This is a genomic window from Pseudomonas matsuisoli (assembly GCF_014647635.1).
In the GTDB taxonomy this organism is placed as follows: Bacteria; Pseudomonadota; Gammaproteobacteria; order Pseudomonadales; family Pseudomonadaceae; genus Pseudomonas_P; species Pseudomonas_P matsuisoli.
The window spans coordinates 1-57671 of sequence record NZ_BMPO01000009.1 but is presented as its reverse complement, the minus strand read 5'-3'; the positions used below and the strand labels follow the sequence as shown (position 1 = coordinate 57671).

Below are 57671 nucleotides of genomic sequence, written 5' to 3'. Positions count from 1 at the left end.
GCTTCAGATGTTCGAGGTACGAACGCAGGGATAACCCGAGGGCCGTGATGAGCGTGAACAGAACGATGCCAAACCCAAGCTGCGTCTCACGAAAGGCTAGGGCGATCAATACCGGTGTGAACGTTCCCAGCGTCTGCAGGCCGCCTAGGTTGCGGAGAATGAGAATGATCAAGACGCCGATGGGGATCATGATCATGATCTGGTACGTCTGCTGCGTCGAAAGCGGCAGGCCGTAGAGCGAATATTCGAGAAACGACGCGCTGGCGTTCTGGTTCGCGATCTGCGCCAGGCGAATCGCATTGATCTCGCTTCGATCGATAGTGAAGGTCACGTTAGCCCGGGACCCACCGTCGACTTTCAACAGCGGTTCGGCACCGGTCCACCATAACAGGCGATCCCGTGGCAGCCCTTGTTCGCCGGTTTCCGGGTTGAAATATAGCCAGCGTTTTCCGTTGTAGCTCCGCAGCCAGAGTTCAGGCGTTTGCGGTGTTTCGGCCAGCTTCAATGTATGTACGCGCTCCAGCGGCACGTGCGCCATCGATAGCAGCAGTTCCACGGCCGCAGCCTTGCGCTGCGCCGTCGGGTCACCGCCAAGCAACAGTCGCGCGTTATCGTCGTTCTTATTGTTGACCCGGCGAATGGTTTCGCTGACGAAGGTTTCCACGTCCGCCGAGTGTTGTCGGATCGGCGCCAGCAAGGCTTCGGCCGCGATCCGTTCTGCGCCCTCCACGGGCAGGCTTTCGCGATAGATCGGGCCGTTTTCCTCGTCCTGCTGACTGCCGTATCGCTGACTCAACACGAGGCGGTAATACAGCGTCTGGCTGCCGCTGGCCCGCCGCGCGGACCAAGTGATGACGCGATTGGCGTTCACGCGATTCACGTTCACGCCATAGTTATTGGAAATGAAGCTTTCATTCAGGCTGATGAAGCCTTGCCCGAGCGGAGGCAGGAACATCTGGGCCTTCACGGGACCGGACGATGCCGCCTGGAAATCGACCTTCGCATCGATGTTCCAGAGGTTGTCGGTTTCGTTGGCTTTGACCGGGATGTTCAGAACGAAGATTTGATAGGCGGTGACGAAAATACCGAGGCTGACCAGAACGGTGATCAGCACCTTGAGGTGAAAATTCAGGGAACGCATGGAAAAACGCTGAACCTCATTTAACGCGGGAGGGGGCACGAACCGGAGCGTGGGCAAAAAACGGCGCGCATTCTAGCACGCGCGTTCGGCTATCACTGTGAGGCGTGCAGCGTGCGCGCCAATCAAAAGATTGTCGACAATCATGGCGGCGGGATTGCCGTGGATCACGTTATGGCGTATTTTCTGTTCAGATTAAGCGATAGGTGTCGACAATGGAGATCGAGGCGGTCTTTGACGAGAGCCCGAGTGGAACGCGTGCAGAGCATGTGTTTCGTCATATCCAATCGGCCATCGTCACGGGCGCGATCAAGCCAGGCAGCAAGATTTCCGAGCCGGAACTCGCGCGGACCTACGGCATTAGCCGTGGCCCCTTGAGAGAGGCCATTCATCGGCTCGAGGGTCAGCGTTTGCTGGTGCGTGTGCCGCACGTAGGTGCACGCGTTGTGGCACTCGATCACGCCGAGCTGGTGGAGCTCTATCAGATCCGCGAGTCGCTAGAGGGCATGGCCTGTCGGCTGGCCGCCGAGCGAATGTCACGACGCGAGATCGACGATCTACGTCGGGTGCTTGACACACACGAAAAGGACCCGACGTTCCAGGCCGGGCTGGGTTACTACCAGCAGGAAGGGGACTACGATTTCCACTACCGGATCATCCAGGGTAGTGGCAACCAGATGTTGGTTCGCCTGCTATGCGATGAGCTCTATCAACTGGTGCGCATGTACCGCATCCAGTTCTCATCAACACCCAATCGACCACATATGGCATTCGCTGAACATCATCGGATTCTCGACGCCATCGCCGAAGGCGATGGCGAACTGGCCGAACTCCTGATGCGCCGCCACATCAGCGCATCTAAACGAAATATCGAGCAACACCACCTTGGTAATGGGGCCGAGCCATCGGCTAAACCTATATAAGTTCAAGAAGAGGTGATTATGACCCTGCTATCTGCTGGCCAACGTTTCCGCGACGCGGTCGCCGCCGAGCGCCCCCTGCAAGTCGTCGGCGCCATCAATGCCAATCATGCGCTGCTAGCCAAGCGCGCCGGGTTCAAGGCGATCTATCTCTCCGGCGGCGGCGTCGCGGCAGGGTCGCTCGGCTTGCCGGACTTGGGCATTTCAAACTTGGATGACGTACTGACGGACGTCAGGCGCATCACCGACGTGTGTGATCTGCCGCTATTGGTCGATGTGGACACGGGTTTCGGTGCATCAGCGTTCAACGTCGCGCGAACCGTGCGCTCCATGGAAAAGTTCGGCGCCGCGGCGATCCACATCGAGGATCAGGTCGGCGCCAAGCGTTGTGGCCATCGACCCAACAAGGAAATCGTGACCCAGCAGGAAATGGTGGACCGCATCAAGGCCGCGGTGGATGCTCGCCAGGACGGTGCCTTCGTCGTGATGGCCCGGACCGATGCCTTGGCCGTTGAAGGCTTGCAGGCGGCAATCGATCGAGCCTGTGCCTGTGTCGAAGCCGGCGCCGACATGATTTTCCCGGAAGCCATGACCGACTTGGCAATGTACCGGGAATTCGTCAGCGCAGTGAAAGTGCCAGTGCTCGCCAACATCACCGAATTCGGATCGACGCCGCTCTACACGGTAGAGGAACTGGCGAGTGCTGATGTGTCGCTGGTGCTGTACCCGCTCTCTGCGTTTCGGGCCATGAACAAGGCGGCGGAAAACGTGTACACGGCGATCCGCCGCGATGGAACGCAGCAGAATGTCGTGGAGACGATGCAAACGCGCGCCGAGCTCTACGACCGCATCAATTACCACGCATACGAGCAAAGCCTCGATGCATTGTTCGCCCGAGAGACTCGGGGCGAGCGTTAAAAAGCTCCGTAGCGTTATCTACGGAACATCTCGCATCCAACAATAAGTTCAAGACGGGAGAGCGTTATGGCAGAGGCAAAAGTGTTGGGCGGAGCAGGGCTCCGAGGACAGGTTGCCGGGCAGACCGCGCTGTGCACGGTCGGTAAGACGGGATCAGGACTGACCTATCGCGGCTACGATGTGAAGGCGCTCGCAGATGGCGCGTGCTTCGAGGAAGTGGCCTATCTCCTCATCCATGGCGAGTTGCCGAACAAATCGCAACTGGCGGCGTACCAGACGCGCTTGCAAGGGTTGAGGGATCTACCGCAACGGCTGAAGGAAACGCTCGAGCGGATACCCAAGAAAACGCATCCGATGGACGTCATGCGTACCGGCTGCTCAATGCTTGGTACGTTGGAACCGGAGAAGGATTTCGAGCACCAGCGCGATGTGACGGATCGCCTGCTCGCGGCATTCCCGGCCATCTTGCTTTACTGGTATCGCTACACCCACGACGGCGTGCGTATCGATTGCCGCAGTAATGAGCTCACCACCGGTGGCCATTTCCTCGCGCTACTCCACGGTAAAAAGCCCAGCGATTTGCATGTCCGCGTCATGAATGTATCGCTCATTCTTTATGCCGAGCATGAGTTCAATGCGTCTACGTTCACCGCCAGGGTGTGCGCATCGACGCTGTCCGACCTCTATTCCTGCATCACCGCCGCGATCGGCTCGCTGCGCGGTCCACTGCATGGCGGTGCGAACGAGGCCGCGATGGCGTTGATCGAGCGCTTCGCCGCACCCGAGGACGCGCGCGAAGAATTGCTCGGCATGCTCGAGCGTAAGGAAAAGATCATGGGCTTCGGTCACGCCGTCTACCGCGAGTCTGACCCGCGCAACGAGGTGATCAAAGGGTGGGCCAAGCAATTGGCCGAAGCCACCGGCGATACAGTGATGTTCCCCGTTTCGGAAATCATCGACAAGACGATGGCGGAAGAGAAGAAGCTATTCCCGAACGCCGATTTCTACCATGCCTCTGCCTACCACTTCATGGGCATTCCCACGTCGCTGTTCACACCGATCTTCGTGTGTTCACGCCTGACCGGTTGGGCCGCACACGTTTACGAACAGCGGGCGAACAATCGAATCATCCGTCCGAGCGCGGAATATACCGGGCCGGACCTACGTACCTTCGTCCCGCTCGATCAGCGTTGATCGATCCGCCGAGCACGCTACGCGTTGCCCGGCGGCTACCGACATAAGAATCCGTGAGTGAACCTTCAGCCATGAATACCCAATACCGAACGGTGCTGCCCGGGACTTCATTCGATTTCTTCGATGCGCGCGCGGCGGTCGACGCTATTGCGCCAGGCGCCTACGCGGGTTTGCCCTATACGTCTCGCGTGCTCGCTGAAAACCTAGTGCGGCGATGCGACCCCGCCACCCTGGAAGATTCGCTAAGGCAGTTGATCGAGCGGCGACGTGATCTGGATTTTCCGTGGTACCCAGCGCGCGTGGTGTGCCATGACATCCTGGGACAAACCGCGTTGGTGGACTTGGCGGGGTTGCGTGATGCCATCGCCGAGCGCGGCGGTGATCCGGCCAAGGTGAATCCGGTGGTGCCGACGCAATTGATCGTCGATCACTCGCTCGCCGTGGAGTGCGGAGGCTTTGATCCCGATGCATTCGCCAAGAACCGGGCGATCGAGGATCGGCGCAACGAAGACCGTTTTCACTTCATCGAATGGACCCGGAAAGCGTTCGAGAATGTCGATGTGATACCACCAGGCAACGGCATCATGCACCAGATCAATCTGGAGAAGATGTCGCCGGTTATCGCCGTGAACGACGGCGTTGCGTTTCCAGATACCTGCGTGGGCACGGATAGCCATACCCCACACGTGGATGCGCTGGGCGTGATCGCGATTGGCGTGGGTGGGCTCGAAGCCGAAAGCGTGATGTTGGGTCGGGCCTCCTGGATGCGCCTGCCCGATATTGTCGGTGTCGAGCTGACAGGGCGCCCGGGGCCGGGCATTACGGCAACCGATGTGGTGCTTGCGCTGACCGAGTTTCTACGTGAGGCGCGGGTGGTGGGTGCGTATCTGGAGTTTTTCGGGGAGGGCGCCGCGGCGCTCACGCTTGGCGATCGCGCGACCATCTCGAACATGACGCCTGAATTCGGTGCGACGGCGGCCATGTTCTATATCGACGCGCAGACGATCGAATACCTTCGTCTGACCGGTCGAGAGGATGCGCAAGTCGCGCTCGTCGAAACGTACGCTCGTGCAGCGGGCTTGTGGGCGAGCGCGTTGACCAAGGTCGACTATGAGCGCGTGCTGACCTTTGACCTGTCGGGTGTCGTCCGCAACATGGCGGGCCCCTCGAATCCGCACAAGCGCCTACCGACGACGGCTCTGGTAGAGCGCGGGATCGCCGGTTCGTGGCACGAAGAGCCGGGACGCCTACCAGACGGCGCGGTCATCATTGCCGCGATCACCAGTTGCACCAATACCAGCAACCCGCGGAACGTCATCGCCGCAGGTTTGCTCGCGCGCAAGGCGAACGCGTTTGGTTTGACCCGTAAGCCCTGGGTAAAGACCTCGCTTGCACCGGGCTCGAAGGCGGTACAGCTCTATCTGGAAGAGGCGGGGTTATTGCCAGAACTGGAACGGCTAGGCTTCGGAATCGTCGCCTTCGCCTGTACGACGTGCAATGGCATGAGCGGCGCGCTCGATCCCGCCATCCAGCAGGAAATCGTCGAGCGTGATCTTTACGCAACAGCCGTGTTGTCGGGCAACCGAAACTTCGACGGTCGTATTCATCCGTATGCGAAACAGGCGTTTCTCGCATCGCCTCCGCTAGTGATTGCTTATGCGATTGCGGGCACCATCCGTTTCGATATCGAAAAGGATGTGTTGGGCGTGGTGGATGGGGCCGAGATTCGCCTCAAGGACCTCTGGCCCTCGGACGAAGAAATCGATGCGGCGGTCAAGGCCAGCGTCAAGCCGGAGCAATTCCACAAGGTCTATTTCCCCATGTTCGCTGCCAAGGATCGCGGCGAGCCCGTCGGCCCGCTGTATGACTGGCGGCCCATGAGCACTTACATTCGCCGGCCGCCGTATTGGGAGGGCGCGCTGGCGGGCGAGCGGACGCTTCGTGGGATGCGTCCGCTGGCGATACTGCCAGACAACATCACGACCGATCACTTGTCGCCTTCCAACGCCATCCTCGCCGACAGCGCAGCAGGTGAATACCTCGCGAAGATGGGCGTGCCTGAAGAGGACTTCAACTCCTACGCCACGCATCGCGGCGACCACCTGACTGCACAGCGGGCCACGTTCGCCAATCCGAAACTTTTCAACGAAATGGTGCGGGATGACGCGGGCAAGGTGCGCCAGGGTTCGCTAGCCCGGCTTGAACCGGAGGGAACTGTGGTGCGCATGTGGGAAGCGATCGAGGCTTACATGACGCGCCGCCAGCCGTTGATCATCATCGCGGGCGCGGATTACGGCCAAGGTTCATCCCGTGACTGGGCTGCCAAAGGGGTGCGTCTGGCGGGAGTAGAAGCCATTGTCGCGGAGGGTTTCGAACGGATTCACCGCACGAATTTGATCGGCATGGGTGTCCTACCGCTAGAGTTCGAGCCGGGTACCACACGGCACACGCTGAGTTTGGATGGCACCGAGACCTTCGACGTGCTGGGCGCATGTCGACCACGAGCGACATTGACGTTGGTCATCCAGCGGCGCGACGGCAGAAAGGAAGACGTCCCAGTGACGTGCCGCCTCGATACTGCGGAGGAGGTCTCGATCTATGAAGCTGGCGGTGTGCTGCAACGCTTTGCCCAGGACTTTCTGGAAACAGGTGATACCGCACATGGGTCGGCTCGGGCGTTTGTGTAGGAGCGGGTGGAGCTGCGATCAGTTTGCTCGCGATCGGTGTTTGGCCGCGAAGATCGTATCGAAACGGCTACCGCATTCGCGAGCAAGCTCGCTCCTACAAAAGCCAGACCCATGGCGCTTTGCACCTGCCAGCTAACGACGCGAGATGTCAAACATGCCCCAAGTCATACCATTCAATTTTTCCGCGGCCTTGCTTTTCTGTAGGAGCGAGCTTGCTCGCGAATGCGATGGTTGGCTCGGCACCGCCTTTACAGCTAGGCACTTGATCGCGAACACGCCGGCCGCAGCTCGGCTCGCTCCAACAAAGGCCTGCGGCAGCCGTGCCACTGCCCGATAACAATGAGAGAGGTCGACCATGTCCCATGCACCGCAAATCAAGATTCCCGCGACTTATATGCGCGGCGGTACTAGCAAGGGCGTTTTCTTCTCGCTAGCCGATCTGCCGCCGCAAGCACGCACGCCGGGGCCTGCGCGTGACGCTTTGCTGTTGCGCGTCATCGGCAGCCCCGACCCCTACGGCAAGCATACGGACGGCATGGGAGGCGGGACCTCGAGCACGAGCAAAGCGGTCATTCTTTCCAAGAGCGAACGTCCTGAGCACGACGTCGATTATCTTTTCGGCCAGGTCTCCATCGAAAACGCCTTCGTCGACTGGAGCGGCAACTGCGGCAATCTATCGGCAGCCGTCGGTGGTTTTGCCATCGCCTCTGGCCTGCTGGAGGCGGCGCGTATACCTGAAAACGGTACCTGCGCCGTACGGATCTGGCAGGCAAACATCGGCAAGACGATCATTGCCCATGTACCGATCACCAACGGTCAGGTGCAGGAAACAGGCGACTTCGAGCTAGATGGCGTGACGTTTCCCGCCGCGGAAGTGCAGCTTGAATTTCTCGACCCGGCTGAAGAGGGCGAAGGCGGCGCCTTGTTTCCAACAGGCAACCTCGTCGACGCGCTCGAGGTCCCCGGTGTCGGCACCTTGCAAGCCACGCTCATCAACGCCGGCATCCCGACCATATTCGTCAACGCTGCGGAGCTCGGATACTGCGGGACAGAGTTACAGGGGGCCATCAACAACGACGCGAAAGCGCTGGAGATGTTCGAACGTATCCGTGCTCATGGCGCCGTTCGAATGGGTTTGATCGCGCACGCTGAAGAAGCAGGAAAACGACAGCACACGCCCAAGGTGGCGTTCGTGGCGCCTCCAAGCGGCTACACCGCGTCCAGTGGAAAGGCCGTCAAAACCAGTGATGTCGATTTGCTCGTGCGTGCGCTTTCCATGGGCAAATTGCATCACGCCATGATGGGTACGGCAGCAGTCGCCATCGGCACGGCAGCGGCCATTCCGGGAACAGTGGTGAATGTTGCGGCTGGCGGTGGCGAGCGCCAACAGGTGGTGTTCGGTCACCCGTCCGGTACGTTGCGGGTTGGCGCTCAAGCGGTGCGCGATGGTGATGCCTGGCGAGTGACCAAGGCCATCATGAGCCGCAGTGCACGTACCTTGATGGAAGGCTGGGTAAGGGTGCCTGGCGACGCATTTTAAGTAGGGCGGTAGCCGTGTTGCGTGCACCTTTGCAGCACTACAAAAGCCGTTTTGATCCGATTTTTTCCCGAGAATAAAAGGAAGGAGAGGCAATGAGCAGCAATGTCGATATGAACCAGCGTCCTGAATACGATGACGTGCTGACGGCGATAGCGGACTACGTCATGTCCTATCGGGTGGAATCCGAAGAGGCGCTGGATACCGCCCGCTACTGCCTGATGGATGCGCTGGGTTGCGGCATGTTGTCGTTGCGGTTTCCGGAGTGTACGAAGCATCTGGGACCATTGGTCGAGGGCACCGTGGTGCCCCATGGCGCGCGCGTGCCAGGCACCTCGTTTCGTCTCGATCCGGTGAAAGCCGCGTGGGATATCGGTTGCATCATCCGTTGGCTGGATTACAACGACACATGGCTGGCCGCCGAGTGGGGCCACCCGTCGGACAATCTCGCCAGCATTCTAGCGGTGGCGGATTACCTTTCGCAGAAACGTATCGCCGCGGGTGATGCCCCGTTGACCATGCGCGCCGTGCTCGACGCCATGATCATGGCGCATGAGATCCAAGGCGTGTTCGCCCTTGAAAACGCGTTCAATCGCGTCGGGCTGGACCACGTCGTATTGGTGAAGCTCGCGTCGACTGCGGTGTCCGCGCAGTTGATGGGCGCTGATCGCGATCAAGTGCTTTCGGCGCTCTCCCATGTCTTCGCAGACGGTCAGGCCTTGCGTACTTATCGCCATGCACCGAACGCAGGTTCTCGCAAGTCCTGGGCGGCAGGCGATGCCGCCAGCCGCGGCGTTCGCCTGGCCGATATTGCCATACGTGGAGAGATGGGTATTCCTGGCGTGCTGACCGCGCCCCAGTGGGGCTTCTACGACACGACCTTCAGCCACACCAATCGCGATCTTGCCACCAAGCCAGAGAGCGCGCGGCGATTCACCTTTCCTCAAGGCTTCGGCAGCTATGTCATGGAAAACGTGCTGTTCAAAGTCAGCTTCCCTGCGGAATTCCATGCCCAGACCGCCTGTGAGGCGGCGGTCATCCTACACCCGCAGGTGCGGGACCGTATCGACGACATCGACCGCATCGTCATCAAGACGCATGAGTCCGCGATCCGCATCATTTCCAAGGCAGGGCCCATGGCCAATGCCGCAGACCGTGATCATTGCCTGCAGTACATGGTGGCAGTGCCGTTGCTGATCGGTGATCTGCGCGCCGAGCATTACGAAGACGCGTTCCACGATGCGCATCCGCTGATCGATGTGTTGCGCGAGAAGATGCAGGTTGTCGAAGAGCCACGCTACAGCCGCGAGTACCTCGAAGCGGACAAACGCTCGATCGCGAATACGTTGCAAGTGTTTTTCAAGGACGGCAGCCATACCGACGCCATTGAAATCGAGTACCCGGTCGGGCATCGACGTCGCCGTGCCGATGGAATCCCGCTGCTACGGGCCAAGTTCAAGGCGAACCTGGCCACACGCTTCAGCGGACAGCGCTGCGATCAGATCGAGGGTCTGTTCGCCGATCGGGTACAGCTCGAGGAAATGCCGGTCAATCGTTTCATGGATTACTGGACGCTATAACGCGCGCGTCGGGTGAGCACGCCGGTAGTGCCCGAACGCGCACCGGCGTTTCGTGTTGGGGAACGGTTTATTTGAGGCGGCGCTCCACGCCTTTTTCCACGAGGATCTTTGCGGAAATTTCCTCCACCGAAAAATGCGTGGTGTCGATAAAGGCAATGTTTTCTCGTTTGAAGAGCATTTCGACTTCACGCACTTCGAATTCGCATTGATCGAAGCTCGCATAGCGGCTGTTCGCGCGACGCTCATGGCGGATGGCCGCGAGCCGCTCAGGGTCGATCGTCAAACCAAATAGCTTGTGGCGATAGGTCTTGAGCGCTGCGGGCAATTGCAGCCGCTCCATGTCGTCTTCGGTCAACGGGTAGTTGGCAGCGCGGATACCATATTGCATGGCCATGTACAGGCAGGTCGGCGTCTTGCCGCAACGGGATACGCCCACGAGGATCAAGTCCGCCCGGTCGTAGTACTGCGTACGGGCGCCGTCGTCGTTGTCGAGCGCGAAATTCACGGCTTCGATGCGTTGCATGTAGTTCGCGCTGTGGGCGCTCGAATGCGATTTGCCCACGGAATACGACGAGCGCGACGACATCTCGTGTTCGAGAGGGGCAAGGAACGTCGAGAAGATGTCGATCATGAAACCATTCGATTGCGCGAGGATGTCACGTATCTCCTGGTTAACGATGGTGTCGAAAATGATCGGACGTGCGCCGTCGTTTTCGGCGGCCGTGTTGATCTGTTGGACCATCCCCCGCGCTTTGTCCACCGTATCGATATAAGGACGCGTGAGTTTGTTGAACGTAATGTTCTCGAACTGCGCAAGTAGGCTTTGCCCCAGGGTTTCGGCGGTGAGCCCGGTACCGTCGGAAATGAAAAACGCAGTCCGCTTCATGTATGCACTCAGCTGCTTGGAGGTAGCGCGCATCATATGCCGCTACACGACGGTCTCGCATCCCCCAACGACATGGCAGGTAGTTCTTTTAAAAAGGCACTACATCAAGGTGCAAAATGCTGAACATTTACAGATAAGATGAGTCCGACTTGTGTCCCGACCTCCGGTAGACGGTCGTTCCCCTTACTGCAAGGGGCTGGTGCACTGGACGCGGTACAAAAACAAAGGACAGCCGTTCAACCGATATTGGAGAGATCACCTTGGTAGAGTACGTCATTTCCCTGGATAAGCTCGGCAACCACGATGTCGAGCGGGTAGGGGGCAAGAACGCCTCGCTTGGCGAGATGATCGGCAATCTGGCCGGCGCGGGTGTCTCGGTACCGGGCGGTTTTGCGACCACGGCGCAGGCCTACCGCGACTTTCTCGAACAAAGTGGGCTCAACGACCGCATCAATGCCGCGTTGGATATCCTCGATGTCGATGACGTGAATGCGCTAGCCAAGACCGGCGCGCAGATTCGTCAATGGGTCATGGACGCGCAGTTCCCGGCGGGGCTCGATGCCGACATTCGCACCGCATTTGCCGAGATGGCTGGCGATAATCAAAACATGGCGGTCGCCGTACGCTCGTCGGCGACTGCTGAAGATCTGCCCGACGCGTCCTTCGCGGGGCAGCAAGAGACGTTCCTGAATATTCGCGGCGTCGATAACGTTATTCGGGCGGCTAAGGAAGTATTCGCTTCTTTGTTCAACGACCGGGCAATCGCTTATCGCGTTCACCAAGGCTTCGACCACAAGCTGGTAGCACTTTCCGCGGGTGTGCAGCGGATGGTTCGTTCCGAAACAGGCACCGCCGGCGTGATGTTCACCCTCGACACCGAATCCGGTTTCCGCGACGTCGTGTTCGTGACCGGCGCCTACGGTTTGGGTGAAACCGTCGTACAGGGCGCAGTCAACCCCGACGAGTTCTACGTGCACAAGCCGACGCTGGAAGCGGGTCGACCTGCGATCCTGCGCCGAAACCTTGGCAGCAAAGCCATCAAGATGGTCTACGGCGAAGAGGCCAAAGCCGGTAAGTCCGTCAGAACTGTCGAGGTCGACAAGGCTGATCGCGCCCGTTTTTCATTGAGCGATGAGGAGGTCGAAAACCTCGCACGCCAGGCGATGATCATCGAGAAGCACTACGGTCGGCCGATGGATATCGAGTGGGCGAAGGATGGGGACGATGGCCAGCTCTACATCGTCCAGGCGCGCCCTGAAACGGTAAAGAGCCGCGCGAACGCGACGGTCATGGAGCGCTATCTGCTTAAGGAGAAAGGCAAGGTGCTGGTCGAGGGGCGCGCCATCGGCCAGCGCATCGGCGCAGGTACCGTACGGATCATCAAGGATGTGTCCGAAATGGATAAAGTCCGTCCAGGCGATGTGCTCGTTTCAGACATGACCGATCCCGATTGGGAGCCGGTCATGAAGCGCGCCAGCGCTATCGTCACCAACCGTGGCGGGCGGACCTGTCATGCCGCGATCATTGCTCGTGAGCTGGGCATTCCAGCGGTCGTCGGTTGCGGTAATGCCACGCAGCTGCTTCAGGATGGCCAGCGCGTCACCGTTTCCTGTGCCGAGGGCGATACCGGTTTCATCTTCGAAGGCGAATTGGGTTTCGACATCCGGACCAATTCCATCGATGCGATGCCTGAATTGCCTTTCAAGATCATGATGAACGTCGGCAATCCTGATCGAGCGTTCGATTTCTGCCAGTTGCCGAACGCAGGCGTCGGCCTTGCTCGTCTCGAATTCATCATTAACCGTATGATCGGGGTGCATCCGAAGGCGCTGCTCAATTTCGACAGCTTGCCGTCGGACGTCAAAGAGAGCGTCGAACGCCGTATTGCGGGATACGCCAGTCCGGTGGATTTCTACGTTGAGAAGTTGGTTGAAGGCGTTAGTACGCTGGCCGCGGCGTTCTGGCCAAAAAAGGTCATCGTGCGCCTGTCGGACTTCAAGTCCAACGAATACGCCAACCTGATTGGTGGCAAGCTCTACGAGCCGGAAGAAGAGAACCCGATGCTGGGTTTCCGCGGCGCATCGCGCTACATCAGTGAGAATTTCCGCGATTGCTTCGAGCTCGAGTGCCGAGCGATGAAGAAAGTCCGCGAGGTCATGGGGCTTACCAATGTCGAACTGATGGTTCCGTTCGTGCGTACGCTCGGTGAAGCGTCCCAGGTCATCGACATTCTTGCCCAGTACGGCCTGAAGCGGGGCGAAAACGGGCTTAAAGTCATCATGATGTGCGAGTTGCCGTCCAATGCCCTGCTGGCTGACGAATTTCTCGAGTACTTCGATGGATTTTCCATCGGCTCGAACGACATGACTCAGCTTACGCTTGGGTTGGACCGAGATTCGGGGCTTATCGCGCACCTCTTCGACGAGCGCAATCCTGCGGTGAAGAAGCTGCTCGCTAGCGCAATCGCTGCGTGCAACAACGCAGGTAAGTACATCGGTATTTGCGGCCAGGGCCCCTCCGATCATCCAGATCTTGCGAAGTGGCTGATGGAGCAGGGCATCGAGAGTGTGTCTCTGAACCCTGATTCGGTACTGGAAACCTGGTTCTTCCTCGCGGAAAAAGAGGTGGCCCACTAAGCTTTGCCTCGCCGCGATGCCGCTTGCGGTGTCGCGCGCATCAATCAATCGAGGAGCGATCGCCATGCACTACGTCACACCCGATCTCTGTGATGCGTATCCAGACCTTGTACAAGTCGTCGAACCCATGTTCGCGAATTTTGGTGGGCGAGATTCATTCGGTGGCGAGATCGTCACCGTGAAGTGTTTCGAAGATAACTCCTACGTCAGAGACCAGGTCGCTCAGCCTGGCAAAGGCAAAGTGCTCGTCGTTGATGCCGGCGGTTCGCTGCGCTGCGCGATGTTGGGGGACATGCTAGCCGAGCAGGCTGCGAAGAGCGGCTGGGAGGGCGTGATCATGTACGGCTGCGTACGCGACGTGGACGTTCTCGCCCAAGTTGACCTCGGCGTTCAAGCGCTAGCTAGTCATCCATTGAAATCGAACAAGCGCGGCGTCGGTGAAACCAACGTGGTCGTTACGTTTGCCGGCGTCACCTTCGCCCCTGGGGCATTCGTATACGCCGACAATAACGGCATCATCGTTTCGTCCGAAGCGTTGAGCATGCCTGGCTAAATACGCATCGCGCGTTACGAGCAATCGGCTCATCGCCTACTCAACGTCAATGAGCACCGGGTGAGTTGCAACCGGCTGGACGCTGATTCGTGTCTCTGGCACCGGCTAGGCGCCCGCTAAAACGCCTGGCGTGGCTCGCGAACGAGCCACGCCAAACCGGTATAGTAGCGGGCGAACAGTTTTTGGGAGTCCGTATGGTTGACGAAGAGGCCGGGGAAAAGGGCCTGGTACTTGGCTTTCTGTTAGATGGCAAAGGAGGGGGGCGGCGCATTAGTCGCGCTGAGTTGGACTCACTTGAGGCGGGACCGGAAGAAGACCTTTGGCTGCATTGGGATCGCAGTCATCCGGAAGCCCAGGCTTGGCTTCGTGAGCGTTCCGACCTAAGCGAGTTTACCTGCGACCTCCTGCTGGAGGAGGAAACGCGCCCACGGCTGCTGCCGTCTGGTGACCAAGGCGTACTGCTCTTTCTACGTGGGGTCAATCTCAATCCAGGCGCCGATCCTGAGGACATGGTCTCCCTGCGCGTTCACGGTGATTCGCGGCGCGTGATCTCTCTGCGCTTACGGCCATTACGTGCGATCGATCAGATTCGCCAGGATATCGAGCGAGGTGAGGGTCCCCGCAACAGTTCCGAACTTCTCTTGCAGATGGCCTTTTATCTGACGAGTCGCGTCGATGAGCTCAATGATGCATTGTCCATCCAACTGGACGCGCTTGAGGAACGGTTGGACATGGACGAGCAGGCACTTCCAGATCATGGCGAACTGCTCCTCATCAGACGCCGCGCGGCGGGCTTGAAACGTTATCTGGCGCCGCAACGCGAGATTTTTGCGCAGCTCGCCCGACAGCGCTTCGAATGGTTTTCGACCGACGATGCGGCCTATTGGAACGAGCTGCACAACAGCCTTACGCGTAACCTCGAAGAGCTCGAGATGTCGCGCGAACGCGTCGCGCAATTAGAAAGCTTGGAGCAGCGCCGCCTAGGCGAGCGTACGAACAAGACGATGTTTCTCCTGACCATCGTTACCGTGTTTTTTCTGCCGCTAAGCTTCTTCACTGGCTTACTCGGCATCAACGTCGGCGGGATGCCTGGGGCCGATAATCCTCAAGGATTCCTGTGGGCCTGCGCGTTATCAGCGCTCATTGCGGTTGGGCAATGGCTGGTTTTTCGCTGGTTGCGCTGGCTGTGATGTGACGCACTACAAAGTCGGTGCGTCTACTCCCGCATGATTCCAGGGGTGTGCCATGCACGATCGCTTCGAACAATCCTTGCGTGAGCTGATGAACGACTCGCCTGCCGGGCGCGATGAGCGCGCCGCGCTGGGCAAAGTACTCAAGACGGCGAATCGCCAGATAGGGGCAGGCAAATTGTTCAGCCTCACAGGGCATTGGTTCGAGGCGATAATGATTGCCCTGAACACCACGGCGCGCCGCTCGCGCGCCACGAAATCGATCCGAGACGAACAAGATAAGGCTCCCTGAGTATGGAAATTGATCCGTGGACGCATAGCTTCGTCAACGCCATGAGCACGATCTGGGCTTCCGTAGCCAGCTTCATTCCGCGCTTGTTCGGGGCTTTGTTGGTGCTAGTGATCGGCCTCGTGGTGGCAAAGCTGCTGGACACGCTGCTATCGAAACTCCTGGCTAAATTTGGTCTCGATCGTTTGATGGCGGGTACGGGCGCGACCAAGGTGCTCACGCGCGCGGGCATTCAGATGTCGTTTTCGCAACTGGTCGGGCGGATCGTTTATTGGTTTGTGCTGCTCGTGTTTCTGGTGTCCGCTGCGGAGTCGCTCGGACTCGAGCGGGTATCTGCAACCCTGGACATGGTGGCGCTTTATCTACCGAAGGTGTTCGGTGCCGCTTTGATCCTGCTAGCTGGGGTGCTGCTCGCACAGCTCTTTAATGGCGTCGTGCGGGGGGCGGCTGAAGGCGTGGGACTCGATTATGCGGCGGGCCTTGGCCGTATTGCGCAAGCACTGGCGATCGTCATTAGCATTTCCGTGGCAATCGGCCAATTGGAAATCAAGACGGATTTGCTCAACACCGTCATCGCTATCGTGCTGATCTCGTTCGGTGTCGCCGTAGCAGTTGCGTTGGGCCTCGGCAGTCGTGAAATCGTCAGCCAGATCATTGCAGGGATCTACGTACGAGAGCTCTACGAGGTCGGCCAGGACGTATCAGTTGGCGACGTCTCGGGCCAGATCGAAGAGATCGGAACCGTGAAAACCACATTGCTAGTGGGTGACGACGAGTACGTCACACTCGCCAATCGGACGCTATTGGATTGCCATGTCAGCAGCCGTTAAGGATAGCGCTGGTAAAGTATGCGCGCCTGCTGCTTGCCTGACACGCTGATTGTCGACCTGTCTTGAAAACATCGAACGCGTCCTCTCGCTACGACCCGGGCCTACTCAGCGATGAGGAGCTGGCAGAGCGTGCACATAACGAGCTTTTCCACGTCACACGGGCTTATGAAGAGTTGATGCGACGTTATCAGCGTACGTTGTTCAACGTATGTACGCGTTATCTAGGTAATGAACGAGACGCGGACGATGTGTGTCAGGAAATAATGTTGAAAGTGCTCTACGGGTTGAAAAATTTCGAGGGAAAATCAAAATTCAAAACCTGGCTATATAGCATCACCTATAACGAATGTACGACGCAGTATCGAAAGGAACGGCGGAAGCGCCGTCTTCTAGATGCGCTCGATCTCGAACCTCAGGAAGAAGCTTCGGAGGAAATTTCGCCGAAGATCGAGGAAAAAGGCGGACTTGACCGTTGGTTGGCGCATGTCAACCCAATCGATAGGGAAATCCTGGTGTTAAGGTTCGTCGCTGAACTGGAGTTTCAGGAAATCGCAGACATCATGCACATGGGACTAAGCGCTACCAAAATGCGCTTCAAGCGTGCTTTAGATCGTTTGCGTGAAAAATTTGCTGAAGAGGCTGAAACTTAACAAAGAATTCATGTCTCTATACACCAGCAAGTTCGCTGAACTCCGCTGCCTGGTTGTCCACAAACAAGTTACCGGACAACGATTACCATCAAGATGGGGATTTAACGGAATGAAACTGAAAAACACCTTAGGCGTTGTCATTGGCTCTCTCGTAGCTGCCTCTTCCATGAGCGCTTTTGCTCAGGGCCAAGGCGCGGTAGAGGTGGAAGGCTTCGCGAAGCGTTACTTCACTGATAGCAACCGTGACATGAGCAACGGCAACCTGTTCGGCGCTTCTGTTGGTTACTTCCTGACTGACGATGTCGAGCTCGCGCTGTCTTACGGTGAGTACCATGATCTGCGTACCGACCGCTCGGTTGGTAACGATGATGTCAAAGGCAGCCTTGCAGGTCTGGACGCCATTTATCACTTCGGTACCCCAGGCGCTGGTCTGCGTCCTTACGTTTCCGCCGGTTTCGCTCACCAGAGCCTCGGCCAGGCTGCTCCACGCAGCGGTCGTAACCACACCACGTTCGGTAACCTGGGCCTCGGCGCCAAGTACTACTTCACTGAAAACTTCTATGCGCGTGCAGGCCTCGATGGCATGTACAACATCGATGACGATCAGGGCGAGTGGGCTGCTGGCGTCGGCGTTGGTCTGAACTTCGGCGGCAATGCCGGCCAAGAGGTCGCTGCTGTTGAACCTGCTCCGGCTCCTGCTCCAGCACCTGCTCCAGAACCCGAGCCTGCTCCAGAAGTCGTTCGCGTTGAATTGGACGTGAAATTTGACTTCGACCGCGCTCAGGTCAAGCAGGAAAGCTACGCGGACATCCAGAATCTGGCTGACTTCATGAATCAGTACCCACAGACTTCGACTACCGTCGAAGGTCACACTGACTCCGTAGGTACCGATGCATACAACCAGCGTCTGTCCGAGCGTCGTGCGAACGCCGTTCGTGACGTACTGGTCAACCAGTATGGCGTTCAGAACAACCGTGTAAGCTCCGTTGGCTACGGCGAGAGCCGTCCAGTTGCTGACAACGCTACCGAAGAAGGCCGCGCGATCAACCGTCGCGTTGAAGCTGAAGTCGAAGCTCAGGTTCAGCAGTAATCTGAAGCAGGGCAGCTTCTTAGGAGGCCTGCCCCATTCAGCTGGGTGATTAGTCACCTTGTTAAAAAAGCCCGACCGCATTCGCGGTCGGGCTTTTTTATTTTGCTTGGGCTAAAAGACGTTTCAGTGGAGATCGCTTTTAGCTCGCTACCCTCGATTCGACATCGTCGCGTAGGCATCGTAGCACTGCCACCGGATCCCAGCGGTTGGGGTCGAACATGGCGTACGCTTCCCCCTGATACCCAACGACATCCAACGCCTTGTGGTAGCCAGCGCGTTGAAACAGCGCTTCGATCTCCGCAAAGCACGTATTGAAGTGCGCGCGGTTGAATGGAAGCTGAGCTTCTCTGATCAATCCATGGCGTTCCAATTCGTCCGCTGCCTCCTGAATACGTGCCACAGACATTGTCTCGACACCTTCTTTTAACTTAGCCAGCGCTTTCATGGTCACTCCGTTATCGGTCCTGGGCAAACGATCGAGATCGTGGTTGATGTGAATACTGTACAAAAAAACAGTATTGGTCCATAGTTGATCCACATCCCGCTCACAGATGGTCTGACTGGAGGCGTTAAGACAATGCACCACATTTTCATGATGCTTTTGTTAACGACGGTTTTAGCTGGTTGTGCCCAGCCACCCGCGGAAAAACCTTTAGTGAAGGGCGCCTACTTGGTCATCGATGGCTCAGAAGCCTGGGCAGTATTGGTAGAAGGCTCGCAGCGACGCGAAGAGCACGGTACGGTAATCGGACGTGCGCTATCGGATGATGTGCAGAACGCTTCTGCTGCGTATCTGATCAAAACGTCCAATTGCGGCGAGCTGCAGTGGGTGTCGCCGCGCTCCGCAAGCGGTGCGCTCAGCGCGGAAGCCCGTTTGTTCCTACCTGTCGGCAGCACGGACTTGGAGAAGCCCGAGTGCATTATCAGCGACGCTAAAAATATCGCTTGGACGGCGTTGGATTACTCGAGCTAAAGAGGGACAGGGCGATCACTTGATCGCCCTGTAATGGATGGCTTCTTACGTCGAACTTGCTGTTTTGTTTAGCGCCGGCTGCAGTCCATCTTGCCGGAACATGCTTCTCAGGCCACGAAGTGCTTGCCTGATGCGATCCTGGTTTTCGATCAACGCAAATCGGACGTGGTCGTCTCCGTAGTCGCCGAATCCGATACCAGGGGACACGCAAACCTTGGCCTCGGCAAGTAGCTTTTTGGCAAATTCCAGCGAGCCCAGGTGAGCATATTGCTCGGGGATCCTGGCCCAGACGTACATGGACGCTTTGGGTTTTTCTACCATCCAGCCTATTTCGTGCAGCCCTTTGACCAGCAGGTCACGGCGTTGGCGGTACTGCTCCGCGATGGCGTGCACGCAACTTTGATCACCTTCCAGTGCGGCGATGGCGGCAACTTGTAGCGGTGTGAACGTACCGTAGTCATGGTAGCTCTTGATGCGTGCGAGTGCGCCAACGAGCTGTGGATTGCCCACCATGAAACCAATGCGCCACCCGGCCATGTTGTAGCTCTTCGAAAGCGTGAAGAACTCCACGGCAATATCTTTTGCGCCGGGCACTTCCATTATGGAAGGCGCCTTCCAGCCATCGAAAACGATATCAGCGTACGCAAGATCATGAACAACGAGCACGTCGTAACGCTTTGCAAGTGCGATGACCCGTTCGAAGAAGTCGAGCTCTACGCACTGCGCGGTGGGGTTCGACGGAAATCCCAAAATCATCATCTTGGGCTTTGGGATTGACTCACGTATTGCCCGTTCCAATTCTTCGAAGAAATCTATTCCCGAAACCAGTGGTACCGAGCGCACCTGTGCGCCAGCAATCACGGCGCCGTAGATATGAATGGGATAACTGGGATTAGGCACGAGGACCGTGTCCCCGTGATCCAGCGTCGCGAGCATCAAGTGCGCAAGGCCTTCTTTGGAGCCAATGGTAACGATGGCTTCGCTTTCAGGATCAATGTCGATTTGGTAGCGATCCGCGTACCAGCGTGAAATGGCCCTGCGCAAGCGCGGAATGCCTCGAGACGTGGAGTAGCCGTGTGTGTCGTCACGCTGGGCGACGGTGCATAGTTTTTCCACGATATGCGCGGGGGTGGCGCCATCGGGATTACCCATGCTGAGGTCGATGATGTCCTCACCACGGCGGCGAGCAGCCATCTTGAGCTCAGCGGTAATGTTGAAAACGTAGGGGGGGAGACGATCTATGCGCGCAAAGCGGCGCGAAGCTTGGTCAGCCATGCTTTCCTCGGTAACGTTAGCGCCCGGAACCGTCCGAGCGACGCTGACCGCATTGAGGCGGTCGGGGGAAAGATATTTCAGCGGCTCGAATAAGTCGAGTCCGTTTTACGGTGCTGCAGGGCCATCATTGAGCGCAGACAATCGTGCAACAGCGTTCGTTTATATGAAGCTCAAGAACGTTGGTAGCGGGTTCGTGACCGCGATCACCAGCATGGCTCGCGCTCGACTGAAATGGCGCCGGCAATCAGGGCTTCAATCGTTCAGCATCAAGATGCGTTACGACGATGTCGCGGCGCCTTTAAAGATCAGCGTTCGATAACCTGTTTGACGTCGGTCATCGGGATTTGCTGTTTGCGCCCATCGTTGTCTTGGAATTCGAGCATTCCAGTGGTTTCGTCGAATTGGGGCTTGCCTTCGGCGTTGAGCATGCGCCCATCCGTCGTGGCGATGAAGTAGTCGCTAGCGCAACCGGCAAGCGTTAGCGCGCAAAGGGTGGCGAGTAGTAGGTTTCTCATGAGTGCTGATTCCTTGTAGAGGCCGCGATGCGGCGAACAAGAGTTAAGACAGCAACCGAAGCGCAACGCTCCCAATTGCTTGCTCCTTCCAAAAAAGAAGCCCCGCACTAAGGCGGGGCTTCTTTATCACTTGCCTGGATTAGGCTTGTACGACAGGAATATTGGCGTTGGCCGCGGCTTCCTTGTACTCGGCTATCTGATCGAAGCTCAGGTAGCGATAGATGTCGGCGGACATGCTATCCAGGTTGGCGGCGTACTCCATGTACTCTTCGACCGTAGGCAGTTTTCCAAGGATCGAGGCAACCGCTGCAAGCTCGGCAGAGGCGAGATAGACGTTTGCGCCATCGCCAAGGCGGTTCGGGAAGTTACGCGTTGATGTCGAAACTACCGTTGCGTTCGCCGCTACGCGAGCCTGGTTGCCCATGCACAGCGAGCAGCCCGGCATTTCCATACGTGCGCCGGCTTTGCCGTAGATGCCGTAGTAGCCTTCTTCGGTCAGCTGGTGTTGATCCATCTTCGTCGGCGGAGAGAGCCACAGGCGCGTTGGAATGCCGCCCTTAACCTTGTCCAGCAGCTTGCCAGCGGCGCGGAAGTGACCAATATTGGTCATGCACGAGCCGATGAACACTTCGTCGATCTTGTCGCCAGCCACTTGGGACAGGAGGCGAGCGTCGTCCGGATCGTTCGGTGCGCAGAGAACCGGCTCGGTCACTTCGGCCAGATCGATCTCGATGATTTCCGCATACTCGGCATCAGAGTCTGCTTCCATCAGCTGCGGGTTCGCTTGCCAGGCTTCCATCGCCTGAGCGCGACGCTCCAGAGTGCGCGGGTCACCGTAACCCTCGCCGATCATCCAGCGCAGTAGCGTGATGTTGGACGACAGGTATTCGGAGATCGACTCCTTGGATAGCTTGATGGTGCAGCCAGCTGCCGAACGTTCGGCGGATGCGTCGGACAGCTCGAATGCCTGCTCGACCGTTAGGTCTTCAAGACCTTCGATCTCGAGAATGCGGCCAGAGAAGGCGTTCTTCTTGCCTTTTTTCTCGACGGTCAGCAGGCCTTTCTGGATACCGTAATAAGGGATCGCGTGTACAAGATCGCGCAATGTGATCCCGGGCTTCATCTTGCCCTTGAAGCGAACCAATACAGACTCAGGCATGTCCAGCGGCATGACGCCGGTAGCAGCAGCGAACGCAACCAAGCCGGAACCCGCTGGGAAGGAAATGCCGATCGGGAAGCGGGTGTGCGAATCGCCGCCGGTGCCCACGGTATCAGGCAGCAGCATGCGGTTCAGCCAGCTATGGATGATGCCGTCGCCAGGACGCAGGGATACACCGCCACGAGTGCGGATGAAATCCGGCAGGGTGTGGTGGGTCGTGACGTCGATGGGCTTCGGGTAGGCCGCGGTGTGACAGAAGGACTGCATCACGAGATCTGCCGAGAAGCCCAGGCAAGCCAGGTCCTTCAGCTCGTCACGTGTCATCGGGCCAGTAGTGTCCTGAGAGCCGACGGTGGTCATCTTCGGTTCGCAGTAGGTGCCGGGACGAACGCCTTGGCCTTCAGCCAGACCGCAAGCCTTGCCGACCATCTTTTGCGCAAGGGTGAAGCCTTTGCCAGTATCGACCGGGGCTTCAGGCAGCTTGAACAGATCGGTTGGCCCCAGGCCTAGTTCGGCGCGTGCCTTGTCGGTCAGACCACGGCCAACGATCAAGGGAATACGGCCACCTGCGCGGACTTCGTCCAGCAGAACCGGGGTTTTCAGTTCGAAAGTGGTGATCACCTCGTCGCTGTCGTGCTTGCAGACCTTGCCCTGATGTGGGTAGAGGTCAATCACGTCACCCATGTTCATGTTCGAGACGTCGAACTCGATCGGCAGGGCGCCGGCATCTTCCATGGTGTTGTAGAAGATCGGTGCGATCTTGGAGCCGAAGCAGAAACCGCCAGCACGCTTGTTCGGTACGTACGGAATGTCGTCGCCAAAGAACCACAGCACCGAGTTGGTGGCGGACTTACGCGAAGATCCAGTACCCACTACGTCGCCAACATAGGCAACCGGAAAGCCATCGCCGTACATCTGGGCAATCTGCTTCATTGGGCCGATGGAACCTTGCTCGTCAGGCACGATGCCTTCGCGCGCCATTTTCAGCATGGCTAGGGCGTGCAGTGGAATATCCGGGCGCGACCAGGCATCAGGAGCAGGGGAAAGGTCATCGGTATTGGTTTCGCCAGTGACCTTGAATACGCGCAGGCTGATCTTGTCTGCCAGTGTCGGGCGCTTCTTGAACCACTCACCGTCGGCCCAGGACTCCAGAACCGCCTTGGCATGAGCGTTGCCAGCCTTGGCTTTGTCTGCCACGTCGTGGAAGGCATCGAACATTAGTAGAGTAAATTTCAACTGTTCGGCAGCAATGCTGGCCAGCTCGCTATCGTCCAGCAGTTCGACCATCGTGGCGATGTTGTAGCCACCTTGCATCGTACCGAGCAATTCGACCGCGCGTTTCTTATCGAGCAGTGGCGAAGTGGTTTCGCCCTTGGCGATTGCAGAGAGGAAGCCGGCCTTCACATAGGCTGCTTCATCCACGCCTGGCGGAACGCGATTGGTGATCAGGTCGAGGAGGAATTCTTCTTCACCGGCAGGCGGGTTTTTCAATAGTTCTACTAGGCCGGCGGTCTGTTCGGCGTTCAGCGGTTGGGGGACGATCCCCTGCGCAGCACGCTCTTCTACGTGTTTACGGTAGGCTTCAAGCACAGTAATACCCTCATCAGTGGTCCCGGAAAACGTCCGGGACGCTTTTCCTGGTGCCACGACGGCTGCGCGTGGTCGCTTCTTGAGCGTGTCTGCCAGCTCGTCCGTGGCTGCCATCCAGAAGCTGTTTTCAAAGTTTTACGCCAGCGGAACGAAGGGCTTGATGAGGGCGGAGGCAGCTGCGACAAGGTGTCGCGGGCTGCGCTCCGATCGTCCGGCTGGATCTAACTGTGCTCGTGACGCTTTGAAAACAGCTTCAAGTGGGCGTTGGTGCCGTAAACGGCCCGGCAATTCTAATCCAAAGCGACGCTCAAGTTAAGCTAAACGACATTCCAGCTGGCGTGACCCGCTTCCGACAAAGGTCTAACATGCCGCTGAAACAGCACCGTGTCATCGAACCTCACCATGCCCGATCAACGCATCAAGACGCCCTGCGTCGGCCTCTGTTCCACCGTTTTTGGGGATCAGGTCTGCCGAGGTTGTAAGCGTTTCCACCACGAAATCGTCAATTGGAACCTCTACAGCGACGACGAAAAGCGCGCCGTTTGGGAGCGGCTCGAGGTGCTTCTCGTACAAGTGATGGAAGGCAAGATCAGCGTTTTCGATCCGGCACTGCTTCAGCAGCAATTGGAACAGCGCAAGATCCGCTTCAATACTGCGCAATCGACGTATTGCTGGGCCTATCAGCTGATCGCCAAGGGCGCGCGCGTGATCAATCAGCTCGAAGCCTATGGCCTAGCCCTGATGCCCGAATTCCGCGACTGGCCATTGCCAGATATCAGAGACGCGATCGATCGAGAGTTTTTCATTCTCTCGGAGGCGCATTACGAGCGATATATCGCTCCGCGTTTCCTGAGGGAGGGCATGGAAATTCGCGTATAGGGCGTTCGCCCCCTATGATCCTTTCCTTTTTCGTCAATCACGATCTTATGCCTCCAGCCGAACTTACGACGTCCACTCACCTGTCTTCTTCCTTTCCCGAGTTGTATGCCTTTCTTGGCTGCGCCACGCCTGAACGCTGGATCGCTCATGCGCTGGAGGATCAGGAGACGCTGCTCATCGATCATAAGAACTGCGAATTCAAGGCCGCGTCGACCGCGTTGTCATTGATCGCCCGCTATAACAGCCACCTCGATCTGGTGAACGCGATGTCGCGCCTCGCCAGGGAGGAGCTACGCCATCACGAGCAGGTTCTAGGGATCATGAAGAAACGTGGCATCGGTCCGCGTTCGGTATCGGCGAGCCGTTACGCATCCGGGCTGCGTAAGTGCGTACGCACCTCCGAGCCCTATCGTTTGGTGGATACGCTGGTGGTGGGCGCGTTCATCGAGGCGCGCTCATGCGAACGGTTCGCGGCGCTGGTTCCTCACCTGGACGATGTACTGGGCAAATTCTACTTCGGCCTGCTGAATAGCGAAGCGCGCCATTTCCAGGGCTATCTCTCACTGGCTTACCGCTATGGTGAACAGGCGGACGTCGAGCGGCGTGTCGAGCTGATTCGCGAAGCAGAGCGTGAGCTCATCGAAAGCGAAGATGACATGCTGCGCTTCCACAGCGGTATCCCGGCATAAGGTGATTCGCTGCCGGTCTCCGTCAGCCCACCGGCTCGATATCGAACGCTTCGAGCGCCAGCTCGCCATTCTCGTCGCATTCCAAAGCCCAACCCTGACGCTCCCAGTCGCCAAGCACGATGCGCTTGGCGCTTCGTCCACCAGCGAGCGTTAGCTCGTGGATGGCCGGCCGATGGGTATGGCCATGGATGAGAATGCTGGCGTTTAAGCGATCGAGCAGAGGTGGAATCTCTTCGGGAGTCACATCGACGATTGCTGACGACTTCATCTTCGTCTGCTCTTTGCTCTCGCTGCGTAGTTTTCGCGCAAGCTTGCGACGGGTTTGCAGTGGCAGGTGGGTCAGTATCCAGAGCACGATCGGGTTACGCAGCCAGCGGCGCAGCCGCATGTAGCCAATATCTCGAGTACAAAGACTGTCGCCATGCATCAACACGACAGGCGTTCCGTTGAGCACGACGCGGCTGGGATCTGGCAGCAATTCGCAGCCAGCGATGCGGCAAAAGGCCTTGCCGATTAGAAAGTCACGGTTGCCATGCATGAAATAGATACGAGTGCCGCGGTCGCTCAGCTGTTTCAACGCTCGGGCGATTCCTTCCTGATACGGCGTCATTCCGTCATCGCCTATCCAGGCTTCGAAGAAGTCGCCCAGGATGTAGAGCGCCGTTGCGTGTGCGGCTTTCTCGTTCAGAAAACGCAGAAACGCCCGGGTAAGATCCGGGCGTTCTTCCTGCAGGTGCAGGTCTGAGATCAGCAGGATCACAGGATCACTCGACGATCTCGGCCTTCTCGATCACGACGTCTTCCAGCGGTACGTCCTGATGGCCTGCCTTCGAGCCAGTGGCGACTGCCTTGATCTTTTCGACAACATCCATGCCTTCGACGACTTCACCGAATACCGCATAGCCCCAGCCTTGAGTGGTCTGTGCGGTGTGGTTCAGAAAGCTATTGTCCGAAACGTTGATGAAGAACTGGGCGGATGCCGAGTGCGGGTCCATGGTGCGGGCCATTGCCACGGTGCCGACCTTGTTGGAGACGCCGTTGTTGGCTTCGTTCTTGATCGGTGCGTTAGTAGGCTTCTGCTTCATGCCAGGCTCGAAACCACCGCCCTGGATCATGAAGTTGCCGATGACGCGGTGGAAGATCGTACCGTCGTAGTGACCGGCCTTGACGTATTCCTTGAAGTTCGCGGCAGTCTCGGGCGCTTTGTCGTCGAAGAGATTGAGCGTGATGACGCCGTGATTAGTATGCAACTTGATCATTGGGGAACCGTTCTCCATAGGGGCTGAGCGCATTGGCCATCGACAGTCGAAAGCGTTGCGCTTGCCGGGTGTCAGGGGGTTGACCGGTTGGGTATGATACGGACTTTGACAAGACCAGCCTACCGGACCACGGATTTTCCGATCCGAAGCTCCCGCGTCGTCTACAGTGCCGTTTACGCCTCTTCTAAAAGCAAGGACCCCATGAGCACCAAGCCCGAGACTGCCGTTGCCGCCAACTTTCTTCGCCCGATCGTCCAGGCTGACCTGGAAAGCGGCAAGCACGCGAAGATTGTCACCCGCTTTCCGCCGGAGCCCAATGGCTACCTGCACATCGGCCACGCCAAGTCGATCTGCCTGAACTTCGGGCTGGCGAAAGAATTCGGTGGCGCCTGCAACCTTCGCTTCGATGACACCAACCCGGCCAAGGAAGACCAGGAATACATCGATGCCATCAAGGCCGATGTTCGCTGGTTGGGGTTCGAATGGGCGGGCGAGGAGCGCTATGCGTCGAACTATTTCGACCAGTTGCACGACTGGGCGGTGCATCTGATCAAGACCGGCAATGCCTACGTCTGTGACCTGTCGCCTGAAGATGTGCGTGCGTATCGCGGCAGCCTGACTGAGGCGGGACGCAACAGCCCATTCCGCGACCGTTCGGTAGAGGAGAACCTGGACCTGTTCGCGCGGATGAAAGCCGGCGAGTTTTCCGACGGGGCCCGTTCGCTACGCGCGAAGATCGACATGGCGTCGCCGAATATCAATCTGCGTGATCCGTTCCTGTATCGCATCCGCCACGCACACCACCACCAGACTGGTGACAAGTGGTGCATCTACCCGAGCTACGACTTCACCCATGGCCAATCCGACGCCATCGAAGGCGTGACGCACTCGATCTGCACCCTGGAATTCGAAGACCACCGCCCGCTGTATGAATGGTTCCTGGCGAACTTGCCGGTGCCCGCGCAGCCACGTCAGTACGAATTCGCGCGCCTCAACCTGAACTACACCATTACCAGCAAGCGCAAACTCAAGCAGCTGGTAGACGAAAAGCACGTTGTTGGCTGGGACGACCCGCGCATGTCGACCCTGTCCGGCTATCGCCGTCGTGGCTATACGGCGGCATCGATCCGTACCTTCTGCGACATGGTAGGTGTGAACCGTGCGGGCGGCGTCGTGGATATCGGGATGCTGGAGTTCGCTATCCGCGAGGATCTGGATGCTAATGCAGCGCGTGCCATGTGCGTGCTCAAGCCGTTGAAGGTGGTCATTACCAACTACCCGGAAGGTCAGGTCGAGAACCTGCAATTGCCGCGTCATCCGAAGCAGGACATGGGTGTGCGTGAGCTGCCATTCAGCCGCGAGTTGTTCATCGACGCGAGCGACTTCGAAGAAGTCCCACCCGCCGGCTACAAGCGCTTGATCCCGGGCGGCGAAGTGCGCCTGCGCGGCAGTTATGTTATCCGTGCGGACGAAGCGATCAAGGATGCCGACGGTAACATCATCGAGCTGCGTTGCAGCTACGACGAGAACACGCTCGGCAAGAACCCGGAAGGCCGCAAGGTCAAAGGGGTGATCCACTGGGTTCCAGCCGCTGAAAGCGTGGAATGCGAAGTTCGTCTCTATGATCGTTTGTTCCGGGCTGCCAACCCAGAGAAGTCGGAAGAGGGTGGCAGTTACCTGGACAACATCAACCCCGACTCTCTCGTCGTGCTCAAAGGGTGCCGAGCCGAGCCTTCGTTGGCGAGCGCGGCTGCCGAAGACCGTTTCCAGTTCGAACGCGAAGGCTACTTCTGCGCGGATGCGAAGGACTCACGTGCCGGTGCGCTGGTCTTCAATCGTACCGTGACCCTGCGTGATTCATGGGGTGGCCAATAATGGCGTTATCGCTCTACAACACGCTGAGCAAGGTCAAGGAGCCATTCACGCCGCTGGAAGGCAATCATGTGCGGATGTACGTCTGCGGCATGACGGTCTATGACTTTTGCCACATCGGCCATGCCCGCGTGATGGTTGCCTTCGACGTGATTGCGCGCTGGCTGCGGGCGAGTGGCTATGAGCTTACCTACGTCCGCAATATCACCGATGTGGACGACAAGATCATCAAGCGTGCCCGTGACAACGGTGAATCGTTCGAGACACTAGTCGACCGTATGATCGCCGCGATGCATGAGGACGAAGGTCGCCTGAACGTGCTGCGCCCGGACGAAGAGCCGCGTGCGACCGGGCATATCCCGGGCATGCACGCGATGATCCAGACGCTTATCGATAAGGGTTTTGCCTACGCGCCGGGCAACGGTGACGTCTATTACCGTGTCGGCAAATTCGTCGGTTATGGAAAGTTGTCCCGTAAGAAGATCGAAGACCTGCGGATCGGTGCCCGTATCGAGGTCGATGAGGCCAAAGAGGATCCGCTCGACTTCGTTCTCTGGAAGGGTGCCAAGCCTGGCGAGCCGAGCTGGCCGTCACCGTGGGGCGATGGACGTCCCGGTTGGCATATCGAGTGCTCCGTGATGTCCACCTGCTGCCTGGGTGATACCTTCGACATCCATGGCGGTGGCCCGGATCTGGTGTTTCCTCACCATGAAAACGAAATCGCGCAAAGCGAGGCGGCGACCGGCAAGCTCTACGCCAATGCCTGGATGCACGCAGGCGCGGTTCGCGTGGATGGCGAGAAGATGTCCAAGTCATTGGGTAACTTCTTCACCATTCGTGAAGTGCTCGAGAAGTATTCGGCGGAAGTGGTCCGGTACCTGCTCGTCTCCAGCCACTATCGCAGCCCTATCAACTACTCCGAGGACAGTCTGCGAGAAGCCAAGGGTGCGCTCGAGCGCTTCTATCACGCATTGAAGGGGTTGCCGGAGGCGGAGCCTATTACCGGTGATGGATTCGCCGAGCGTTTCGCTGCGGCAATGGACGATGATTTCAATACGCCGGAAGCCTGCGCCGTGCTGTTCGAGATGGCGCGCGAAATCAACCGTCTGCGTGATTCGGACCTGCCCGCAGCTGCTGCACTTGGCGCGCGGTTGAGGTCACTAGCGTCTGTACTGGGTATCTTGCAGTTGTCGTCCGAAACGTTCTTGCAGTCTGGCGCTGGGGCGCGTGTCGATGCCACCAAGGTGGAGTCGCTGATCGAGGCGCGCCTACGGGCGCGTAGCGAGAAAAACTGGGCTGAATCCGACCGTTTGAGGGATGAGCTCACTGCCATGGGCGTTGTGTTGGAAGACGGGAAGGGCGGCACGACTTGGCGGTTGGCCGAGTGATCGGTCTCTGAGGGGCAGGTGATGACGATTCCGTTCTGGTGTGTGTTTTTCAGCGCGCTGTTGATCTACGTTGCGAAACTGCCGGCTGCGGCAGCGATGGGCCGGGATAAGGGCGGTTACGACAATCATCACCCGCGGGCCCAACAATCGCAGTTGACCGGAATGGGCGCCAGGGCCGTTGCGGCCCATCAAAATAGCTTCGAAGTTTTCCCGCTGTTCGTCGCTGGGGTGCTGATTGCACACGTTACCCAGACGCAGGGATGGTTGATCGACACGCTTGCGATCGTCTTTCTGGTGAGCCGGATAGCCTATTTGGCACTGTATTTGGCTAACCTGGCTTGGCAGCGGACGGTCGTCTGGTTGGTCGGGATCTTCTGCTGCCTATTGCTGATGTTGAGCCCGTTGCTTCGTTGACTACAAAACGTTGGTCGCGCAGCTGCGTTATCTACCGTTGACCCCGCCGCCTTGTGGGCTAGCCGTGGAAAACGGTGGGAGCCCTTCGGGATTCCATCCTACGGTTGCACGCTTGTCGCGTTAGAACGAAAAAGCCCGCATTCGAACATGCGGGCTTTTTATTTAGAGCTGGCTGCCCTTTGGCGTTTCGGCCGATGGCGCTTCTGCGGGTGGTGGCGTTGGCTCGTTGTTTTCCTCAGCCTGTTGCGCCGCATCTTCGTTAGCGTCTTTCGTCGCTTCTACCGCTTTGTTCTGCTCTTCAGCAGCGTCTTCCATCTGCTCCTGAGCATTCTCAGCGTGATCTTGAGCCTTCTCCATCTTGTCTTCGGGGGAGTCATTGCACGCGGCAATTCCGAGTGTGGCAGCGAGAAGCAGAGAATACAGTAGGGGTTTTTGCATGGAAGCTCTCCTTGGTGGCTTTCCTAATTCATGTCACTTGGATTTTTCCCCTGATTCGGAGTTCCTTTCGAGTGTGAGTCCGTGGACCTAAACACTTGAAATGTAGAGCGAAGCCCCCACCTTGGGTCCATGCGCCGCTTAATGCGTAAGCGGCTTCAACCATATCCCAATGGAGTTCGATGACGATGAGCGCGGAAACTCAAAAAGAAACTCTCGGCTTCCAAACAGAGGTGAAGCAGCTGCTTCACCTCATGATCCATTCGCTGTACTCCAACAAGGAGATCTTCCTGCGGGAGTTGATTTCCAACGCTTCGGATGCAGTCGACAAACTTCGCTTCGAAGCTCTGGCCAAGCCCGAACTGCTGGAAGGTGGCGCTGAGCTGAAGATTCGTCTGTCGTTCGACAAGGACGCCAAGACCGTCACCCTCGAAGACAACGGCATCGGCATGAACCGCGAAGAGGTGATCGCTCACCTCGGAACGATCGCCAAATCCGGCACGGCTGACTTCCTCAAGAACCTGTCGGGCGATCAGAAGAAGGATTCGCACCTGATCGGGCAGTTCGGCGTGGGCTTCTATTCCGCGTTCATCGTGGCGGATCAGGTCGATGTCTATTCTCGTCGTGCTGGAGATGCGGCAAGCGAGGGTGTGCACTGGGCCTCGAAGGGTGAGGGCGAGTTCGATGTCGCCAATATCGAGAAGGCCGAGCGCGGCACCCGTATCGTTCTGCACCTCAAGAGTGGCGAGGACGAGTTTGCCGATGGCTGGCGCCTGCGCAACATCGTCAAAAAGTACTCCGATCACATCGCTCTGCCGATCGAGCTGCCAAAAGAGCACCACGGCGAGGAAGCGGACAAACCGGCCGAACCCGAGTGGGAAACGGTCAACCGCGCCAGCGCGCTGTGGACTCGCCCGCGCACCGATATCAAGGACGAGGAATACAAGGAGTTCTACAAGCACGTCGGCCATGATTTCGAAGACCCGCTGGCCTGGAGCCACAACAAGGTCGAAGGCAAGCTCGAATACACCTCGCTGCTTTACGTCCCAGGACGCGCGCCGTTCGATCTCTATCAGCGCGAGGCGCCGAAGGGCCTGAAGCTCTACGTGCAGCGCGTATTCATCATGGATCAGGCAGACCAATTCCTGCCGCTTTACCTGCGCTTCATCAAGGGTGTGGTCGACTCGAATGACCTGTCGCTCAACGTCTCGCGGGAAATCCTGCAAACCGGGCCGGTCGTAGATTCCATGAAGTCCGCGTTGACCAAGCGCGTGCTGGACATGCTCGAGAAGCTGGCGAAGAACGAGCCAGAGCAATACACGGCGTTCTGGAAGGCATTCGGCCAGGTATTGAAAGAAGGCCCTGCGGAAGATTTCGCCAACAAGGAGAAGATCGCGGGTCTGCTGCGGTTCTCCTCCACCAGCGACGAGTCAGGCGAACAATCCGTATCGCTCGCCGACTACATTGGCCGCATGAAGGAAGGGCAGGACAAGGTCTACTACCTCACCGGCGAATCCTACGCGCAGGTCCGTAACAGTCCGCACCTCGAAGTCTTCCGCAAGAAGGGCATCGAAGTGTTGCTGCTGACCGATCGTATCGATGAATGGTTGATGAGCTATCTCACCGAGTTCGACGGCAAGCAGCTGGCGGATGTCGCTCGTGGCGATCTTGACCTTGGCAAGCTTGATAGCGAAGAGGACAAGAAGGCCCAGGAAGAAGTCGCGAAATCGAAGGAAAGCCTGGTCGAGCGCCTGAAAGGCGTCTTGGGCGAGCAGGTGGCCGAAGTGCGCGTATCGCACCGCCTGACCGATTCCCCAGCGATTCTGGCGATTGGCGAGCAGGATCTTGGCTTGCAGATGCGCCAGATTCTCGAAGCCAGCGGGCAGAAGGTGCCTGACTCCAAGCCGATCTTCGAAATCAATCCAGCGCACCCGCTGATCGAGAAACTTGATGCCGAGCCTGACGAGGATCGCTTCGCGGACCTTTCGTTCGTGCTGTTCGATCAGGCCGCATTGGCGGCAGGGGACGGCTTGAAAGATCCTGCGAGCTACGTTCGCCGATTGAACAAGCTGCTGGTCGAACTCTCCGCCTGATTACTGGGGAGTGACGTAGAAAGCCCACCGATGCGATGTCGGTGGGCTTTTTTCGTTATGGCACGCTAATGTTTGGATAATCGATTTCGCAAAAGTCGGCTTTGGGCGAAGGGGAAACGGCAGGGGCCACGTCCTCACATCGGGCTCGCTTGATCATGTGCCGGGCCGCTTCGTCGGATTGGCTAAGCATCTACCCCTGGCTGCCGATAAAACGATGATGCCCCCAGCCCGCAGGGTGCCATGCGGCGGGCTTGAGCTTTCCGGGTTATGGCTATTTAATTGCGCGCCGCGCAGAACCTAAGCAAATGTTTGGTGCGTAAGCGCTCCTAGAAGGTCGCCGATGTTACTCCACACGTGTTGTCACTGCGCAGAGAAGGCCTCGGAGCAGTAATGCAGTATCTGGATAAGTTCTTCTATTCTTCTGAAACCCAGGGCCTGCTGCTTTACGGCAGCTATGATCCTTGGCTGGTCTTCACGTCACTCGTAGTTGCAGTACTGTCGTCGATGATGGCGCTGCAAGTCGCCGGCATCGCGAAGGCCACACAAAGTGCATCTCATCGGCATTTCTCGCTTATCAGCGGATCGATCGCGCTGGCCGGCGGCATTTGGTCGATGCACTTCATTGGCATGCTGGCGTTTAGTTTTTGCGCCAGCGTGTCTTATTCCCCTGGCCTAACGCTTCTGTCGCTGCTACCCAGCCTTGCCGCGTCATGGGTCGCGCTGCACATATTGACCCGGCGCCGGGTGACCGCTGCGCAACTGGTCATCGGCGGTGTACTCGTGGGGGCCGGAATTGGCGCGATGCATTACAGCGGCATGGCGGCGATGCGCATGGCCCCGCTGCTGCGTTATGACCCTTTTGGGTTCGCACTTTCCATCGCGGTAGCCGTAGGGTTAGCCATTCTCGCCTTGTGGATTCGTTATGGTTTGCGGCGATGGCTGTCGTCGAACAAATCCCTGGTATGCGGCGGCGTGGTCATGGGGCTCGCCATCAGCGGCATGCATTACACCGGAATGGCTGCTGCGCGATTCGTTGGGGTAGAGGAGGTTAATCCATCGAGCTCCGAGGCCGCATTTCTCGCCACTGCGGTCACAGCGATCGCGTTGGCCCTTGCGGTTCTTGTCGCAACCGCCAACGGCATGCTTCGCTTTCGCCAGTTGTATTTGAGACTCCGCGAGCATGAGGCGCGCTTGCGTGCCATCCTCGAAACCGCAGTGGACGGTGTTGTGACCTTCAATGAAGACGGGGTCATCCAGTCCGGTAACCCGTCGTTCGAACGTCTGTTCCACTGCAAGCTTGCCGACGTCGCTGGCTCGAACATCAGCCAGTTCTTACCGAGTCTTGGGCTAGGAACTGCTCATCGAAACATCGGTGATATAGACGGGGGGCGAGGGGTCGGGACGGGGCGAGAGGTTCAAGCAATTACGCTCGGGGGGCACGCAGTTCCTGTGCGGTTGGCGCTCGGTGTGGCCCGTTTGCCTACACAAACACTTTATATCGGGTTCATCACTGATTTGAGCGATCGCAATGAGATCGAGCGGGCGCTGCGCGAGAGCGAGCAGCAACATCGTTCACTCATTCGCAACATCCCCGGGGTGTCGTTTCGCTGTCTCGCAAACGATGCGTTCACGGTAATCTTCATCAGCGATGGGATCGAGCGTCTTACCGGCTGGCCTGCCGAGGATTTCCGGCAGGGAAGGCGTTCATTCCCGTCGATCTACCATGCCGATGACTATGGTTCGGTTAGAGCGAAAGTTGCCAACGCCAAGGCCGACGGCGGTGATTACACCGTCGAATTCCGTCTCCACGACAGTCGCGGTCGCGAACATTGGGTCTGGGAAAGCGGCACCGTGGTACTCGACGACAGCGGGAAGCCGCGTTGGATCGATGGGGTGATGCTGGATATCACCGACACCAAGCGCCGGAACGCCGAGTTCGAGGGAACCGTTCGAGCGATCAGCCGGGCCCTCAATGTGATCGAGTTCGACATGAGCGGGACGATTCTGACCGCGAACCAGAATTTTCTGGATTTGATGGGCTACAGGCTCGAAGAGATTCTTGGCAAGCACCATGAAATATTCTGCGATCCCGACTATGTGAAAAGCCCCGCTTATGCGGAGTTTTGGCGAAGCCTGACGGCTGGCGAATTGGATGCAGGCGAATACCGCCGCCTCGGTAAGGATGGTCGCAGCCGTTGGATCCAGGCGACCTACAATCCGATCTTCGATAGCGACGGTAATCCGTTCAAGGTCGTTAAGTTCGCAACGGATATCAGCCTGCGCCGGGATATGGAAACGGCGCTTCGCGAGGCGAAGGAAAGCGCTGAACACGCAGCTGCGGCCAAAACGACCTTCCTGGCCAACATGAGTCACGAGATCCGCACCCCGATGAACGCGATCATTGGCTTCACGGAGCTGCTGCTGGAGAGCCCGCTGGATCAGGCCCAGCGTGGTCACCTGAACACCGTTCGCTATTCGGCGCGTTCGTTGCTCGGCTTGCTGAACGATATTCTCGATACCGCCAAACTCGAGAAGGGTGCGCTGGAACTGGAGCAGATCGATTTTTCACTGTACGACCTGTGCCAGCATATCTGCACCTCGCTTCGCTTGGGTGCTAAAGCGAAGGGCTTGGTGTTGACGCTGGACTATCAGCCCGGTCTTGCCCGCTATTTCAATGGCGATCCCTTGCGCATACAGCAGGTGCTGACCAACCTCGTCGGCAACGCAGTGAAATTTACCGAGCAAGGCGGCGTGCGCCTGGAGGTTTCGTCCGATGGGCACGAGGTTCATATCGCAGTGCGTGACACCGGCATAGGCATCGCCGAGGATCGCATGGAGCGCATCTTCGCGCCATTTGCCCAGGCGGACGCGTCGATGAGTCGGCGCTTTGGTGGAACCGGCCTGGGGACGACGATCGCGCAGCAATTGATTGACCTCATGAAGGGGCGAATGAACGTCGAGAGTACGCTGGGCGAGGGGAGTGTTTTTCATGTCTATCTTCCGCTTGCTACCGCGTCCGGAACCCCAGAGCGTTCGAACGGTACAGCTGAGCATCTTTCGCCGTTGCATATTCTTGCTGCGGACGATGTGCCGCAAAACTTACAGCTGCTGAGTTTGAGTCTGGGCCGACGAGGCCACACGGTCGTCACAGCGCGCAACGGTGACGAGGTGCTTGAAGCGTTCCATCGGGAGACGTTCGACGTGCTATTGCTGGATGTCCAGATGCCGACGACGGATGGGCTGGAGGCCTCTCGGCGCATCCGCCTGGCCGAAGCTTCAGCGCAAATGCCTAGAGTGCCGATCATTGCCTTGACCGCAAGCGTGCTCGAAGAGGACCGAATTGCAGCTCGAGAGGCTGGGATGGATGGCTTCGCTTCGAAACCCCTCGAAGTCGATAAGCTGATGTGGGAGATCAGTCGTGTCATCCAGCGTGGCCTGGATTTCCCAGGCGTGCTCGCTACCGCGGAAGCCGAGGATCCGCATGCCATCATTGATTGGGGGCAGGGGCTGCAGCTATGGGGTACCCGCGAAAAACTGCTTACAGCGGTTCAGCGGTTTTACAACGACAACCGTGATGCAGCTGCCGCTATTGCCGACATGAATGGTAAGGGCCTGTTCGTGGAGGCGTCCGAATCCATTCATCGTATTCGCGGGACGTCTGGCAATCTTTCACTCGTGCAGATTTGCAAACTTGCCGGACAGCTCGAGCACGCGTTTCGCGGTAAGCCGAAAGCGCGGCCAACCGACGTGCTTATCCGGGAATTGGAAAACGCATTTCTATCGCTAGGGCGGGAGCTGGAAGATTTCAATGCGACCGAAGTGTCTTCCAAGCCAGCCACGTCATTGGATAAGGCCTCTCTTATCACCATTGCTCAACAGTTGCGCGCTCATTTCCAGCGAGGCGAATTGGATGAGCAGCTGTTTGAATCGTTTATCGAACAGATGATGGGGCAGGGGCGCCGCGACATGGTGGATGAGCTGGACCGGGCCATCAATGAGTTCGATTTTTCGCAGGCAGAGGTGTTGTTGGGAACATTGATCGATGAGCTGCGCAGCCAAACTGAAGAGGCCGTTCGATGAGTCCTGCTGATAACCGTCCCAAACTGCTGCTGGTGGACGATGAACCGCTGAACCTCCAGGTTTTACGGCAGATTTTGCAGGATTCATATCGCCTGTTCTTTGCCAAGGACGGCGCTCGCGCGTTGGAACTTGCGGAGCGGGAACAGCCTGACTTGATCCTGATGGACGTCATGATGCCCGGTATGACGGGTTATGAGGCCTGTGTTCGGTTGAAGCACACCCGGATCACGGCGGCCATTCCAGTGATCTTCGTCACGGCGTTGAGCGATGTGGACGATGAAACCAAAGGCTTTGATGCCGGTGCGGTCGACTACATCGCCAAGCCCGTCAGCGCGCCGGTCGTGCGCGCGCGCGTCAGGGCCCACCTTTCGTTGGTCAGGGCCGAAGAGCTCCGGGAAAGTCGTTTGCAAATTGTGCAATGTCTAGGCATTGCGGCCGAGTACAAAGACAACGAAACCGGGCTTCATGTATTACGTATGAGCCACTATTCGAAGATCCTCGCGTTGGCGGCGGGTTTTAGCGAAGCGGACGCGGACGATCTGCTTCATGCGGCGCCAATGCATGATATTGGCAAGATTGGCATTCCTGATCGGGTGTTACAAAAGCACGGCAAGCTCGATGACCAGGAGTGGGCGATCATGCGCCGCCACGTCGAAATTGGCGCCGAGATCATCGGGACTCATGAGCGCGGGCTGCTAAAGACGGCGCGGGTCGTCGCCTTGACTCATCACGAAAAATGGGACGGAACAGGCTACCCAAATGGCCTCAAGGGCGAAGAGATACCTTTGGAGGGGCGCATCGTGGCAATCGCCGATGTGTTCGATGCACTGACCAGCATCCGGCCTTACAAGGCTGCGTGGCCGGAGATTGAGGCTGTCGATTTGCTGATCCGCGAACGTGGGAAGCATTTCGATCCCCGGCTGGTAGACTTGTTTCTGCAGCAACTGCCGGCAATTAGGGAGATTCGCGCGCGGTGGCCCGATACCGAGTCAGACCCGCAAGATGGCATTTCTGTAGCTTAAAAAAAGGCGCCCAGAAGGCGCCTTTTTTGTGACCACGTCAGTGTCAGCTGCTAAATCGCTTGAGCACCAGCGTGGCGTTGGTGCCACCAAACCCGAAGCTGTTGCTCATGACGGTAGTGATTCCAGCGTTCTCACGGGTCTCGCGCAGGATCGGAAGATCCGCAACTTCGGGATCCAGTTCGTCGATGTTCGCCGAACCGGCCATGAAGTCTCCCTGCATCATCAGCAGGCAGTAGATTGCTTCCTGAACGCCTGCCGCGCCCAGCGAGTGGCCCGAAAGGCTCTTCGTAGAGCTGATAGCGGGGGCCTTGTCGCCAAACATGTTGCGGACCGCTTTTACTTCCGCAACGTCGCCAACCGGCGTCGAAGTGCCATGGGTGTTGAGATAGTCGATAGGCGAATCGACCGTCGCCATCGCTTGCTGCATGCAGCGCAGCGCACCTTCACCACTTGGGGCGACCATGTCGTAACCGTCGGACGTCGCGCCGTAGCCGACGATCTCGGCGTAGATCTTCGCGCCACGCTTGAGTGCGTGCTCGAGCTCTTCGACTACTACCATGCCACCACCACCTGCGATGACGAATCCATCGCGTTTGGCGTCGTAGGCGCGGGAGGCTTTTTCTGGTGTCTCGTTGTATTGAGTGGACAACGCACCCATGGCGTCGAACAGGCAGCTCTGGCTCCAGTGTTCTTCTTCGCCGCCACCGGCGAAAACAACATCCTGTTTGCCCAGCTGAATCTGCTCCATGGCACTGCCAATGCAGTGGGCGCTCGTTGCGCATGCGGACGAGATGGAGTAGTTGATGCCTTTGATCTGGAAGGGCGTGGCCAGGCACGCAGACACCGTGCTGCCCATGGTGCGCGTCACTCGGTACGGCCCGACGCGTTTGACGCCTTTTTCGCGTAGCGTGTCGATGGCTTCCATCTGGTTCAGCGTGGACGCTCCCCCCGAACCTGCGATCAGGCCGGTTCTCGGGTTCGAAACCTGCTCTGGCGTGAGGCCGGAATCCGCGATCGCCTGCTGCATCGAAAGATAGGCATAAGCCGCCGCATCGCCCATGAAGCGATACAGCTTGCGGTCGATCAGCTCTTCGAGATTCAGGTCCACGGAGCCGGAGACATGGCTACGCATTCCTACTTCAGCATAGGAAGGGTTGAAACGAATTCCGGGCTTGCTGGTACGCAGGCTGTTGGAAACGGCTTCTTGGTCAGTACCCAGGCAAGAAACGATGCCTAGGCCAGTGATCACGACGCGGCGCATTGAAGAGTCCTTCAGAAACTGTCTGTAGAGGTGAACAGGCCGACACGCAGGCCTTCTGCACTGTAGATTTCACGCCCATCCACGGCGACATTGCCGTCAGCGATGCCGAGGATCAACGAGCGACTGATCGTACGTTTGATGTGGATGTTATAGGTAACCTTCTTGGCCGTGGGCAGAACCTGACCAAAAAACTTCACTTCACCCGAGCCTAGTGCGCGGCCACGGCCGGGATTTCCTTGCCAACCAAGATAGAAGCCTACCAACTGCCACATGGCATCCAAACCCAGGCAGCCCGGCATTACAGGGTCACCTTCGAAGTGGCAGCCAAAGAACCAGAGATCCGGATGGATATCGAGTTCAGCCACGATTTCGCCCTTGCCATACTTCCCGCCGGTCTCACTGATATGAACGATTCGATCGATCATCAGCATGTTGGGGGCAGGTAGTTGCGCATTACCCGGGCCGAATAGCTCGCCGCGACTGCAGCGCAGCAGGTCTTCCCGAGAAAAGGCGTTCTGTTTGGTCATGCGTGCTCCTCAGTAACCCTTGGCAGGGAACCTATATCATTCAGCGCAGCTCGTTTCGAGTCAGGCGCCGCCAGCCTAGTCATAGACTGCTTTATAGTGATTTAAGTCACAGCGAGGATTTACCTCGCTGCAGCACCTCTCCGCCTTTCGCAAGGACGTGAGGCGACGCTTTCAGTGGCGCGGAATGATGGACATCCCGACGCTTATTTCCAACCCCCATCACCCATGTTCGTCTCTTTCGAGCGGTGAGGGCGCGAAAAAAGGCGTCAGGATAGCCGCAAACGGGGCTTAACTGGCACTTTTCGTTGTATCGAATACGAATCAGCTGCGGTATCTGCCCGGCGCGTGTTCCATTTCAATGCGTGCCTGAGGGTGGTTAGCACGCAGGCGGGCCGTATAATGCCCGGAACGCTCGATTACAGCCAATGGATGACGCATGACATCACAACGTCCTATCGCGGTGCTCGGCGGCGGCAGCTTCGGAACCGCCCTTGCCAATCTTCTAGCCGAGAACGGCCAGCAGGTTCGCCTCTGGATGCGGGACCCCGCGCAAGCCGAAACCATACGAAGTCAGCGCCGCAACCCGCGCTATTTGAAAGATGTCGACGTCAACGTCGCCGTTGAGGCGACCTGCGACCTTGAAGCCACCGTAGCGAGCAGCGAACTGATCTTCGTTGTGTTGCCGTCGAGCGCGCTGCGCAAAGTGCTTGCCCCTGTTGCACATTTGCTTGCAGGCAAGTTCCTTGTCAGCACGACCAAAGGCATCGAAGCCGAAACCTTCATGCTGATGAGCCAGATCATCGAAGAAATCGCGCCCGACGCTCGGATCGGTGTGATTTCGGGGCCGAACCTTGCGCGCGAAATCGCGTTGAAAGCACTCACGGCGACCGTCGTGGCCAGTGCTGACGACGCGCTGTGCGAACGGGTACAGGCGGTACTGCACGGGCGAACGTTTCGCGTGTACGCAAGCAATGACCGCTTTGGTGCCGAACTCGGGGGGGCGTTGAAGAACGTCTACGCGATCATGGCCGGGATGGCGTCCGCCATGGGTATGGGGGAAAACACCCGCGCCATGTTGATCACCCGGGCGCTTGCGGAAATGACGCGGTTCGCGGTCGCCCTGGGCGCCAATCCATCAACCTTTCTCGGGCTGGCGGGCGTAGGCGATCTGATCGTGACGTGCTCGTCGTCGAAAAGCCGCAACTATCAAGTGGGCTACGCGCTTGGGGAAGGCCTGTCGCTCGACGAGGCGGTGGGCCGCCTGGGCGAGGTTGCCGAAGGCGTGAATACCTTGCGCGTATTGAAAGCCAAGGCCGATGAAATGCAGGTCTACATGCCGTTGGTCGCGGGCCTGCATGCGGTCATATTCGAAGGGCGCACGCTTGGTCAGGTCATCGAACGCCTGATGGCGGCCGAGCCCAAGACCGATGTGGACTTCCTACCCTGAGCTTACCGGTGTGGCCGTCGCCGCACCCATTGAATAGTTGACGATCTGCTGGAGAAGCAAATGTCGAAGAGCGATAAATGCGCGCAGGAAAGCTTATTGCTGCGCGTGGTATGGATGCTGATCTATTTTTTCGTGTGGCAACTGGCCGAGCTGTTGTTGCTTGGGATTGCGCTGGCGCAGTTGATCATTCGCATCGTACGTGGTGCGCCGAACGATGCGCTGAAGGCCTTTGGCGGAAATCTGTCGCGTTTCCTCGCGCAGGTTGGTCGCTTCGCGACCTTCCAGACGGACGACAAGCCTTGGCCTTTCGCTGATTGGCCGGTAGACGATGCCGCGCCGATTGTGTCTCACGATCTCACGAAGCCACAGCCATGAGGGTTTGGCTGCTGCGCCACGGCGAGGCGGAACCGCAGGCGAGCCGCGATGCGGACCGACGTTTGACGCCAAGCGGGCAGGCCGAAGTGCACGCGGCAGCGAGGCAACTGTTGGGGCGGCCGTTACGCGCAATCTATGTGAGCCCCTATGCCAGGGCCCAAGAGTCCGCTGACATCGTCAAGCATGTCACGGGTTTCGATGCAGAGCTCATAACAGTAGCCTGGCTCACGCCGGACACATCGCCGACATCGACTTTTTCACAGATGCAGCCTGCAGACGACGGCGATGTCTTGTATGTCGCTCACCAACCCTTGCTGGGTGCTTTGTCGGCGTTACTGGTTCACGGCGAATCCTCTCGTCCGTTCGCATTGTCGACGGCGGCACTGGTCGAGTTGGAAGGAGACGCTATCCTGGCCGGTGGAATGCGCCTCAACGGCATTCATTAATCCGGTTTCAAGGGCAAACGCGTCAGGCGAATAGGCGCTCGATGCCGTGCCAGATTACGTGAGGCGATACATGGGGTCTCCCGAACCGATAACGCTGCAACTTCCGCATATCGAGCTCGCTGGGCTTGCCTATGGCCCGAAAGATGCGCCAAAAGTCTTGGCATTACACGGTTGGCTGGATAACGCTGCGACGTTTACCCGTCTGATACCCAAGCTACCGGGATTGCGCATCGTTGCGCTCGATCTTGCGGGACACGGCCTTTCCGGACACCGTCCCAAGGGCTGCGGCTATCACTTGATCGATTACGTTCAGGATACGCTCGACGCCGCCGCAGTGCTCGGTTGGGAGCGTTTTTCGCTGCTGGGGCACTCGTTGGGTGCGATTGTCTCAGTATTGTTGACATCTTCGTTTCCCGAGCGGGTCGAGCGGTTGGCGTTGGTGGATGGCGGACTACCCCTGGTGGGGGAGCCCGAGGATGGACCTGCGCGTTTGCGCAAAGCGCTGACACGCCGGCTGTCCAGCGCTACCCGGCGCAAGCCCGTCTACGCCGACACCGAGAGTGCCGTGCTCGCCAGAATGAATGGCATGCGTCCGGTCAGCCGAGAGGCAGCCGAGATTCTCGTGCAGCGGGGATTGATGCCTGTGGCTGATGGCTTTACCTGGCGCAGCGATGTCGCGCTTACCGTACCGACCGGGGTATTGATGACGCTCGAACAAAGCCTCGCGTTTGCGCGCAGTATCCAACGTCCCGGCGTACTGGTGCTCGCGGATGATGGCATACGCCAAGATCACGATGAGCTGGAAGCATTGTGCCAGACGCTACCCCTGCATGTAGCGCGAGCGCCAGGAGGCCATCATCTACATTTGGATGACGAAGCTGGTGCCAGTGCGGTAGCACACTGTTTCAAAGGACTTTTTTCGAATCCTTGACTTGCTTGGCAGGGCTGCCGACTCTTGCCCCTAGTCATAAGGGAGATCGATATGTCCGGTGCCGATTGCACCATGCTGCCGATACGGCGTTTGGGTTTTGCTTGTGCTGGAGAAAACCCGCTCACGTGCGATTCAGCTTTTCTTGGAGTACGCCCATGCGATCGTTGATGGCATTGCCATTGCTGTTGGCAAGTCTTACGACGTTTGCAGCAGATAAACCGGGCAGCGCTGACCTGGAACTCGTACCGCGCTTTCATAACGCCGAAATCGTCGATTTCCGCAATGCCGAAAGCGAGGAACGGCGTTATCCGCTTGGTGCGATACGACGCATCGGCGGCGATCTGCGTTTTGAGGGTGAAGTCCTGGCGCATGGAGCGCTACGGAGCCTTACCTATCAGATTCCTTCGGAGTATCAGGCAACCGATGCTTTCGAAGCGACCCGTAACGCCTTGCTCGATCAAGGGGCTCATCTGTTGTACTGGTGTGTGGCGCGCGATTGCGGCTCCAGTAGTTTGTGGGCAAACGCGGTTTTTGGCCGCGCGTCGCTTTATGGGCCTGATGAGGGGCAGTCGTATGCCTTGATGCGCTTTACGCAAGGCGATGCCGACACGCTGTTCGCGCTCTACGCAATTACCCGAGGCAACCGACGTGCCTATCTGCAAGTGGATCAGTTCACGCCGGACGAAGCCCTCGGCTTGATACGGCCGACCTCATCGACACTGCTGCGGCAACTGCGCCACGATGGCGAGCTGGTGATACCTGACATCTCGGTGGAGGATCCAGACTGGCAGGCGCTGCTGACGAGGACGCTACGCATGGACAGTACGTTGCGAATCGCACTTGACGGTCGAGACGCAATACGTTGGCGTGAGGTGTTGATCGAGCAGAACATTCGCCAGAATCGCATCGAAGTCGACGACGCGCTTCGCTCGGAAATGGCGTTGGAAATCAAAGTCATCCGCTGACACACCTGCCGTGCGGCAACTCGGCTCCGCGTCGAAAGTCCAATGAGGTAGTGATCAAGACCTTGGAGGGATGCGTGATGAAGGTAGTTTATGTATTGGTAGCAGCGGTTCTCGTCACCGGTTGTGCGGGAAAAACGGCGTATCGCGATCGGTGCGCGTCGATGCTCGAAACGGGATGGAAAGAGCAAAGCCTGGCGGAAGCAGAGGGTTTTGCCGGGACGGTTAGCTACTCGAAGGCGATCACCTTGCTTAGCGCAGCGAAAACGCAGCAGCAGTTCGAGGCATTCGATGGGTGCGTGAACAAAGCGGAACGTGCTCACTTTTATCTACGCGAGTCTCGTGCGGGTCGCTGATGCGACCTGCGCCGCCACTCAATGATCTCGAAAGATTTCCGATGCTTTTTCCTTTAATAGAACGGCTTTAGCATCCGGGTCTCCGGCAATAAGGAACGTTGGATGAGGACCAAGCTGAGCGACTGCCTACAGGCGGTCAACGATGTGCTGCTGGGCAAGGATCAGCAGGTCCGGCTGGCATTGACGTGCGTACTGGCCAAAGGGCATTTGCTGATCGAGGACTTACCCGGTATGGGCAAGACAACGCTCAGCCATGCCTTGGCCAAAGTCCTCGGGTTGGGATTCCAGCGCATCCAATTCACATCGGATTTGTTGCCCGGGGATATCCTCGGAACCTCGGTTTTTGATAAGAACTCAGGGCAGTTCGTTTTTCACCCAGGCCCCATATTTTCTGAGCTCGTGTTGGCCGATGAAATTAACCGGGCAACGCCGAAGAGCCAGAGTGCGTTGCTCGAGGCGATGGAGGAGGGGCAGGTCACCATCGAAGGTGCGACGCGGCCATTGCCCGATCCTTTCTTCGTCATTGCCACGCAAAACCCGATCTCATCCGGCGGCACATTCATTCTTCCCGATTCGCAACTGGATCGCTTCCTGATGCGCCTCTCGTTGGGCTATCCAGCGAAGGCGGCAGAGCGCGCTCTTCTGCTGGGCGAGTCACGCCGAGACATCCTTCCGCGTATGAGCACGGTGCTGGATCGCGAAGCACTTTCGCTGCTCCAAGACCAGGTTGCGCACGTGCGCGTCAGCGATGCGTTGGTGGACTATGTCTTGCGACTCGTAGAGGCCACCCGTACGCAACCCCAGTTCGCATTAGGGCTATCGCCGCGGGCAAGCCTCGCGCTACTGGGCGCGTCACGCGCTTGGGCGTTGCTTGAGGGGAGGGATTACGTGATACCCGAAGATGTCCAGGCGGTGCTGCCGGCAGTAGTCGCACATCGGCTGCGCGAGCGAACGGATCAGGGCGCCGGGAACGGCAGCGGTGCACTGGTTCGCTGGTTGTTGACCGAAGTTCCCGCCATTTGATGGCCACGCCTGGTCGAAGCAGCCGTTGGGACCGCTGGCTCGCCAGTCGCATTCGGCCCGAGAATCCTACGCGCCTGACTCAGCAACGCATCTACATACTGCCGACCCTCGAGGGGGTGGCGTTCGGTTGCGTGCTCGTGGTCATGCTGCTGGCCGCCATCAACTATCAAAACAGTCTTGCGTATGGGCTTACGTTCCTGCTCGCGGCCGTGCTGTTCATCTCTGTCCTGCACACCTATCGAAATATGGTGGGCCTGGTGCTCAGCGCGGCGAACTCACCTCCGGTGTTCGCCGGTGATGTTGCATCGTTTCGAATACACCTCGACGGGGCGGGGCGTGCTCGGCGCGCAATCGTTACCGGCTGGCAGGCAGCCCCTACGCAGACGGCTCCAGCATCGTCACACACCGTGGATGTTGAGCATGACGCATTGGTGCCTGCCGATCTAAGCCGCGAAGCGTTAACGCGCGGCCGTTTCAGGCCTGGCCGGCTCAGGGTCGAAAGCCGCTTTCCCCTAGGGTTGATCAAAGCCTGGAGCTGGGTCGATCTGGATTTGGCAACGCTCGTTTACCCGCGGCCAGTGGAGGGCGATCTGCCACTGGATGTCCACACGGGAAGCGAGAAAGAGGCCGGCGCTCAGTCGCCGGTGCTCAGCATGGGGGTCGATGATTTCCAAGGCCTTCGCCGCTATCAGCCGGGGGACTCCAAGCGCCGGCTTCATTGGAAAGCCTATTCGCGCGGGCAGGGTTTGCTGGTGAAAGACTTCGCCGCGGCAGGCGGGCAGGACGTCATACTCGATTTCGATGCATTGGCCGGCGCGATTGAACCGCGTCTGTCCTTGCTCTGTTACTGGGTTCTCGAGCTCTCCGGCCGCCAACAGACGTTCGCGCTGCGTTTGCCGGGCGAATACATTGCTGCAGACGTCGGTGATGCGCACCGAGACCGTTGCCTGCGCGTGCTGGCGCTGCATGGAGTGCAGGCATGAGCAAGAAGCCCGCGATGGAACAGGCGATCCCGCGCGCCAGCCTGACTTGGCTGCTCGTTGCGCAGTTTCTCGTCATTCTTCCGCACCTGGGACATCTGCCGCTCTGGATATCCGCACTTTGGATTGCCTGTGCGTATTGGCGTATTCAGGTGTACCGAATGCGTGCCCGATTCCCCAGTGCACTTGTGAAAGCGGCGCTGATGGTGGGTACGATCGCCGGTGTTTATCTATCCCGAGGCGGGCTGGTGGGGCTCGATGCGGCGGTGGTACTTCTCGTCGCGGCATTCATTCTGAAGCTTGTCGAGGTGCGCACACGCCGCGATGCCTTGGTACTGATTTACCTTGGATTCTTCACGGTATTGACGCGCTACCTGTTCGACAGCGAGATTCTAACGGCGGCGTTCAGCCTGCTACCCGTGGCTGGGCTGCTTTCCGCGCTCGTTGGCCTACAGCATAGCGGTGTCGTTGTGCGACCTTGGTCGACGCTGAAGCTTGCCATGACCCTGATGCTGCAGGCCGTTCCGCTCATGCTCGTCCTGTTCTTGTTCTTCCCGCGTCTTGGGCCGCTCTGGTCACTGCCGCAACCCAGTGAGCGAGGCGTCACCGGGCTTTCGGACAGCATGGCACCTGGCGAGATCGCTGAGTTGAGCCGCTCGGGCGGATTGGCGTTTCGCGCCAGCTTCGACGATCCCGTCCCAGCGCGAAATCAGTTGTATTGGCGTGCATTGACCTTCGACCGTTTCGATGGGCGTCGATGGACGCAGACGCCTCAGGGGTTTGCCGCAGCATCGCCGGATTGGCAGGCGGTAGGCGACCCTGTGCGCTACAGCGTGATCATGGAACGCAGCGCCAAGCCCTGGTTGTTCGCGCTCGACGTGGCGCAATCCGACGACGATGCCATACGCCGCAAAAGCGATTTTCGCCTCGAGCGGACACGGCCGGTAGAGCGCACCTTTTTCTACCGCGCGACGTCCTGGATCGACGCTCGTTTGGAGCCTGAGTCGCCCAGCGCAGCCGTTCGTCGAGCGCTTCAATTACCCGCGACAGGGGAGCCGCGGGCACGGGGATGGGCTCAAGAACTCCGCCGGCAATACTCGGATGACCGTGCCTTGGCCGAAGCGGTACTGCGCCAGTTTCGAGAGCAACCCTATGTATACACGTTGCGACCACCGACGCTCGAGGGCGATGCTATCGACGCGTTTCTGTTCGATACCCGCCGAGGATTCTGCGAACACTACGCCGGGGCGATGACGTTCGTGCTCCGCGCCGCAAACATACCGGCGCGCGTTGTGACGGGCTACCAGGGCGGCGAGCTGAACACGGCGGGCAATTACTTGCAGGTACGTCAGTTCGACGCTCATGCCTGGGTCGAGTACTGGATCGAAGGGGCTGGATGGGTCAGGGCTGATCCGACGTTCCAGGTCGCGCCGGATCGAATCGAGCGTGGGCTGGAGGAAGCTGTTTCCGGTGAACAAAGTTTTCTGGAGGGCGATCCGTTCTCACCGCTACGGTACCGGCATCTGGGCTGGATCAATACGCTGCGTCTGCAGTGGGACGAACTCAACTACGGTTGGCAGCGCTGGGTCCTGGATTACCAAGCAGAGCAGCAGGGCAGCTTCCTGCAGCGCATCATGGGCCACAGCGACAAGACGACGTTGATTGGCATTGTATTGTTGGGCGGTTTGGTCGTTCTCGGGGCCTTGGCCATTTGGATCATCAAGCCGTGGCGTCGACGGCTGGCACCGTTGGACCGCGCGTTTTCACAATTCGAGCGTTTGCTGCAGAAAGAGGGCGTCCAGCGCCTTCCCGCGGAAGGCCCGCGTACGTATGCGGCGCGTGCGGCTCAAGCGTTGCCGGCGGCAGCCAATGAAATAAGGGGCTTTTCCCGTGCGTACGAGCAGCAGTGTTATGAGACGGACGACGCACATACGCAGCCTTTGTCGGACGCGTTGCGTGCATTACGGCGATCGTTGGGTAAAGGCGCAACAAGGTAATGCGTTGTATAGATGCTGGACGAAGCGCTTCAGCTGGCAGCGTGTAATGCCGAAGCGCTTCCTGGATCGATGTGTGATCTAGAGCTTTAGTTGACCGATAGAACGATTCAAGTCACCGGCAAGCAGGGCCAGTTCGCTACTGGTAGAGGCCGAATTCAAGGTCTGTTGCACGGTGCGTTCGGTTACGTCACGGATGCCTGTCACCGAGCGGGTCATTTCTTCCGCCACCTGGGTCTGCTGTTCAGCCGCTACGGCGATTTGCATGTTGCTGTCGCGCATCTGAGCGACCGCAGTAGTGATGCTCGTCAATGCGGTGCTGGCATCGCTTGCTTGGCGCACGCATTCATCGGCGCGTAGCGAGCTTTCCTGCATGAACTCCACTGCGTCGCGCGTACCTGCCTGAAGCGCTTCGATCATGCGCGTGATTTCGTCCGTCGATTCCTGAACACGTTTCGCAAGGCTTCTGACTTCGTCAGCGACAACCGCGAATCCGCGCCCCATTTCGCCGGCACGCGCAGCCTCGATTGCAGCGTTGAGCGCAAGTAGGTTGGTCTGCTCGGCGATGCTATGAATCACCCCTACCACGCTGCTGATGCTACGGCTGTCCTCGGCCAACCGGCTGATCATCTCTGCGGTCTGCTGCACGCCTTGCGACAGGACGCTTATCGACTGGCCAACGCGCACGACGACTTGCTGACCTTCGCTGGCAAGTTGATCCGCCGACTGAGACTGATCCCGTGTGTCTGCCGCATGTCGCGCAATCTCATGCACGGTGGCGGACATCTCGTTAATGGCCGTAGCCGCCTGATCCGTTTCGCTCTGTTGACCGAGCATTCCTTGCTGTACGTCTTTCATGCTGCCTGCAAGCTGCGCAGCGCTTTGATCCAGCTTCGCTGCGGATTCCGCCACGGTGTGTACGATACGTTGGTAACCGGCTTGCAAACCGTTGAACGCCCGGGCCATTTGCCCGACTTCATCCCCGCTGCTCAGCGGTACGCGCGCCGACAGATCGCCCGTTCGTTCTACGTTCAGCATCACGTTTTTCAGCGTGTCGAGGTGAGTCAGGATGAAACGGATGAGCAGCTGGGACGCGGCCAGCAGCACGACCATAAGGACGCACACGACCAGGGCATAGTCGAATGCACGCTGCTGGAACAATTGAACGACGCTCGGAGCCCGCGCTAACACGGCGACCCGACGACCGTCCGCGAGCTGCGCGACGGCTGCCCCCATGAGTGGTTGCGTTCCCCAGAAGTAATCCTCCCCAAGCGCAACCCAGCCCCGCGCTGTAGCAAGTTTGGCGAGCGCCTCTTTCGGTATTGCATCCGCGTGCGACAAGTCGATCAGCCGGCTGCTTGAAGGAAGCGGCATGTCCGCAGGCCAGCTCGACAACATCTGCGCATCAGCAATCGCGATGTCCCGGGCGGTATCCGATCGCCCCTGCTGTTCATGAATCAGGGCGCTGACCACCAGAAGCAATGTTGTGATGAACGCAACCGCGTTCACCGCCCAGAATTTGTACCTCAAGGATAGATCCTGCATCCTGCCTGCCAGTCACTGTTCGAGTTGTCGTTAGGTGGGCGGACGTATGGCATCTGTCGCAATGCAGGCACGTCCCCCATGCGCTGACGCTTCTGTGATGAGCAGAAGTGGGCCAGCCTTAGGTTAGCGGCCGCGTTGCGCCAGCCTTTAGAACAGAATCAATTGACGTCAGGTAAATCGAAGAACCGTTGAGCGCAGTCCGTCGTGTGTTTGGCGAGTTCGTCGATCGGCTCTCCTCGAAGCAGGGCAACCTGTTCCAGGATGTGCCGCAGATACGAAGGCTCGTTTCGATTGCGGCGAGGGCGGGGCTTCAGCGTGCGCGGTAGCAAAAAGGGTGCGTCGGTCTCCAGCATCAGTCGGCCCGCAGGAATATCTCTGACCAGCGTATGCAAATGCCCCCCACGTCGTTCGTCGCAGATCCATCCCGTTATTCCAATATGCAGATCGAGATCGAGGTACGCATGCAGCGATGCCTGATCCCCGGTAAAGCAGTGGATGACGAGGTTTGAAAGCGAATCGCGATGCGCCTTGAGTATTACAAGCATGCGCTTTGCAGCGTCTCGCTCATGGGCGAACACGGGCAGACGGTGCTCGATGGCGATAGCCAACTGTGCTTCGAAGGCGCGCTCTTGGTCGGCGGGCGTTGAGTAGTTGCGATTGAAATCCAGGCCGCATTCGCCAATCGCGCGTACTCGTGCAGCGGACGCCAGTTGATGCAGTTGCTCGGCTTCATACAAGTTCCAACTTTTTGCATCGTGTGGGTGAACTCCTGCGGTAGAAAAGAGTCGTGTACCGCGGGGGTCTAGTACATCGCAAAGTTCGCATGCGCGCGTGCTGGTTATGAGATCGGTACCTGTGAGTATCATTTGACTCACACCTTGCGCGTAAGCGTTCTCGATCACTGCCTGTCTATCGTCATCGAATTGTGCGTGCGTCAGGTTCACGCCTATGTCGATTATGTGCATGCGTTTCCTCTTGCATTCATTGCGGTATCGCCGCCGCTGGCGTTCAACCAGGCAGAGGGCCGCTTAAAAACTTGATCGCCGTCTCGTTTCCAAGGCTGCCTTGTTAGGCACAAGGAACTGTCCAGGCCATTCACCCAATAACGAATGGATGTGAATCGGAGCGTGACAGTGGACCGCTCTGGGCGCATTGCCAATTGACGCGGCGAAGCGATTCGCTGCTTGCGGCCGATCTGGCCGTGCGTCAACACGGCGCTTTGCTCGACGGTTTCGACCGACCCCTATCCATCACCACTGCCTATAGAGGAGGACTGTTTTGCCTTATCAGTTGCAGCCCAATAGCCTAGGATCAAAGGAAGCGAATCCACGTCAGCACAGGACGTGCACAGTAAGTGCCTTCGACATCGATTTCTACAATGGCTCCAAATCAGAGCTTATTTCCGAAATTGTGGATTCGAGTCAGAAGGCTTTCAGCTATATCGTGACGCCGAATGTGAGCCATGTCGTTCAGTTGGAGCGCAGCGAACAGCTGCGGCGTGCGTATGACAAGGCTCGCTACCACTTATGCGACAGCAAAGTACTTAGCAAGCTACTGCGCATGAAGCGAGTTCAGGTGAAGGAGGTCATTCCCGGCAGCGACCTTACGGGAGACCTCATGGATATGGCCGATGACAAAAAATGGCGAGTAAGCGTCATTGGCAACAACGCCCAAGAGATGCAGGAGATGGGCGAGCGCTACCCTAATGTCGAGTTCTTCCACCACAACCCGCCCATGGGGTTCATCGATCGGCCCGCCGAAGTCGAGAAATGTCTCGAGCACGTCGCCGATAATCCCGCTGAATTAGTGGTACTAGCAGTTGGCTGTCCCCGTCAGGAAGTTCTTGCGCAAATGATTTATGACGACGGACGCTCCACGGGGGTCGGCATCTGCGTGGGGGCATCCATCAACTTTTTATCAGGAAAGGTCCGACGAGCACCTCTCTGGATGCAGCGTCTGTCGCTGGAGTGGCTGCACCGCATGCTGATGGAGCCGCGCCGCTTGGTAAAACGTTACGCAATGGACGCGTATCGCATGGTCCGCATCATGTATCGACACCTTCGCTGATTGCGGCCGGCCAGTCTGCTGTTTAGCTGCTCTGGGGTGTGCTGGCATGCGGTTTCGCTGGTGCTCCTTCGCAAAGAGGCAGTCCGCGTTTCGATCGCCAACGGGTACTATGCATTTGAACGCTAGCGGCGGTTTACTCAAGGGGCCTTCTTGTCTACGAATATCATCACCGAAGCAGGGCACGTCGCCCTCAAGGAAGAACTCGATCATCTTTGGCGCGTCAAGCGACCAGATATTACCCAGAAGGTGGCCTGGGCAGCATCGTTAGGTGACCGGAGCGAGAACGCCGACTACCAGTACAACAAAAAGTTATTGAGGGAAATTGACCGCCGCGTCCGCTATCTGCGTAAGCGCTTGGAGGACGTTAAGGTTGTCGCGTACTCGCGCGAGCAGGAGGGCCGTATCTTCTTCGGCGCATGGGTGGAGATCGAGAACGAAGAGGGCGAGGCCATGAAGTTTCGTATCGTGGGGTACGACGAGATATATGGCCGCAAGGACTACATTTCGATCGATTCGCCGATGGCCCGCGCGCTGTTGAAGAAGTCGGTGGACGACGAAGCCATAGTGCGCACGCCCACCGGCGAAGTGACGTGGTGGGTAGTCGGAATTACCTACGAAAAATAGCGCTCGGCTGGTCCTCTTCAGGTTTCTCGCAGCACTGTTAGCGGGCTGGTGGTCAGTGCCTTACGTGTTCCGACCAGTCCCGCGCCGCCGATGATCAGAGCAGAGACGATTGGAAGTAGCCAGAGCCATGGGTGCGGACTCCACTCGAGCCCAAAGGTGTGGCGGTACAGGAAGTAGGTGGCGAGTTCGCAGCCCAGCGCAGCCAGTAGACCGCTGATTGCGCCTACCACAAGGAACTCGCTTCGCCGAGCGGTGATCAGCAGTTGCTTCCGGGCACCCAGCGCACGGAGCAGAGCATCTTGGTGTAAGCGCTCATCGATGGTCGCTTGAAGTGCGGCGAAGAGAACCGACAATCCGGCCGCCAGCACGAACAGCAGCACGAATTCGATGGCTAAGGTCACTTGGGCGAGGATTTCCCTGAGTTGGTCCAGCAGGGCTTCCACCGGCAGAATGGAGACGGTCGGGAACTGCTTCACCAGCGCCAATGCGCCACTCTCGTCACTCGAAGGAAGATAAAAGCTTGTCATATAGGTGACCGGCACATCCTGTAGCGTGCCGGGTTTGAAAATCATGAAAAAGTTGGGCTGGAAGTTGTTCCACTCCACCGTCCTGATACTGGTTACCGGCACCTCATAGGTGGCGCCCCCAATGTCGAACGTAATGCGGTCACCAATCTCCAACCGGAGACTGGCGGCCAGGTTCTCTTCGACGGATACACCGTTGCCTTGATCGCTCGACCACCACGAGCCCGCGACCAACTGATTGTCTGGCGGTAGTGTCTCGGACCAAGTGAGGTTCAAATCGCGGCGAGTCGCGCGCTCACCTTGCGAGTCGTCTTCGAGGTTGGCTCGCGCAGGCTTCCCATTGATCGCCGTGAGGCGACCGGCAACGACGGGGTAAAGCGGTGACGCTGAAGGGGAAAGCCGGTGTACTTCACTGGTAAACGCGTCACGCTCATGCGGCATGACGTTGATCACAAAATGATTGGGTGCGTTTTCTGGAAGTTGCGCTTGCCAAGTCTGTAGTAACTCGCCGCGCAGCAATCCAACCAGCGCCATGGCGAGGAAGATTAAACCGAACGCGAGTATCTGTCCTATCGCAAGGCCCGGCTTGCGCAATAGCTGACCGACACCCAGCCGCCATGCCAGCGGCCCATTGGTAAGAGCTTTGCGCAGTGTTCTCAGCGCGATCAGCAGTACGACGCCGAGCGACAGTGCCGCCAATGCACCGGCACCGAGCAGGCTGACGGTTAGTTGGATATCCAGGCTGAGACGCCACATGATGAGACCGAGCGCGAGCAAGGCAACGCCATAGACGAATAGAAGCCCCGGCGGTGTCGGCAGTACGTCACGTCGGAGAACCCGTAACGGAGGAACGCGACACAGCGCTACAAGCGGCGGAAGCGCGAACCCGATGAGCGCAACCAAACCCGTTGCCATGCCGGTCAATGCTGGAAGAAGTCCTCCCGAAGGCACGTCGTTTGGCACCAGTCCCTTTAGCAGAGCGAAAAGCGCGTGTTGACCGAGCCAACCCAGCAGTGCCCCAAGCACGCTGGCAAGAGCACCAATTGTCACGAGTTGCGCGGCGTAGAAGAGTGCAGTTTCGCGGCGTGATAACCCAAGGCAGCGGAGCAGGGCGCTGTTATCCAGTCTTCGAGACGCAAAGCGAGACGCGGACAAGGCGGTCGCGATACCGGCCAGCAACACTGCGGCAAGGCTTGCTAGATTCAAGTAGCGTTCGGCGCGCCCCAGTGCACCGCCGAGTTGTCGATTGCCATCGCGGACGTCTTCCAATCGCTGGTTGGCCCGCAAATCTGGGGTGGCCTGAGCGCGATATGCATTGAGACTGCTTGCGTCGCCTCGCCATAAGTCGCGGTATCGGACCCGGCTGCCTGGCTGCACGACCGCCGTGGACTCGAGATCCATCAAATTGATGATTACATGTGGATTGAGGCTGTACAGGTCACGGCCACGGTCGGGCTCCTCGGTGAGAATGCGGGTCAAACGAAAACGCTGAGCACCGATCTCGATTTCTGCACCCACCTCGAGCGCGAGCGCCGCAAGCAGTCGGGCTTCTGCCCAGGCCTCGCCGGGGCCAGGAACACCGCCGGCCTGGTCGAGCCCATTCAGTGACGCTGTGCTACGTAATTCGCCCCTTAGCGGGTAGGCGTTGTCGACGGCTTTGATCGCTGCAAGCTGAATGCGCTCGTCCGTGGCCACGACGCTGCTGAACTCAACCACGCTCGAGTGGCTCAAGCCCTGTGCGCGTCCGAGCTCGATCTGCGCCGGTTGTGCAGGCGCACTGCCGCGCAAGACGAGATCAGCACCCAAGAACTCGGTTGCGCGCAGTTCCATCGAAGCATTGAGCCGTGCGCCGAAATAACCGATGGCCGTGCTCACCAATACTGCGATCAGGACAGCAAAAAAGAGCGTCTTGACTTCACCTGCGCGGGCTTCGCGTAGCGTATAGGAGAACGAAAGTTTGGCGAGGCGCTGGTAGCTAAGCCGACTCATTCGTGTGTCCCGAGCTCGACCATGCGGCCGGTCTCGAGCTGAATCGATTGCTTGCAACGTGCAGCTAAGCGTCCGTCGTGGGTGACCAGCACGAGTGTGGTACCTCGTTCGAGGTTCATGGCGAAAAGCAGGTCCGTAACGTGTTGCCCGGTCTGGGTATCGAGGTTGCCGGTGGGTTCGTCGGCGAAGAGGATGTCCGGCTCTGCAGCGAATGCTCTGGCGATTGCCACACGCTGCTGTTCTCCACCGGAAAGGAGCCGTGGGTAATGTTTTAGGCGGTGACCAAGGCCGACGCGTTCGAGAAGCTCCGTGGCGCGGGCTCGGGCATCGTCTCGCCCATGCAGCTCGAGAGGCAGCATGACGTTTTCCAGTGCGTTGAGGCTTTCCAATAGCTGAAAGGATTGGAAGACGAATCCGACGTGTTGGGCACGTACCCGCGCACGTCCATCCTCATCGAGCGTGCCGAGGTTCTGGCCAGCAAGCTCGACTTCACCCCGCGTCGCAATATCCAAGCCTGCCAAAAGGCCAAGCAGCGTCGATTTGCCAGAGCCGGAGCTGCCGACGATTGCGAGGCTGGCGCCTTTTTCCAGCGTGAAGGAGACGTCGTCTAGGATGGTTAGGTCGCTTTCCGTGCCGGGAACCACTTTGCTAAGGTTCCGCGCAATCAAAATGCTTGAACTCATGAGGGATCCGAATGCGTCCGTACGGATGGTGCGCTTGCGTAATGGTGTTGTGGCTTCAGGCGCAGAGCGCCATTGCAGGCACCGTATTGGTGGTGGGGGATAGTATCAGCGCGGGATTCGGGCTGAATACCGATCAAGGCTGGGTCACATTGCTCAAAGATCGTTTGACGGCTGAGAAGTCCACGTATGCAGTGGTCAACGCGTCGATCAGCGGAGATACCTCGGCAGGCGGCTTGTCGCGCCTCCCTACGTTGCTCACGAAGCACACGCCGGAAGTGGTTGTGATAGAGCTTGGTGGTAATGACGGGCTGCGCGGAATGCCCATTGCCCAATTGAAACAGAACCTTTCGAGGATGGTCAGGCTCTCGCTGGAGGCGAACTCAAAGGTGCTCATTTTGGGGATCAGACTGCCGCCCAATTACGGTCAGCGGTACACGACTGCTTTCGCGGGTGTGTTCCCCAAAGTGGCCCAGGAGTTCGAAGTCCCAGTGGTGCCTTTTCTCCTGGAGGGCGCGGGTGGCGTGGCTTCTATGATGCAAGCCGATGGTATCCACCCTAACGCTCAAGCTCAGCCGACGATCTTAGAAAACGTGTGGCCTACCCTTGAACCTATGCTTACCGAGTAACCTGGAGGAGGTCAGGAGGCGCCATCATAGGAACCTCCCGTTTCGCTTGTCCAGAAGAATTTGTGACACAGCTCTAACACGTTTGTGACACCAAAGGCCCGTCACTTGGGCTTCTCAGAGGACTCGCCAGGGACCCCATACGGGGGAAACTGCTTGGTTCTCTTATTGAAGTGGGGTCTCGAATTTTTGGCCCAAATTCTTAAGGCACACCATACGGTCACATACCCGACCACAGCGACCCAATAGGTGAGCTTGAGAGTGTTCATCTGAGTTCCATTGTTAGGGCGTCGCTTTGCTCGGATGTGCACCGGTTTTCTTGACCTTCATCTGGAAATACATACAGTGATGGCTAAGAGGTATCAACCGGTGAGGCTTGCCCATGCATCAAGAGGTTATATCTGTAGACTCGTACGAAGACCTACTTCGCCGCCCGGCGTTTGAGGGATCTTTAGCGTTCCATCCGAAGGCTCCGCGCCAATTCGGCTCAGTTATCGCACCGTATACGTTTCTTGAACGAATCCCCTGTGGCATCGAGTCATGCCATACACCCCATCTTTCTGGCTACCTAATCACGACCAGTGATGGTTTAGAAACCGCTATAGGAAGCCTATGCGGAAGGAAATATTTTGGTGTTAGCTTCCAGAAGGAGCGGAAGCGCGTAGATGCCGAAGTGGCCCGACAAAAACGCCTTGAGTCGATCAAGTTATTCCTGAACGGTCTGCCCGCTCTGCTCAACTCGCTGGAAGCATTTGAGCGGGACTATCGGCATCTACAGGAACAAAGGGAGCGCCTGCACGGTGCTGTAGGGCGTGAGGTCTACCAAGATATCCGGGAAAGGGCGAAAAGAGATAACGCCATAATGCAGGAGTACGTGCGTATGAGTGTCTCTGAAGCTGAGGCGTTCTTCGAAACGAACAATAGGACCCGGTCCGATAGCAAAGAATGGCCCACCAAAGCGGTAATCCTCGGGACATTACGTGGCTTGGATTTCTTCAAGGCTGATGTGAAGGCTCTCATTCTGACAACACTTGTCATACCCGTCCGGGAGCTAAGTATGTCGAGGCTTTCGGATATTGAAAGCATGTCCTCCCGTCAAGTCGCAGCCCTTGCCAAATGGATCGGAGAGGTGCCTCAAAAGTTGATAGAGGCGCGCGCGGTTATTGAAGCAGGTCGTAGGTTCTTCACTTCGGAAAACATCCTCAGCTTAGTCCACTTAGGTGCTGACAGGCGTTGCATCTTGCCAATGGTCGAGTCGCTTAGAGATACGGAGCGCAGGGAGATGATTCGAATACCTGATTAAAATAGTCAGCTATTCCAAAGCAAAGCCCTGAGGTCCTCATGGGGATTCTCAGGGCTTCGATAAGGTGTCCGCCTTCGTCGGGCGTTTACGCGCGCTTCGTTGTAGGGTCAGCGGGAATTCATGTTGATACGGAGCGGCACCGATTGTAGTGGTCTACTGATTCCGGACACCGATTTAGGTGAGAATCCTCGCCGTGAAAGAGGTGTCTGATGAGCAAGCAACGACGTACATTTTCCGCAGAGTTCAAGCGAGAGGCAGCGGCCTTAGTGC

At 58.2% G+C, this 57671-nt stretch carries 51 protein-coding genes (1 of these 51 running past the window's edge); 36 read left to right on the top strand and 15 right to left on the bottom strand.

Annotated elements, in window-relative coordinates; genetic code table 11:
* On the bottom strand, nucleotides 1-1141 hold the 5' portion of the coding sequence (gene rloB / locus IEY47_RS17475; RefSeq protein ID WP_188985043.1) for an osmotic stress tolerance membrane protein RloB. The gene continues 383 nt to the left of window position 1, outside the view; only the first 1141 of its 1524 coding nucleotides appear in the window; the start codon lies at nucleotides 1139-1141; its stop codon lies off the left edge, out of view.
* A gap of 212 nt (nucleotides 1142-1353) precedes the next feature.
* Between rloB and IEY47_RS17470 the strand changes: the two genes are divergently transcribed.
* The 6 genes from IEY47_RS17470 to prpD all read left to right on the top strand — a co-directional run bounded on the left by IEY47_RS17470 (nucleotide 1354) and on the right by prpD (nucleotide 9974).
* Nucleotides 1354-2061, top strand: coding sequence for a GntR family transcriptional regulator (locus tag IEY47_RS17470; RefSeq protein WP_188985041.1), 708 nt, complete (start codon nucleotides 1354-1356; stop codon nucleotides 2059-2061).
* An 18-nt stretch (nucleotides 2062-2079) separates the two neighbouring features.
* Complete coding sequence (prpB, locus tag IEY47_RS17465; RefSeq protein ID WP_373293628.1) at nucleotides 2080-2976, top strand: methylisocitrate lyase; 897 nt, start codon at nucleotides 2080-2082, stop codon at nucleotides 2974-2976.
* A 66-nt stretch (nucleotides 2977-3042) separates the two neighbouring features.
* Nucleotides 3043-4170 carry a bifunctional 2-methylcitrate synthase/citrate synthase gene (gene prpC, locus IEY47_RS17460; protein WP_188985037.1) on the top strand — a complete coding sequence of 376 codons (1128 nt, stop codon included), beginning with the start codon at nucleotides 3043-3045 and terminating at the stop codon, nucleotides 4168-4170.
* Nucleotides 4171-4241: 71 nt separating this feature from the next.
* Nucleotides 4242-6857: a Fe/S-dependent 2-methylisocitrate dehydratase AcnD gene (acnD, locus tag IEY47_RS17455; RefSeq protein ID WP_188985035.1), complete on the top strand. Its 2616-nt coding sequence runs from the start codon at nucleotides 4242-4244 to the stop codon at nucleotides 6855-6857.
* A gap of 355 nt (nucleotides 6858-7212) precedes the next feature.
* Entirely contained in the window at nucleotides 7213-8397 is a 1185-nt protein-coding gene (prpF, locus tag IEY47_RS17450; RefSeq protein WP_188985033.1) for a 2-methylaconitate cis-trans isomerase PrpF, read from the top strand.
* A 92-nt stretch (nucleotides 8398-8489) separates the two neighbouring features.
* Nucleotides 8490-9974, top strand: coding sequence for a 2-methylcitrate dehydratase (gene prpD, locus IEY47_RS17445; RefSeq protein WP_188985031.1), 1485 nt, complete (start codon nucleotides 8490-8492; stop codon nucleotides 9972-9974).
* Nucleotides 9975-10041: 67 nt separating this feature from the next.
* Here the strand turns inward: prpD and ppsR are convergent, their stop codons facing one another.
* Nucleotides 10042-10860 (bottom strand): posphoenolpyruvate synthetase regulatory kinase/phosphorylase PpsR, encoded by an 819-nt coding sequence (gene ppsR / locus IEY47_RS17440; RefSeq protein ID WP_188985029.1) that lies wholly within the window; start codon nucleotides 10858-10860, stop codon nucleotides 10042-10044.
* Nucleotides 10861-11120: 260 nt separating this feature from the next.
* On the opposite strand from ppsR, the gene ppsA reads away from it, so the two are divergent.
* From ppsA to IEY47_RS17405, 7 genes are all read left to right on the top strand, one after another.
* On the top strand, nucleotides 11121-13496 hold the full coding sequence (ppsA, locus tag IEY47_RS17435; RefSeq protein ID WP_188985027.1) for a phosphoenolpyruvate synthase: 2376 nt from the start codon (nucleotides 11121-11123) through the stop codon (nucleotides 13494-13496).
* 64 nt (nucleotides 13497-13560) lie between these two features.
* Nucleotides 13561-14049 (top strand): ribonuclease E activity regulator RraA, encoded by a 489-nt coding sequence (gene rraA, locus IEY47_RS17430; RefSeq protein WP_188985025.1) that lies wholly within the window; start codon nucleotides 13561-13563, stop codon nucleotides 14047-14049.
* A gap of 194 nt (nucleotides 14050-14243) precedes the next feature.
* On the top strand, nucleotides 14244-15239 hold the full coding sequence (cmaX, locus tag IEY47_RS17425) for a divalent cation transporter CmaX (protein ID WP_188985023.1): 996 nt from the start codon (nucleotides 14244-14246) through the stop codon (nucleotides 15237-15239).
* Nucleotides 15240-15294: 55 nt separating this feature from the next.
* On the top strand, nucleotides 15295-15531 hold the full coding sequence (locus IEY47_RS17420; RefSeq protein ID WP_188985021.1) for a CrfX protein: 237 nt from the start codon (nucleotides 15295-15297) through the stop codon (nucleotides 15529-15531).
* 2 nt (nucleotides 15532-15533) lie between these two features.
* Nucleotides 15534-16358: a mechanosensitive ion channel family protein gene (locus tag IEY47_RS17415; RefSeq protein ID WP_188985019.1), complete on the top strand. Its 825-nt coding sequence runs from the start codon at nucleotides 15534-15536 to the stop codon at nucleotides 16356-16358.
* 62 nt (nucleotides 16359-16420) lie between these two features.
* A complete protein-coding gene (gene sigX / locus IEY47_RS17410) occupies nucleotides 16421-17008 on the top strand; it encodes an RNA polymerase sigma factor SigX (RefSeq protein ID WP_188985017.1) in 588 nt (195 codons plus the stop codon).
* Between the two features lie 109 nt (nucleotides 17009-17117).
* Nucleotides 17118-18098, top strand: a complete 981-nt coding sequence (locus IEY47_RS17405) for an OmpA family protein (protein ID WP_188985015.1) — start codon at nucleotides 17118-17120, stop codon at nucleotides 18096-18098.
* Nucleotides 18099-18237: 139 nt separating this feature from the next.
* Here the strand turns inward: IEY47_RS17405 and IEY47_RS17400 are convergent, their stop codons facing one another.
* The gene (locus IEY47_RS17400) at nucleotides 18238-18543 is read right to left on the bottom strand and encodes a transcriptional regulator (protein WP_188985013.1); all 306 of its coding nucleotides are present in this window, start codon (nucleotides 18541-18543) and stop codon (nucleotides 18238-18240) included.
* Nucleotides 18544-18753: 210 nt separating this feature from the next.
* On the opposite strand from IEY47_RS17400, the gene IEY47_RS17395 reads away from it, so the two are divergent.
* Nucleotides 18754-19071 carry a hypothetical protein gene (locus IEY47_RS17395; protein WP_188985011.1) on the top strand — a complete coding sequence of 106 codons (318 nt, stop codon included), beginning with the start codon at nucleotides 18754-18756 and terminating at the stop codon, nucleotides 19069-19071.
* A 45-nt stretch (nucleotides 19072-19116) separates the two neighbouring features.
* On the opposite strand, the gene alaC is transcribed toward IEY47_RS17395, so the two are convergent.
* From alaC to acnB, 3 genes are all read right to left on the bottom strand, one after another.
* On the bottom strand, nucleotides 19117-20346 hold the full coding sequence (gene alaC / locus IEY47_RS17390; RefSeq protein ID WP_188985009.1) for an alanine transaminase: 1230 nt from the start codon (nucleotides 20344-20346) through the stop codon (nucleotides 19117-19119).
* A gap of 305 nt (nucleotides 20347-20651) precedes the next feature.
* A complete protein-coding gene (locus tag IEY47_RS17385; protein WP_188985007.1) occupies nucleotides 20652-20861 on the bottom strand; it encodes a YgdI/YgdR family lipoprotein in 210 nt (69 codons plus the stop codon).
* Nucleotides 20862-21000: 139 nt separating this feature from the next.
* Nucleotides 21001-23610: a bifunctional aconitate hydratase 2/2-methylisocitrate dehydratase gene (gene acnB / locus IEY47_RS17380; protein ID WP_188985357.1), complete on the bottom strand. Its 2610-nt coding sequence runs from the start codon at nucleotides 23608-23610 to the stop codon at nucleotides 21001-21003.
* A 402-nt stretch (nucleotides 23611-24012) separates the two neighbouring features.
* Here acnB and IEY47_RS17375 point away from each other — a divergent pair, with 402 nt between their 5' ends.
* Together IEY47_RS17375 and IEY47_RS17370 are read left to right on the top strand one after the other, a co-directional pair.
* Nucleotides 24013-24489, top strand: a complete 477-nt coding sequence (locus IEY47_RS17375) for a DUF1289 domain-containing protein (RefSeq protein WP_188985006.1) — start codon at nucleotides 24013-24015, stop codon at nucleotides 24487-24489.
* A gap of 47 nt (nucleotides 24490-24536) precedes the next feature.
* A complete protein-coding gene (locus tag IEY47_RS17370; RefSeq protein ID WP_188985356.1) occupies nucleotides 24537-25178 on the top strand; it encodes a MiaE family protein in 642 nt (213 codons plus the stop codon).
* Nucleotides 25179-25200: 22 nt separating this feature from the next.
* On the opposite strand, the gene lpxH is transcribed toward IEY47_RS17370, so the two are convergent.
* Both lpxH and IEY47_RS17360 read right to left on the bottom strand, forming a co-directional pair.
* Nucleotides 25201-25938 carry a UDP-2,3-diacylglucosamine diphosphatase gene (gene lpxH / locus IEY47_RS17365; RefSeq protein ID WP_188985004.1) on the bottom strand — a complete coding sequence of 246 codons (738 nt, stop codon included), beginning with the start codon at nucleotides 25936-25938 and terminating at the stop codon, nucleotides 25201-25203.
* 4 nt (nucleotides 25939-25942) lie between these two features.
* On the bottom strand, nucleotides 25943-26437 hold the full coding sequence (locus IEY47_RS17360) for a peptidylprolyl isomerase (protein ID WP_188985002.1): 495 nt from the start codon (nucleotides 26435-26437) through the stop codon (nucleotides 25943-25945).
* Nucleotides 26438-26638: 201 nt separating this feature from the next.
* Between IEY47_RS17360 and IEY47_RS17355 the strand changes: the two genes are divergently transcribed.
* From IEY47_RS17355 to IEY47_RS17345, 3 genes are read left to right on the top strand one after another with little or no spacing between them, the layout of a single operon-like run.
* Nucleotides 26639-28312 carry a glutamine--tRNA ligase/YqeY domain fusion protein gene (locus IEY47_RS17355; RefSeq protein WP_188985000.1) on the top strand — a complete coding sequence of 558 codons (1674 nt, stop codon included), beginning with the start codon at nucleotides 26639-26641 and terminating at the stop codon, nucleotides 28310-28312.
* The gene (cysS, locus tag IEY47_RS17350; protein ID WP_188984998.1) at nucleotides 28312-29697 is read left to right on the top strand and encodes a cysteine--tRNA ligase; all 1386 of its coding nucleotides are present in this window, start codon (nucleotides 28312-28314) and stop codon (nucleotides 29695-29697) included. Before IEY47_RS17355 ends, cysS begins: the two co-directional genes overlap by 1 nt.
* A gap of 21 nt (nucleotides 29698-29718) precedes the next feature.
* Nucleotides 29719-30111, top strand: a complete 393-nt coding sequence (locus IEY47_RS17345; protein WP_188984996.1) for an MAPEG family protein — start codon at nucleotides 29719-29721, stop codon at nucleotides 30109-30111.
* A 162-nt stretch (nucleotides 30112-30273) separates the two neighbouring features.
* On the opposite strand, the gene IEY47_RS17340 is transcribed toward IEY47_RS17345, so the two are convergent.
* Entirely contained in the window at nucleotides 30274-30549 is a 276-nt protein-coding gene (locus IEY47_RS17340; RefSeq protein WP_188984994.1) for a hypothetical protein, read from the bottom strand.
* A 185-nt stretch (nucleotides 30550-30734) separates the two neighbouring features.
* Between IEY47_RS17340 and htpG the strand changes: the two genes are divergently transcribed.
* The 3 genes from htpG to IEY47_RS17325 all read left to right on the top strand — a co-directional run bounded on the left by htpG (nucleotide 30735) and on the right by IEY47_RS17325 (nucleotide 37741).
* Nucleotides 30735-32639 carry a molecular chaperone HtpG gene (htpG, locus tag IEY47_RS17335; RefSeq protein ID WP_188984992.1) on the top strand — a complete coding sequence of 635 codons (1905 nt, stop codon included), beginning with the start codon at nucleotides 30735-30737 and terminating at the stop codon, nucleotides 32637-32639.
* Between the two features lie 390 nt (nucleotides 32640-33029).
* Entirely contained in the window at nucleotides 33030-36719 is a 3690-nt protein-coding gene (locus IEY47_RS17330) for a PAS domain S-box protein (protein WP_188984991.1), read from the top strand.
* Nucleotides 36716-37741 carry an HD domain-containing phosphohydrolase gene (locus tag IEY47_RS17325; RefSeq protein ID WP_188984989.1) on the top strand — a complete coding sequence of 342 codons (1026 nt, stop codon included), beginning with the start codon at nucleotides 36716-36718 and terminating at the stop codon, nucleotides 37739-37741. Before IEY47_RS17330 ends, IEY47_RS17325 begins: the two co-directional genes overlap by 4 nt.
* Before the next feature lie 43 nt (nucleotides 37742-37784).
* Here the strand turns inward: IEY47_RS17325 and fabB are convergent, their stop codons facing one another.
* Nucleotides 37785-39002, bottom strand: a complete 1218-nt coding sequence (fabB, locus tag IEY47_RS17320) for a beta-ketoacyl-ACP synthase I (protein ID WP_188984987.1) — start codon at nucleotides 39000-39002, stop codon at nucleotides 37785-37787.
* Between the two features lie 11 nt (nucleotides 39003-39013).
* Nucleotides 39014-39529, bottom strand: a complete 516-nt coding sequence (fabA, locus tag IEY47_RS17315; RefSeq protein ID WP_188984985.1) for a 3-hydroxyacyl-[acyl-carrier-protein] dehydratase FabA — start codon at nucleotides 39527-39529, stop codon at nucleotides 39014-39016.
* 436 nt (nucleotides 39530-39965) lie between these two features.
* Here fabA and IEY47_RS17310 point away from each other — a divergent pair, with 436 nt between their 5' ends.
* The 9 genes from IEY47_RS17310 (at nucleotide 39966) to IEY47_RS17270 (ending at nucleotide 48046) form a co-directional block, all read left to right on the top strand.
* The gene (locus IEY47_RS17310; RefSeq protein WP_188984983.1) at nucleotides 39966-40976 is read left to right on the top strand and encodes an NAD(P)H-dependent glycerol-3-phosphate dehydrogenase; all 1011 of its coding nucleotides are present in this window, start codon (nucleotides 39966-39968) and stop codon (nucleotides 40974-40976) included.
* A gap of 60 nt (nucleotides 40977-41036) precedes the next feature.
* Nucleotides 41037-41351 (top strand): DUF4389 domain-containing protein, encoded by a 315-nt coding sequence (locus tag IEY47_RS17305; protein ID WP_188984981.1) that lies wholly within the window; start codon nucleotides 41037-41039, stop codon nucleotides 41349-41351.
* On the top strand, nucleotides 41348-41797 hold the full coding sequence (locus tag IEY47_RS17300; RefSeq protein WP_188984979.1) for a SixA phosphatase family protein: 450 nt from the start codon (nucleotides 41348-41350) through the stop codon (nucleotides 41795-41797). The genes IEY47_RS17305 and IEY47_RS17300 overlap by 4 nt, the downstream gene beginning before the upstream one ends.
* 70 nt (nucleotides 41798-41867) lie before the next feature.
* Nucleotides 41868-42728 carry an alpha/beta fold hydrolase gene (locus tag IEY47_RS17295; RefSeq protein ID WP_188984977.1) on the top strand — a complete coding sequence of 287 codons (861 nt, stop codon included), beginning with the start codon at nucleotides 41868-41870 and terminating at the stop codon, nucleotides 42726-42728.
* Between the two features lie 155 nt (nucleotides 42729-42883).
* Nucleotides 42884-43693 carry a DUF4892 domain-containing protein gene (locus IEY47_RS17290; RefSeq protein WP_188984975.1) on the top strand — a complete coding sequence of 270 codons (810 nt, stop codon included), beginning with the start codon at nucleotides 42884-42886 and terminating at the stop codon, nucleotides 43691-43693.
* A gap of 77 nt (nucleotides 43694-43770) precedes the next feature.
* Nucleotides 43771-44046 (top strand): hypothetical protein, encoded by a 276-nt coding sequence (locus tag IEY47_RS17285; protein ID WP_188984972.1) that lies wholly within the window; start codon nucleotides 43771-43773, stop codon nucleotides 44044-44046.
* A gap of 102 nt (nucleotides 44047-44148) precedes the next feature.
* Nucleotides 44149-45069, top strand: coding sequence for an AAA family ATPase (locus IEY47_RS17280; protein WP_188984970.1), 921 nt, complete (start codon nucleotides 44149-44151; stop codon nucleotides 45067-45069).
* Nucleotides 45069-46052, top strand: a complete 984-nt coding sequence (locus IEY47_RS17275) for a DUF58 domain-containing protein (protein WP_188984968.1) — start codon at nucleotides 45069-45071, stop codon at nucleotides 46050-46052. Before IEY47_RS17280 ends, IEY47_RS17275 begins: the two co-directional genes overlap by 1 nt.
* Entirely contained in the window at nucleotides 46049-48046 is a 1998-nt protein-coding gene (locus tag IEY47_RS17270; protein ID WP_188984966.1) for a transglutaminase TgpA family protein, read from the top strand. The genes IEY47_RS17275 and IEY47_RS17270 overlap by 4 nt, the downstream gene beginning before the upstream one ends.
* Before the next feature lie 78 nt (nucleotides 48047-48124).
* Here IEY47_RS17270 and IEY47_RS17265 read toward each other — a convergent pair whose 3' ends face one another.
* Complete coding sequence (locus IEY47_RS17265) at nucleotides 48125-49600, bottom strand: methyl-accepting chemotaxis protein (protein WP_188985353.1); 1476 nt, start codon at nucleotides 49598-49600, stop codon at nucleotides 48125-48127.
* Nucleotides 49601-49746: 146 nt separating this feature from the next.
* Nucleotides 49747-50532 (bottom strand): TatD family hydrolase, encoded by a 786-nt coding sequence (locus IEY47_RS17260; protein ID WP_229779513.1) that lies wholly within the window; start codon nucleotides 50530-50532, stop codon nucleotides 49747-49749.
* On the opposite strand from IEY47_RS17260, the gene IEY47_RS20565 reads away from it, so the two are divergent.
* The 3 genes from IEY47_RS20565 (at nucleotide 50455) to greB (ending at nucleotide 52279) form a co-directional block, all read left to right on the top strand.
* Complete coding sequence (locus IEY47_RS20565) at nucleotides 50455-50628, top strand: hypothetical protein (RefSeq protein WP_229779520.1); 174 nt, start codon at nucleotides 50455-50457, stop codon at nucleotides 50626-50628. The genes IEY47_RS17260 and IEY47_RS20565 overlap by 78 nt on opposite strands.
* 238 nt (nucleotides 50629-50866) lie before the next feature.
* A complete protein-coding gene (locus IEY47_RS17255; protein WP_188984962.1) occupies nucleotides 50867-51655 on the top strand; it encodes a WecB/TagA/CpsF family glycosyltransferase in 789 nt (262 codons plus the stop codon).
* A gap of 150 nt (nucleotides 51656-51805) precedes the next feature.
* The gene (greB, locus tag IEY47_RS17250) at nucleotides 51806-52279 is read left to right on the top strand and encodes a transcription elongation factor GreB (protein WP_188984960.1); all 474 of its coding nucleotides are present in this window, start codon (nucleotides 51806-51808) and stop codon (nucleotides 52277-52279) included.
* A gap of 17 nt (nucleotides 52280-52296) precedes the next feature.
* On the opposite strand, the gene IEY47_RS17245 is transcribed toward greB, so the two are convergent.
* Both IEY47_RS17245 and IEY47_RS17240 read right to left on the bottom strand, forming a co-directional pair.
* Nucleotides 52297-54792, bottom strand: a complete 2496-nt coding sequence (locus IEY47_RS17245) for an ABC transporter permease (protein WP_188984958.1) — start codon at nucleotides 54790-54792, stop codon at nucleotides 52297-52299.
* Nucleotides 54789-55475 (bottom strand): ABC transporter ATP-binding protein, encoded by a 687-nt coding sequence (locus IEY47_RS17240; RefSeq protein WP_188984956.1) that lies wholly within the window; start codon nucleotides 55473-55475, stop codon nucleotides 54789-54791. Before IEY47_RS17240 ends, IEY47_RS17245 begins: the two co-directional genes overlap by 4 nt.
* Before the next feature lie 41 nt (nucleotides 55476-55516).
* On the opposite strand from IEY47_RS17240, the gene IEY47_RS17235 reads away from it, so the two are divergent.
* Together IEY47_RS17235 and IEY47_RS17230 are read left to right on the top strand one after the other, a co-directional pair.
* Entirely contained in the window at nucleotides 55517-56101 is a 585-nt protein-coding gene (locus IEY47_RS17235; protein WP_373293627.1) for an arylesterase, read from the top strand.
* Nucleotides 56102-56480: 379 nt separating this feature from the next.
* Nucleotides 56481-57401, top strand: a complete 921-nt coding sequence (locus IEY47_RS17230; RefSeq protein WP_188984952.1) for a hypothetical protein — start codon at nucleotides 56481-56483, stop codon at nucleotides 57399-57401.
* Nucleotides 57402-57671: the final 270 nt, after the last annotated feature.

Coding starts and splice junctions, on each gene's coding strand:
- IEY47_RS17375 (WP_188985006.1), top strand. CDS start 24,013: ATGCCCGATCAACGCATCAAGACGCCCTGCGTCGGCCTCTGTTCCACC.
- cysS (WP_188984998.1), top strand. CDS start 28,312: ATGGCGTTATCGCTCTACAACACGCTGAGCAAGGTCAAGGAGCCATTC.
- IEY47_RS17360 (WP_188985002.1), bottom strand. CDS start 26,437: ATGATCAAGTTGCATACTAATCACGGCGTCATCACGCTCAATCTCTTC.
- IEY47_RS17270 (WP_188984966.1), top strand. CDS start 46,049: ATGAGCAAGAAGCCCGCGATGGAACAGGCGATCCCGCGCGCCAGCCTG.
- IEY47_RS17355 (WP_188985000.1), top strand. CDS start 26,639: ATGAGCACCAAGCCCGAGACTGCCGTTGCCGCCAACTTTCTTCGCCCG.
- IEY47_RS17305 (WP_188984981.1), top strand. CDS start 41,037: ATGTCGAAGAGCGATAAATGCGCGCAGGAAAGCTTATTGCTGCGCGTG.
- IEY47_RS17245 (WP_188984958.1), bottom strand. CDS start 54,792: ATGAGTCGGCTTAGCTACCAGCGCCTCGCCAAACTTTCGTTCTCCTAT.
- IEY47_RS17385 (WP_188985007.1), bottom strand. CDS start 20,861: ATGAGAAACCTACTACTCGCCACCCTTTGCGCGCTAACGCTTGCCGGT.
- IEY47_RS17230 (WP_188984952.1), top strand. CDS start 56,481: ATGCATCAAGAGGTTATATCTGTAGACTCGTACGAAGACCTACTTCGC.
- IEY47_RS17370 (WP_188985356.1), top strand. CDS start 24,537: ATGCCTCCAGCCGAACTTACGACGTCCACTCACCTGTCTTCTTCCTTT.
- IEY47_RS17400 (WP_188985013.1), bottom strand. CDS start 18,543: ATGAAAGCGCTGGCTAAGTTAAAAGAAGGTGTCGAGACAATGTCTGTG.
- IEY47_RS17295 (WP_188984977.1), top strand. CDS start 41,868: ATGGGGTCTCCCGAACCGATAACGCTGCAACTTCCGCATATCGAGCTC.
- IEY47_RS17235 (WP_373293627.1), top strand. CDS start 55,517: ATGGTGTTGTGGCTTCAGGCGCAGAGCGCCATTGCAGGCACCGTATTG.
- IEY47_RS17285 (WP_188984972.1), top strand. CDS start 43,771: ATGAAGGTAGTTTATGTATTGGTAGCAGCGGTTCTCGTCACCGGTTGT.
- IEY47_RS17345 (WP_188984996.1), top strand. CDS start 29,719: ATGACGATTCCGTTCTGGTGTGTGTTTTTCAGCGCGCTGTTGATCTAC.
- IEY47_RS17300 (WP_188984979.1), top strand. CDS start 41,348: ATGAGGGTTTGGCTGCTGCGCCACGGCGAGGCGGAACCGCAGGCGAGC.
- ppsR (WP_188985029.1), bottom strand. CDS start 10,860: ATGAAGCGGACTGCGTTTTTCATTTCCGACGGTACCGGGCTCACCGCC.
- IEY47_RS17275 (WP_188984968.1), top strand. CDS start 45,069: ATGGCCACGCCTGGTCGAAGCAGCCGTTGGGACCGCTGGCTCGCCAGT.
- IEY47_RS17240 (WP_188984956.1), bottom strand. CDS start 55,475: ATGAGTTCAAGCATTTTGATTGCGCGGAACCTTAGCAAAGTGGTTCCC.
- IEY47_RS17470 (WP_188985041.1), top strand. CDS start 1,354: ATGGAGATCGAGGCGGTCTTTGACGAGAGCCCGAGTGGAACGCGTGCA.
- htpG (WP_188984992.1), top strand. CDS start 30,735: ATGAGCGCGGAAACTCAAAAAGAAACTCTCGGCTTCCAAACAGAGGTG.
- fabA (WP_188984985.1), bottom strand. CDS start 39,529: ATGACCAAACAGAACGCCTTTTCTCGGGAAGACCTGCTGCGCTGCAGT.
- prpC (WP_188985037.1), top strand. CDS start 3,043: ATGGCAGAGGCAAAAGTGTTGGGCGGAGCAGGGCTCCGAGGACAGGTT.
- alaC (WP_188985009.1), bottom strand. CDS start 20,346: ATGGCTGACCAAGCTTCGCGCCGCTTTGCGCGCATAGATCGTCTCCCC.
- acnD (WP_188985035.1), top strand. CDS start 4,242: ATGAATACCCAATACCGAACGGTGCTGCCCGGGACTTCATTCGATTTC.
- IEY47_RS17310 (WP_188984983.1), top strand. CDS start 39,966: ATGACATCACAACGTCCTATCGCGGTGCTCGGCGGCGGCAGCTTCGGA.
- IEY47_RS17415 (WP_188985019.1), top strand. CDS start 15,534: ATGGAAATTGATCCGTGGACGCATAGCTTCGTCAACGCCATGAGCACG.
- IEY47_RS17280 (WP_188984970.1), top strand. CDS start 44,149: ATGAGGACCAAGCTGAGCGACTGCCTACAGGCGGTCAACGATGTGCTG.
- cmaX (WP_188985023.1), top strand. CDS start 14,244: ATGGTTGACGAAGAGGCCGGGGAAAAGGGCCTGGTACTTGGCTTTCTG.
- prpB (WP_373293628.1), top strand. CDS start 2,080: ATGACCCTGCTATCTGCTGGCCAACGTTTCCGCGACGCGGTCGCCGCC.
- IEY47_RS17420 (WP_188985021.1), top strand. CDS start 15,295: ATGCACGATCGCTTCGAACAATCCTTGCGTGAGCTGATGAACGACTCG.
- prpF (WP_188985033.1), top strand. CDS start 7,213: ATGTCCCATGCACCGCAAATCAAGATTCCCGCGACTTATATGCGCGGC.
- IEY47_RS17340 (WP_188984994.1), bottom strand. CDS start 30,549: ATGCAAAAACCCCTACTGTATTCTCTGCTTCTCGCTGCCACACTCGGA.
- IEY47_RS17405 (WP_188985015.1), top strand. CDS start 17,118: ATGAAACTGAAAAACACCTTAGGCGTTGTCATTGGCTCTCTCGTAGCT.
- fabB (WP_188984987.1), bottom strand. CDS start 39,002: ATGCGCCGCGTCGTGATCACTGGCCTAGGCATCGTTTCTTGCCTGGGT.
- IEY47_RS17290 (WP_188984975.1), top strand. CDS start 42,884: ATGCGATCGTTGATGGCATTGCCATTGCTGTTGGCAAGTCTTACGACG.
- prpD (WP_188985031.1), top strand. CDS start 8,490: ATGAGCAGCAATGTCGATATGAACCAGCGTCCTGAATACGATGACGTG.
- IEY47_RS17325 (WP_188984989.1), top strand. CDS start 36,716: ATGAGTCCTGCTGATAACCGTCCCAAACTGCTGCTGGTGGACGATGAA.
- rraA (WP_188985025.1), top strand. CDS start 13,561: ATGCACTACGTCACACCCGATCTCTGTGATGCGTATCCAGACCTTGTA.
- IEY47_RS17330 (WP_188984991.1), top strand. CDS start 33,030: ATGCAGTATCTGGATAAGTTCTTCTATTCTTCTGAAACCCAGGGCCTG.